Annotated in this window: 59 protein-coding genes, 2 pseudogenes and 1 riboswitch (2 of these 62 cut by a window edge); of the genes and pseudogenes, 36 read left to right on the top strand and 25 right to left on the bottom strand. The window is 67.8% G+C overall.

The features are described 5' to 3' along the window. The 5 genes in view from KY497_RS08815 to xseA are tightly spaced (at most 36 nt apart) and all read right to left on the bottom strand, a layout consistent with a single transcriptional unit that may run on beyond the window. On the bottom strand, positions 1-1,343 hold the 5' portion of the coding sequence (locus KY497_RS08815) for an aspartate ammonia-lyase (RefSeq protein ID WP_055864571.1). It extends 52 nt beyond the left edge of the window; 1,343 of the gene's 1,395 nt are visible here — the first part of the coding sequence; the start codon lies at positions 1,341-1,343; its stop codon lies beyond the left edge, outside the window. Further along, entirely contained in the window at positions 1,340-2,029 is a 690-nt protein-coding gene (locus tag KY497_RS08820; protein WP_017828705.1) for a carbonic anhydrase, read from the bottom strand. Before KY497_RS08820 ends, KY497_RS08815 begins: the two co-directional genes overlap by 4 nt. Continuing rightward, complete coding sequence (locus KY497_RS08825; RefSeq protein ID WP_218682459.1) at positions 2,026-2,670, bottom strand: DUF4245 family protein; 645 nt, start codon at positions 2,668-2,670, stop codon at positions 2,026-2,028. Before KY497_RS08825 ends, KY497_RS08820 begins: the two co-directional genes overlap by 4 nt. Continuing rightward, positions 2,667-2,909, bottom strand: coding sequence for an exodeoxyribonuclease VII small subunit (locus KY497_RS08830; protein WP_174799562.1), 243 nt, complete (start codon positions 2,907-2,909; stop codon positions 2,667-2,669). Before KY497_RS08830 ends, KY497_RS08825 begins: the two co-directional genes overlap by 4 nt. Before the next feature lie 36 nt (positions 2,910-2,945). Beyond that, positions 2,946-4,223: an exodeoxyribonuclease VII large subunit gene (gene xseA, locus KY497_RS08835; protein ID WP_219868876.1), complete on the bottom strand. Its 1,278-nt coding sequence runs from the start codon at positions 4,221-4,223 to the stop codon at positions 2,946-2,948. Positions 4,224-4,315: 92 nt separating this feature from the next. Here xseA and KY497_RS08840 point away from each other — a divergent pair, with 92 nt between their 5' ends. The 3 genes from KY497_RS08840 to KY497_RS08850 all read left to right on the top strand — a co-directional run bounded on the left by KY497_RS08840 (position 4,316) and on the right by KY497_RS08850 (position 6,949). Continuing rightward, positions 4,316-5,368, top strand: coding sequence for a 4-hydroxy-3-methylbut-2-enyl diphosphate reductase (locus tag KY497_RS08840; RefSeq protein ID WP_373695266.1), 1,053 nt, complete (start codon positions 4,316-4,318; stop codon positions 5,366-5,368). Then, complete coding sequence (locus KY497_RS08845; protein ID WP_258185622.1) at positions 5,307-6,164, top strand: IclR family transcriptional regulator; 858 nt, start codon at positions 5,307-5,309, stop codon at positions 6,162-6,164. The genes KY497_RS08840 and KY497_RS08845 overlap by 62 nt, the downstream gene beginning before the upstream one ends. Positions 6,165-6,409: 245 nt before the next feature. Further along, entirely contained in the window at positions 6,410-6,949 is a 540-nt protein-coding gene (locus KY497_RS08850) for a DUF6264 family protein (RefSeq protein ID WP_055864555.1), read from the top strand. 95 nt (positions 6,950-7,044) lie between these two features. Here KY497_RS08850 and fbaA read toward each other — a convergent pair whose 3' ends face one another. After that, positions 7,045-8,073: a class II fructose-bisphosphate aldolase gene (fbaA, locus tag KY497_RS08855; RefSeq protein ID WP_055864552.1), complete on the bottom strand. Its 1,029-nt coding sequence runs from the start codon at positions 8,071-8,073 to the stop codon at positions 7,045-7,047. 185 nt (positions 8,074-8,258) lie between these two features. Between fbaA and glpX the strand changes: the two genes are divergently transcribed. Further along, on the top strand, positions 8,259-9,245 hold the full coding sequence (gene glpX / locus KY497_RS08860) for a class II fructose-bisphosphatase (RefSeq protein ID WP_219868877.1): 987 nt from the start codon (positions 8,259-8,261) through the stop codon (positions 9,243-9,245). A 180-nt stretch (positions 9,246-9,425) separates the two neighbouring features. Then, positions 9,426-9,710: a hypothetical protein gene (locus tag KY497_RS08865; RefSeq protein WP_017828696.1), complete on the top strand. Its 285-nt coding sequence runs from the start codon at positions 9,426-9,428 to the stop codon at positions 9,708-9,710. A 61-nt stretch (positions 9,711-9,771) separates the two neighbouring features. On the opposite strand, the gene KY497_RS08870 is transcribed toward KY497_RS08865, so the two are convergent. After that, entirely contained in the window at positions 9,772-11,082 is a 1,311-nt protein-coding gene (locus KY497_RS08870; protein WP_219868878.1) for a DNA recombination protein RmuC, read from the bottom strand. An 83-nt stretch (positions 11,083-11,165) separates the two neighbouring features. Continuing rightward, positions 11,166-11,768, bottom strand: a complete 603-nt coding sequence (locus KY497_RS08875; protein ID WP_219868879.1) for a 3'-5' exonuclease — start codon at positions 11,766-11,768, stop codon at positions 11,166-11,168. A gap of 59 nt (positions 11,769-11,827) precedes the next feature. Between KY497_RS08875 and KY497_RS08880 the strand changes: the two genes are divergently transcribed. Both KY497_RS08880 and ychF read left to right on the top strand, forming a co-directional pair. Then, the gene (locus KY497_RS08880) at positions 11,828-12,568 is read left to right on the top strand and encodes a class I SAM-dependent methyltransferase (RefSeq protein ID WP_219868880.1); all 741 of its coding nucleotides are present in this window, start codon (positions 11,828-11,830) and stop codon (positions 12,566-12,568) included. Between the two features lie 52 nt (positions 12,569-12,620). Next, positions 12,621-13,694 carry a redox-regulated ATPase YchF gene (ychF, locus tag KY497_RS08885; protein WP_218682665.1) on the top strand — a complete coding sequence of 358 codons (1,074 nt, stop codon included), beginning with the start codon at positions 12,621-12,623 and terminating at the stop codon, positions 13,692-13,694. 47 nt (positions 13,695-13,741) lie between these two features. On the opposite strand, the gene KY497_RS08890 is transcribed toward ychF, so the two are convergent. Both KY497_RS08890 and KY497_RS08895 read right to left on the bottom strand, forming a co-directional pair. Beyond that, the gene (locus KY497_RS08890) at positions 13,742-13,954 is read right to left on the bottom strand and encodes a helix-turn-helix transcriptional regulator (RefSeq protein WP_218682952.1); all 213 of its coding nucleotides are present in this window, start codon (positions 13,952-13,954) and stop codon (positions 13,742-13,744) included. Between the two features lie 2 nt (positions 13,955-13,956). Continuing rightward, positions 13,957-14,430, bottom strand: a complete 474-nt coding sequence (locus KY497_RS08895) for a hypothetical protein (protein ID WP_218682950.1) — start codon at positions 14,428-14,430, stop codon at positions 13,957-13,959. Between the two features lie 209 nt (positions 14,431-14,639). Between KY497_RS08895 and KY497_RS08900 the strand changes: the two genes are divergently transcribed. From KY497_RS08900 to KY497_RS08925, 6 genes are all read left to right on the top strand, one after another. After that, on the top strand, positions 14,640-14,921 hold the full coding sequence (locus KY497_RS08900) for a type II toxin-antitoxin system RelE/ParE family toxin (RefSeq protein ID WP_218682949.1): 282 nt from the start codon (positions 14,640-14,642) through the stop codon (positions 14,919-14,921). Then, the gene (locus KY497_RS08905; protein WP_044496365.1) at positions 14,908-15,210 is read left to right on the top strand and encodes a HigA family addiction module antitoxin; all 303 of its coding nucleotides are present in this window, start codon (positions 14,908-14,910) and stop codon (positions 15,208-15,210) included. Before KY497_RS08900 ends, KY497_RS08905 begins: the two co-directional genes overlap by 14 nt. A gap of 74 nt (positions 15,211-15,284) precedes the next feature. Then, positions 15,285-16,031, top strand: a complete 747-nt coding sequence (locus tag KY497_RS08910) for an alpha/beta fold hydrolase (RefSeq protein ID WP_258185967.1) — start codon at positions 15,285-15,287, stop codon at positions 16,029-16,031. A gap of 124 nt (positions 16,032-16,155) precedes the next feature. Continuing rightward, the gene (locus KY497_RS08915) at positions 16,156-16,464 is read left to right on the top strand and encodes a transposase (RefSeq protein WP_219868882.1); all 309 of its coding nucleotides are present in this window, start codon (positions 16,156-16,158) and stop codon (positions 16,462-16,464) included. Beyond that, positions 16,461-16,934 carry a hypothetical protein gene (locus tag KY497_RS08920; RefSeq protein ID WP_219868883.1) on the top strand — a complete coding sequence of 158 codons (474 nt, stop codon included), beginning with the start codon at positions 16,461-16,463 and terminating at the stop codon, positions 16,932-16,934. Before KY497_RS08915 ends, KY497_RS08920 begins: the two co-directional genes overlap by 4 nt. Before the next feature lie 184 nt (positions 16,935-17,118). Beyond that, on the top strand, positions 17,119-17,694 hold the full coding sequence (locus KY497_RS08925) for an alpha/beta fold hydrolase (RefSeq protein ID WP_219868884.1): 576 nt from the start codon (positions 17,119-17,121) through the stop codon (positions 17,692-17,694). Between the two features lie 16 nt (positions 17,695-17,710). On the opposite strand, the gene KY497_RS08930 is transcribed toward KY497_RS08925, so the two are convergent. The 3 genes from KY497_RS08930 to KY497_RS08940 form a co-directional block, all read right to left on the bottom strand. Next, positions 17,711-18,055 (bottom strand): LysR family transcriptional regulator, encoded by a 345-nt coding sequence (locus KY497_RS08930; RefSeq protein WP_017828685.1) that lies wholly within the window; start codon positions 18,053-18,055, stop codon positions 17,711-17,713. 107 nt (positions 18,056-18,162) lie between these two features. Then, a complete protein-coding gene (locus KY497_RS08935; RefSeq protein ID WP_017828684.1) occupies positions 18,163-18,462 on the bottom strand; it encodes a hypothetical protein in 300 nt (99 codons plus the stop codon). Positions 18,463-18,569: 107 nt separating this feature from the next. After that, on the bottom strand, positions 18,570-19,079 hold the full coding sequence (locus tag KY497_RS08940) for a GNAT family N-acetyltransferase (RefSeq protein ID WP_229778915.1): 510 nt from the start codon (positions 19,077-19,079) through the stop codon (positions 18,570-18,572). Positions 19,080-19,170: 91 nt separating this feature from the next. Between KY497_RS08940 and KY497_RS08945 the strand changes: the two genes are divergently transcribed. Further along, positions 19,171-19,713 carry a Dps family protein gene (locus KY497_RS08945; RefSeq protein ID WP_141386683.1) on the top strand — a complete coding sequence of 181 codons (543 nt, stop codon included), beginning with the start codon at positions 19,171-19,173 and terminating at the stop codon, positions 19,711-19,713. A gap of 27 nt (positions 19,714-19,740) precedes the next feature. Here the strand turns inward: KY497_RS08945 and KY497_RS08950 are convergent, their stop codons facing one another. Continuing rightward, positions 19,741-20,268 carry a DUF6328 family protein gene (locus KY497_RS08950; RefSeq protein ID WP_219868885.1) on the bottom strand — a complete coding sequence of 176 codons (528 nt, stop codon included), beginning with the start codon at positions 20,266-20,268 and terminating at the stop codon, positions 19,741-19,743. A 59-nt stretch (positions 20,269-20,327) separates the two neighbouring features. Then, the gene (locus tag KY497_RS08955) at positions 20,328-20,921 is read right to left on the bottom strand and encodes a 1-acyl-sn-glycerol-3-phosphate acyltransferase (RefSeq protein WP_055864514.1); all 594 of its coding nucleotides are present in this window, start codon (positions 20,919-20,921) and stop codon (positions 20,328-20,330) included. A gap of 94 nt (positions 20,922-21,015) precedes the next feature. Between KY497_RS08955 and KY497_RS08960 the strand changes: the two genes are divergently transcribed. Then, the gene (locus tag KY497_RS08960) at positions 21,016-21,162 is read left to right on the top strand and encodes a hypothetical protein (RefSeq protein WP_167497413.1); all 147 of its coding nucleotides are present in this window, start codon (positions 21,016-21,018) and stop codon (positions 21,160-21,162) included. A gap of 34 nt (positions 21,163-21,196) precedes the next feature. Here the strand turns inward: KY497_RS08960 and KY497_RS08965 are convergent, their stop codons facing one another. Then, on the bottom strand, positions 21,197-22,675 hold the full coding sequence (locus KY497_RS08965; RefSeq protein ID WP_141386681.1) for an MDR family MFS transporter: 1,479 nt from the start codon (positions 22,673-22,675) through the stop codon (positions 21,197-21,199). Positions 22,676-22,848: 173 nt separating this feature from the next. On the opposite strand from KY497_RS08965, the gene KY497_RS08970 reads away from it, so the two are divergent. Beyond that, positions 22,849-24,903: an ABC transporter ATP-binding protein gene (locus tag KY497_RS08970; RefSeq protein WP_219870324.1), complete on the top strand. Its 2,055-nt coding sequence runs from the start codon at positions 22,849-22,851 to the stop codon at positions 24,901-24,903. A gap of 34 nt (positions 24,904-24,937) precedes the next feature. Here KY497_RS08970 and KY497_RS08975 read toward each other — a convergent pair whose 3' ends face one another. The 7 genes from KY497_RS08975 to KY497_RS09005 are packed head-to-tail and all read right to left on the bottom strand — an operon-like array spanning position 24,938 to position 32,293. Further along, positions 24,938-25,711, bottom strand: coding sequence for an SDR family NAD(P)-dependent oxidoreductase (locus KY497_RS08975; protein ID WP_219868886.1), 774 nt, complete (start codon positions 25,709-25,711; stop codon positions 24,938-24,940). A 33-nt stretch (positions 25,712-25,744) separates the two neighbouring features. After that, entirely contained in the window at positions 25,745-26,692 is a 948-nt protein-coding gene (locus KY497_RS08980; RefSeq protein WP_219868887.1) for a glycosyltransferase family 2 protein, read from the bottom strand. A gap of 22 nt (positions 26,693-26,714) precedes the next feature. Beyond that, positions 26,715-27,851 carry a cysteine desulfurase family protein gene (locus KY497_RS08985; protein ID WP_219868888.1) on the bottom strand — a complete coding sequence of 379 codons (1,137 nt, stop codon included), beginning with the start codon at positions 27,849-27,851 and terminating at the stop codon, positions 26,715-26,717. A 20-nt stretch (positions 27,852-27,871) separates the two neighbouring features. Further along, a complete protein-coding gene (gene nadC / locus KY497_RS08990; RefSeq protein ID WP_219868889.1) occupies positions 27,872-28,723 on the bottom strand; it encodes a carboxylating nicotinate-nucleotide diphosphorylase in 852 nt (283 codons plus the stop codon). Then, complete coding sequence (gene nadB, locus KY497_RS08995; protein ID WP_219868890.1) at positions 28,723-30,246, bottom strand: L-aspartate oxidase; 1,524 nt, start codon at positions 30,244-30,246, stop codon at positions 28,723-28,725. The genes nadC and nadB overlap by 1 nt, the downstream gene beginning before the upstream one ends. Continuing rightward, positions 30,243-31,580, bottom strand: coding sequence for a quinolinate synthase NadA (nadA, locus tag KY497_RS09000; protein WP_141386676.1), 1,338 nt, complete (start codon positions 31,578-31,580; stop codon positions 30,243-30,245). The genes nadB and nadA overlap by 4 nt, the downstream gene beginning before the upstream one ends. Next, complete coding sequence (locus KY497_RS09005) at positions 31,577-32,293, bottom strand: NUDIX domain-containing protein (RefSeq protein WP_055864489.1); 717 nt, start codon at positions 32,291-32,293, stop codon at positions 31,577-31,579. Before KY497_RS09005 ends, nadA begins: the two co-directional genes overlap by 4 nt. A 457-nt stretch (positions 32,294-32,750) precedes the next feature. Here KY497_RS09005 and KY497_RS09010 point away from each other — a divergent pair, with 457 nt between their 5' ends. The 11 genes and pseudogenes from KY497_RS09010 to KY497_RS09060 all read left to right on the top strand — a co-directional run bounded on the left by KY497_RS09010 (position 32,751) and on the right by KY497_RS09060 (position 46,588). Beyond that, positions 32,751-34,253, top strand: a complete 1,503-nt coding sequence (locus KY497_RS09010; RefSeq protein ID WP_258185628.1) for an ABC transporter substrate-binding protein — start codon at positions 32,751-32,753, stop codon at positions 34,251-34,253. A 270-nt stretch (positions 34,254-34,523) separates the two neighbouring features. Further along, entirely contained in the window at positions 34,524-35,225 is a 702-nt protein-coding gene (locus KY497_RS09015; protein ID WP_258185629.1) for an ABC transporter permease, read from the top strand. Next, positions 35,141-35,641: pseudogene (locus KY497_RS09020) on the top strand (ATP-binding cassette domain-containing protein); the annotation flags it as partial. The gene KY497_RS09015 and the pseudogene KY497_RS09020, both read left to right, overlap by 85 nt. 155 nt (positions 35,642-35,796) lie before the next feature. After that, positions 35,797-35,891, top strand: a riboswitch (glycine riboswitch). 154 nt (positions 35,892-36,045) lie between these two features. Then, positions 36,046-37,248, top strand: a complete 1,203-nt coding sequence (locus tag KY497_RS09025; protein WP_141386672.1) for a glycine cleavage system aminomethyltransferase GcvT — start codon at positions 36,046-36,048, stop codon at positions 37,246-37,248. Then, positions 37,245-37,622, top strand: coding sequence for a glycine cleavage system protein GcvH (gcvH, locus tag KY497_RS09030; RefSeq protein ID WP_017828663.1), 378 nt, complete (start codon positions 37,245-37,247; stop codon positions 37,620-37,622). The genes KY497_RS09025 and gcvH overlap by 4 nt, the downstream gene beginning before the upstream one ends. Further along, a complete protein-coding gene (gcvP, locus tag KY497_RS09035; RefSeq protein WP_219868891.1) occupies positions 37,600-40,533 on the top strand; it encodes an aminomethyl-transferring glycine dehydrogenase in 2,934 nt (977 codons plus the stop codon). The genes gcvH and gcvP overlap by 23 nt, the downstream gene beginning before the upstream one ends. Before the next feature lie 219 nt (positions 40,534-40,752). Next, the gene (locus KY497_RS09040) at positions 40,753-42,384 is read left to right on the top strand and encodes an ABC transporter substrate-binding protein (protein ID WP_218682154.1); all 1,632 of its coding nucleotides are present in this window, start codon (positions 40,753-40,755) and stop codon (positions 42,382-42,384) included. Between the two features lie 101 nt (positions 42,385-42,485). Continuing rightward, entirely contained in the window at positions 42,486-43,412 is a 927-nt protein-coding gene (locus KY497_RS09045) for an ABC transporter permease (RefSeq protein WP_218682155.1), read from the top strand. Continuing rightward, complete coding sequence (locus KY497_RS09050; protein ID WP_055864465.1) at positions 43,405-44,346, top strand: ABC transporter permease; 942 nt, start codon at positions 43,405-43,407, stop codon at positions 44,344-44,346. Before KY497_RS09045 ends, KY497_RS09050 begins: the two co-directional genes overlap by 8 nt. Then, positions 44,343-46,016, top strand: coding sequence for an ABC transporter ATP-binding protein (locus tag KY497_RS09055; RefSeq protein WP_219868892.1), 1,674 nt, complete (start codon positions 44,343-44,345; stop codon positions 46,014-46,016). Before KY497_RS09050 ends, KY497_RS09055 begins: the two co-directional genes overlap by 4 nt. 2 nt (positions 46,017-46,018) lie before the next feature. Further along, a complete protein-coding gene (locus KY497_RS09060) occupies positions 46,019-46,588 on the top strand; it encodes a PH domain-containing protein (protein ID WP_219868893.1) in 570 nt (189 codons plus the stop codon). A 5-nt stretch (positions 46,589-46,593) separates the two neighbouring features. On the opposite strand, the gene KY497_RS09065 is transcribed toward KY497_RS09060, so the two are convergent. After that, positions 46,594-47,400, bottom strand: a complete 807-nt coding sequence (locus KY497_RS09065) for a CPBP family intramembrane glutamic endopeptidase (RefSeq protein WP_127482626.1) — start codon at positions 47,398-47,400, stop codon at positions 46,594-46,596. A gap of 102 nt (positions 47,401-47,502) precedes the next feature. Between KY497_RS09065 and typA the strand changes: the two genes are divergently transcribed. The 4 genes and pseudogenes from typA (at position 47,503) to KY497_RS09085 (ending at position 53,276) form a co-directional block, all read left to right on the top strand. Continuing rightward, on the top strand, positions 47,503-49,416 hold the full coding sequence (gene typA, locus KY497_RS09070; RefSeq protein WP_053095568.1) for a translational GTPase TypA: 1,914 nt from the start codon (positions 47,503-47,505) through the stop codon (positions 49,414-49,416). A gap of 195 nt (positions 49,417-49,611) precedes the next feature. Further along, positions 49,612-50,508 (top strand): phospholipase, encoded by an 897-nt coding sequence (locus KY497_RS09075; RefSeq protein WP_141386666.1) that lies wholly within the window; start codon positions 49,612-49,614, stop codon positions 50,506-50,508. A gap of 99 nt (positions 50,509-50,607) precedes the next feature. Further along, positions 50,608-51,654, top strand: a pseudogene (gene glsA / locus KY497_RS09080) (glutaminase A). Continuing rightward, positions 51,651-53,276, top strand: a complete 1,626-nt coding sequence (locus KY497_RS09085) for an MFS transporter (RefSeq protein ID WP_219868894.1) — start codon at positions 51,651-51,653, stop codon at positions 53,274-53,276. Before glsA ends, KY497_RS09085 begins: the two are co-directional and overlap by 4 nt. Before the next feature lie 3 nt (positions 53,277-53,279). On the opposite strand, the gene KY497_RS09090 is transcribed toward KY497_RS09085, so the two are convergent. After that, complete coding sequence (locus KY497_RS09090; RefSeq protein WP_127482623.1) at positions 53,280-53,828, bottom strand: helix-turn-helix domain-containing protein; 549 nt, start codon at positions 53,826-53,828, stop codon at positions 53,280-53,282. A 104-nt stretch (positions 53,829-53,932) separates the two neighbouring features. Here KY497_RS09090 and KY497_RS09095 point away from each other — a divergent pair, with 104 nt between their 5' ends. The 5 genes in view from KY497_RS09095 to dapC are tightly spaced (at most 52 nt apart) and all read left to right on the top strand, a layout consistent with a single transcriptional unit that may run on beyond the window. Then, positions 53,933-54,652 (top strand): AzlC family ABC transporter permease, encoded by a 720-nt coding sequence (locus tag KY497_RS09095; RefSeq protein WP_219868895.1) that lies wholly within the window; start codon positions 53,933-53,935, stop codon positions 54,650-54,652. Beyond that, positions 54,649-54,963 carry an AzlD domain-containing protein gene (locus KY497_RS09100; protein WP_219868896.1) on the top strand — a complete coding sequence of 105 codons (315 nt, stop codon included), beginning with the start codon at positions 54,649-54,651 and terminating at the stop codon, positions 54,961-54,963. Before KY497_RS09095 ends, KY497_RS09100 begins: the two co-directional genes overlap by 4 nt. 52 nt (positions 54,964-55,015) lie before the next feature. Beyond that, positions 55,016-55,426, top strand: a complete 411-nt coding sequence (locus KY497_RS09105) for a histidinol dehydrogenase (protein WP_141386662.1) — start codon at positions 55,016-55,018, stop codon at positions 55,424-55,426. Positions 55,427-55,435: 9 nt separating this feature from the next. After that, a complete protein-coding gene (fdxA, locus tag KY497_RS09110) occupies positions 55,436-55,756 on the top strand; it encodes a ferredoxin (RefSeq protein ID WP_055873321.1) in 321 nt (106 codons plus the stop codon). A 9-nt stretch (positions 55,757-55,765) separates the two neighbouring features. Next, a protein-coding gene (gene dapC / locus KY497_RS09115; RefSeq protein ID WP_219868897.1) for a succinyldiaminopimelate transaminase crosses the window boundary here: on the top strand, positions 55,766-55,953 show its 5' end (the start). The gene runs 937 nt beyond the window's last position; only the first 188 of its 1,125 coding nucleotides appear in the window; it begins with the start codon at positions 55,766-55,768; its stop codon lies beyond the right edge, outside the window.

Here is a 55,953-nt window from a genome sequence, read left to right on the forward strand (position 1 = left end):
AGGGTGAGGTCGCCGCGCTCGACGTAGCCGAGGTCGATCACGGCGTCGCGCACCGTGATGCCCTTGGCGACCGAGTGCTTGGCGATCTTCGCCGCAGCCTCGTAGCCGATGAGCTTGTTCAGCGGCGTCACGATCGACGGGCTCATTCCCGCGAATGCGGCGGCGCGCTCGACGTTGGCCTGAAGGCCGTCGATCGTCTTGTCAGCGAGCACGCGCGAGGCGTTCGAGAGCAGACGGATCGACTCGAGCACGGCCGTGCCCATGACCGGGATGGCGACGTTCAGCTCGAAGGAGCCGGATGCGCCGGCCCAGGCGACCGTCGCGTCGTTGCCGATCACGCGTGCGCACACCATCAGCACGGCCTCGGGAACGACCGGGTTGACCTTGCCCGGCATGATCGAGGAACCAGGCTGCAGGTCGGGGATGTGCAGCTCGCCGAGACCCGTGTTGGGGCCGGAGCCCATCCAGCGCAGGTCGTTGTTGATCTTGGTCAGCGAGACCGCGATCGTGCGCAGCGCGCCGGAGGCCTCGACCAGTCCGTCACGGTTGGCCTGCGCCTCGAAGTGATCCTTGGCCTCGGTGATGGGCAGCTCGGTCTCTGCCGCGAGCAGCGCGATGACCTTCTGCGGGAAGCCGAGCGGGGTGTTGATGCCGGTGCCGACCGCGGTGCCGCCCAGCGGGACCTCGGCGACGCGGGGGAGGGCCGACTGCACGCGCTCGATGCCCAGGCGGATCTGACGGGCGTAGCCGCCGAACTCCTGGCCCAGGGTCACCGGGGTGGCATCCATCAGGTGGGTGCGGCCGGACTTGACGGCGTCCTTCCACAGCTCGGCCTTCGCCTCGAGGGCGACGGCGAGGTGGTCGAGCGCGGGGATGAGCGTGTCGATGAGGGCCTGGGTGACCGCGATGTGCACGGAGGTCGGGAACACATCGTTCGACGACTGCGAGGCGTTCACGTGGTCGTTGGGGTGGACGGTCGCGCCGAGGATGCGCGTCGCGAGCGTCGCCAGCACCTCGTTCATGTTCATGTTCGACGAGGTACCGGAGCCGGTCTGGTAGGTGTCGACCGGGAACTCGCCGTCGTGGTCTCCGGAGGCGACCTGGTCGGCGGCCTGGGCGATCGCATCGGCGATGGCACCGTCGAGAGTGCCGAGCTCCTTGTTGGCCAGCGCCGCGGCCTTCTTGATGCGGGCCAGGGCAGCGATCTGGGTCGATTCCAGTCCCTTGCCCGAGATCGGGAAGTTCTCCACGGCGCGCTGGGTCTGCGCTCCGTAGAGTGCGTTCACGGGCACCCGCACCTCGCCCATGGTGTCGTGCTCGATGCGGTAGTCCTGCTCGGTCATTCCGAACCCTCCTTGGTTGCGGGGTCAGTTCCCTCGGTGGTGACGCCGTCGGCGTCGATTCCGACCGTGATCACGGGCACCGCGGTGCCCTCGGCCAGACGGTAGTTGGCGCCGACGATGCCCAGGCGACCCGCGGACACGGCATCGCTGATGATCTCGGACGACTGCAGCAGATCACTCACGGTGTTGCGCAGATGCTCGATGCCGACCAGTTCCGAGTCGATCTCGGCGACAGTGGTCCCGCCGCTCTCGGCCAGCACCTTCCGCGCGGCGGGAACGATGGGGGCGATCAGCTTCCAGATGTGCGGGGGCAGGGGAGCGGCGTCGATCGCGGTGCCGTCGATCGCCGCACGCACGGCGCCGCAGGAGTCATGGGCGAGCACGACGATCAGCGGCACCTCGAGCACCGCGACGGCATACTCCAGGCTCGCGACGATCGATTCGCCGATCACCTGTCCGGCGTTGCGCACCACGAACAGGTCGCCGAGGCCGAGGTCGAAGATGATCTCGGCGGCGAGGCGCGAGTCGGAGCAGCCGAACAGGGTGGCGACCGGATGCTGCGCTGCCGTCAGATCCTTGCGACGGGCGACGTCTTGATTCGGGTGCCGGGGCTCGTCCTGCACGAAACGGCGGTTGCCGTCCTGCATCTGCTTCCAGGCGGCTGTGGGGGTCAACGGGTGCGTCATGGGGCCTCCGAGATGATGCGGATCTGCGGAATGAGGGATTCGGCGAGTTCGGCGCTCGAATCGGCCGAGCGCGAGCCGTAGAGCAGGATGTAGTCGTCGCCGGCCTGCGTGCCGATGGCATACGTCACGTTCGCGTTCGATTCGGCGTTTCCGGGCTTGTAGACGTCCCAGTCGAGGCCGCCGATGCGCACGGTGTCGGTCGGGGCGATGCCGTTCAGACGCTGCGGAGCCCAGGAGGAATCGGCGTCGAACGCCTGGGCCACCTTGATGAAGCCGCGCTCCGTGTCGGACTTCGGGGCCAGGGTGACCTCCCACACCACGGTGGCGCCACCCTGCATCTCGGCGCCGTTCGCACGCCAGAAGTCGCCGAGCTCCGGGATCAGCACGGGGCGTTCCATCGACGACTCCACGCCCTCGGCGACGGCGGCGACATCCAGTGGCTTCTGCTCGACCGGAGTGCCGCGAGGGACGGCGAAGATGATGACCGCGACCACGGCGACCGTGACCAGGAGAGCGGCCACGAGGTTTCGCACCGTCTGGCTCGACCGGTAGGCCTTGCTGAACGCGGCCTTGCGGGCGGCGGTCTCTTCCGGAGTCTCGGGGCGGCCGAGCTCGGCGATGATCGGGGGCTGCTTGCTCACGAGTCTCCTACCGGCGTCTCGACATCGGATGCCGCGGCGCGAGCCGCGTCGAGGCGGCGCTTGGCGCCCAGCAGCCACTCTTCGCAACGGGCGGCGAGAGCCTCACCACGTTCCCAGAGGGCGAGCGAGTTCTCGAGGGTCGGGGATCCCTGTTCGAGTTCGGCGACGACCTTGACGAGCTCGTCTCGAGCCGCCTCGAACGACAGCGTGTCCACAGGGGTGTCGTTCAGGGCGCTCACTCCTCCATCTTACGTCGTGTGCCGCGGGTGTCCGGCTCAGGCGTCTTCCGCGATCTCGCCCTCCGAGCGGGCGGTCAGCGAGCCCCGGTCGAGGGTGATCGTGAGCGTGCTTCCGGCCGGGGCATCGGCGGCGTCGCGCAGGATCACGCCCCCATCGAGGTGGGCGATCGCGTAGCCGCGAGCCAGGGTCGCGGCGGGCGAGAGCGCGCGGAGCGAAGCCCGAAGCTCTCCGGTGCGGCGTCCGGCGTCGTCGAGCTGTCGGTTCACGGTGTCCCGGCCGCGTCCGAGCAGCAGCCAGATCTCCTGGGCGCGGGCGTCGATGATCGGAGCGGGCGAACGCAGCACCGGGCGGGAGCGGAGCTGCTCCAGTTGAGCGATGTCGTGTGTGAGGCGCTGCGTGAGCCTCGTGGTCGCGCGGGACCGCAGCTGCGCGATGAGCGCCCGCTGCTCACCGACATCGGGGACGACGCGCTTGGCGGCGTCGGTCGGCGTCGAAGCCCGCAGATCCGCCACATCGTCGAGCAGCGGATGGTCGTTCTCGTGCCCGATCGCGCTCACGACGGGTGTAGAGGCCGCGGCGACGGCGCGCACGAGCCTCTCATCGCTGAAACCGAGGAGCGTCTGCGGGTCTCCGCCACCGCGGGCGATGATGATCACGTCGACCTCGGGGTCGGCGTCGAGCCGGGCGAGGGCGGCGAGCGTGTCGGGAACGCAGCGGTCGCCCTGCACGGCGGCGTACTCGGTGCGGAAGCGCACCTGCGGCCAGCGCAGCTCGGCGTTGCGGTGCACATCCTTCTCGGCGTCCGAGCGCTCGCCCGTGATCAGACCGATCACATGCGGCAGGAAGGGTAGGCGCTTCTTGCGCGAAGAGTCGAACAGGCCTTCCTGTCGCAGCTGCGCGCGCAGCTTCTCGAGGCGCTCGAGCTGGTCGCCCAGCCCGACGTGCTTCATCGCGGAGACGGCGAAGCTGAAATCGCCGGCCTTGACGAAGTAATCGGCCTTGACCGCGGCGACCACATGATCGCCGATGCCGATGTCGGAGGGGACGCGCCCGCGCACACTCGACCACACCCGGATGGAGATCTGCGCATCGGAGCGCGTGTCCTTCAGCCGCGCGAACACGTTGCCGGCGCGCACATTCCAGGAGGTGATCTCTCCCTCGACCCAGACGGTGTTCCACCGCGCGATGAAGTCGCGGATGGTGGCGTTCAGCCGGGTGACCGAGGTGGGAGCGTCGGCCGTCGAGTCGCGGGGTGCGACGGAATCGGCCGGTGGCGTCTCGCCCTGGCCCGTGGTCGCTTCGAAGACTGTCATCCGCTCCCGTTCCCGCTCCCGAGTCTCCCCGGCCTCGCACAGCCGCGCGGCGGTAGAATTCAAGGGTGACTTCGACTGCCGTTCATCTCCCCGTGCCCCGCCTTCCAAGAGTTCGTGCGGCGGCCGGGCGGCTTCAGGATAACCCGGTGGCCGGACGCAAGCGGGTTCTGCTCGCCGCACCGCGCGGATACTGCGCGGGTGTGGACCGTGCCGTGGTGGCGGTGGAGAAGGCCCTCGAGCGCTACGGCGCCCCGGTCTACGTGCGCAAGCAGATCGTGCACAACATCCACGTGGTGACCGAGCTCGAGGAGAAGGGCGCCATCTTCGTCGAAGAGGTCGATGAGGTCCCTGAGGGGGCCCACGTCGTCTTCAGCGCTCACGGTGTCTCGCCGGCAGTCGTGAACGCGGCATCCGATCGAGGACTCCACGCGATCGATGCGACCTGCCCGCTCGTCACCAAGGTGCACCGCGAGGCCGTGCGCTTCGCACGCGACGATTTCGAGATCCTGCTCATCGGGCACGAGGGCCACGAAGAGGTCGAGGGAACGGCAGGGGAGGCCCCGGAGCACGTCACCGTCGTGAACTCTCCGGAGGAAGCCGACACCGTCGTGGTGAAGGACCCGAACAAGGTCGTCTGGCTCTCGCAGACCACCCTCTCGGTCGACGAGACGATGGAGACGGTCAACCGTCTGCGCGTGCGATTCCCCGAACTCCAGAATCCGCCGTCCGATGACATCTGCTACGCGACGCAGAACCGTCAGGTCGCGATCAAGAAGGTCGCCGCCGGAGCAGACCTGGTGATCGTCGTCGGCTCATCGAACTCGTCCAACAGCGTGCGCCTCGTCGAGGTCGCCCTCGAGTACGGGGCGAAGGCCGCCTACCGAGTGGACTACGCAGAAGAGATCCAGCAGGAGTGGCTCGACGGGGTCGAGACCGTCGGTGTGACCAGTGGGGCATCCGTGCCCGAGGTACTGGTGCGCGAGGTGCTCGATGCGATCGGCGACGCCGGCTACCGCGACATCGAAGAGGTGAAGACGGCAGAGGAAGACCTCATGTTCTCCCTGCCCAAGGAACTGCGTCAAGATGCTGCGGGTCAGCGTGACGCGCGGGCCCTCGGAGGTCGCGCGTCCGGAGGAGGCGCTTAGCAGTGAGCGCCGCGGAGGCGGAGCCCACCCTCATCGGGTCGGTGCAACGCGCGCTCTGCGGCTGGTCGACATCGTCGCCAACTCACCTCGGCCGCTTCCTCCCAAGATGCTCGCGGCCATCACCGGTCTGACCCCAGGTACCACCTACAACCTGGTGCGCACGCTCGTGCATGAGGGATACCTCTCCTCGGAACCGGACGGTGTCGTGCTGGGCGCCCGGTTTCCGTCGTTCCAGCAGCAGATCGGTTCGCGGGGAGTGTTCCTCGCCCGCGTGCGCGCAGCGCTGCGGGAGGTGACCGAAGACGTCGGAGCCACGGCGTATCTCTCCCGCTTCGATGACGGGGAGATGCACATGGTCGACATCGTCGACGCCGTCCGCAATCCCCGGATCGAGCTGTGGGTGGGGCTGCAGTCCAGCGCTCATGCGACTGCGCTGGGCAAGCAGATCCTCGCGGAGCTCCCGGAAGCCGATCGCCTTGACTACCTCTCGCAGCATCGTCTGCCCGAGCTCACACCGCACACCATCACCGATCGCAAGGCATTGCTGACGCAGCTGGAACGCTCTCCGGGGTGGACGATCGATCAGGAGGAGTACGCGATCGGCGCCACCTGCGTCGCCGTGCCGGTCATCGCCCCCGGGGTCATCGCCTCGCTGGCGATCTCGCTGCCGGTCGATGGTGCCGTGGTCGATCGCACCCTCGTCTCGACGCTCCAGCGCACTGCACGCCATCTCTCTCTGCAGCTCGGGGCTGACGTGCTGGACGAGGGCTCCTCCGGAGCCGAGTTCACTATCTGAAGGAAGGCCCCTGGCGCGTCGGCACGCGTTTTCCTACTATGGGAACAGTGGCGGCATACGTGAACGTCACCGATCGCCTCTAGCGTCCCCAGCGCTGGCGGTCAATCTGGATGAGGAGCGTCCCCACGCTCTACGTCCGCGGCCCCGAGAAGTCCCCACTTCTCCGGGGCCGCTATCGTTTGTGCCCCACCGGGTGCGGTCGCCCGCTGTGAACCGGCCCGAGGTTGTGCCGTTAGCATGGCGGGATGAGCGACCAGAGGCCCCAGTACGGCGAACTCGCGACCCCCGAGGAACAGCGACGAGCCGCCGGCCTGCCCCCGCTCGACGAGGTCGTGATCGCACCGCCCTCGGCGCCACTGCCGCCCGCGGTTCAGGCCGGGAACCCGGTGAACGAGTCTTCGACGAAGCGGTCGCATCCTGTCGATCGCTTCGCGACGATCGTGATGCTCGCCTACGGACTGATCAACGTCGTCATCACCGGTCTGTCGTACCTGGATCTGCCGAGCGTCATGAACCAGACCATGAAGGTCGTCGGCATCGAGGGGGAGTTCACGAACTTCGCGCAGGCGAAGACCTGGGGGATGATCGCCGCGATCGTCCTCGTCGTCGGATGGTCGATCACCGCCGCGCTCTCGATCCGACGCCTGCGTCGTGGCCGCCTCACCTGGTGGCTCCCGATCGTCGGAGCGATCGTCACCATGGGCGTGGTCTCCGTCTGCATCGCGGTGCCGATGATGAGTGACCCTGCCTTCGTCGCCCACCTCGAGCAGATGACGACTCCCTGACCTCAGCCGGTCGGCGTCGACGTACGCCGGCCCATCGGGGACGCAGAAGGGGCCCGGCAGGAATGCCGGGCCCCTTCTGCTGTCTCGCTCGCGGATCAGCTCTTGGACTGTCCGTACGAGCCGAGCTGACGGGTCGACTCGACCACGCGGGCGGCCATCGCCGACTCGGCGATCTTGCCCCAGGCGCGCGGGTCGTACTGCTTCTTGTTGCCGACCTCGCCATCCACCTTCAGCACGCCGTCGTAGTTCTTGAACATGTAGTCGGCGATCGCACGCGTGTAGGCGTACTGCGTGTCGGTGTCGATGTTCATCTTGATGACACCGTTGGCGACCGCGAGGGCGATCTCCTCATCGGTCGAGCCGGAGCCGCCGTGGAACACCAGGTCGAGAGGCTTGGCGCCGGTGTTGTACTTCGCCGCGACCTCTGCCTGGATCTCGCCGAGCAGCTCAGGGCGCAGCTTGACGCCACCGGGCTTGTACACACCGTGCACGTTGCCGAAGGTCAGGGCGGCGATGTAGCGGCCCTGCTCGCCGAGACCCAGCGCCTGAACCGCCTGGTCGACATCGGCGAACGTCGTGTAGAGGGCCTCGTTCGACCCCTCGTGCTGCACGCCGTCCTCTTCGCCGCCGACGACGCCGATCTCGACCTCGAGGATGGCGTTGATGTTCTTCATGCGGGGGAGCAGGTCCTTGGCGATCTCGATGTTCTCCGCGAGGGGAACGGCGGAGCCGTCCCACATGTGGGACTGGAAGATCGGGTTGCGGCCGGCCTTGACCTCTTCCTCGGAGGCGGCGATCAGCGGCTCGACGAAACCGGCCAGCGCGTCCTTCGGGCAGTGGTCGGTGTGCAGCGCGACGGTGATCGGGTAGTTCTTCGCGACCTCGGTGGCGAAGCGCGCGAACGCGAGCGCGCCCGCGGCACGAGCCTTCACCGTGTGGCCGGCGAAGTAGTCGGCGCCACCCGTGGTGACCTGGATGATGCCGTCGGAGCCGGCCTCGGTCAGCCCCTGGAGGACGGAGTTGATCGTCTGCGAGCTGGAGACGTTGAATGCGGGGTACGCGAAGCCGCCGGCCTTCGCGCGGTCGAGCATTTCGGCGTACTGATCCGGGGTGGCGACGGGCATGAGAACTCCTGCGATAGGGGAAGCCGGGACAGCTGCCACTCTATCGGGGCGCGCACGCTGATACCGCAGCCCAGATCTCCGCCGAGCACGATGGCTTCTGCCTGGCTGTTAAGAATTCGGATTCCTTCGTCGGATCCGGCTCGAAAGCCAGCGGATTTGGACACGAGGGTGGCTAGGCTGACCGCATGGTGAGTCTGACAGCGGATCTGAGCCCTCTTCGTCCCGACCGTAACCTCGCGATGGAGCTGGTGCGTGCGACGGAGGCTGCGGCTATCCGTGCGGTCCCCTTCATCGGTCGCGGAGCCAAGGAGGCGGCGGACGGCGCCGCCGTCGACGCGATGCGCGCGTTCCTCGGCACGGTCGACTTCCAGGGACGAGTGGTCATCGGCGAGGGCGAGAAGGACAACGCCCCGATGCTCTTCAACGGCGAGGTCGTCGGCACGGGCCGTGGACCGCTCTGCGACATCGCGGTCGATCCCATCGACGGCACCTCGCTCACCGCGGCCGGACGTCAGAACGCGCTCTCGGTGATCGCCGTCTCCGACCGTGGCACCATGCTCGACGCCTCGACCGTCTTCTACATGGACAAGCTCGTCACCGGCCCGGCAGGCGTCGGCGTCGTCGACATCCGTCTTCCCATCGGCGAGAACATCCGCAGGCTCGCCGGCGCGCTCGACAAGCCTGTCGACGAGATCGTCGTCTCGGTGCTGAACCGTCCGCGTCACGAGCAGCTCATCCAGGAGATCCGCGATGCGGGTGCCGGCACGCGTCTCATGAGCGACGGTGACGTCGCCGGTGGCATCAACGCCGCCCGTCACGATGCTCGCACCGACATGTGCGTCGGCGTCGGCGGCAGCCCTGAGGGCATCGTCACGGCGTGCGCGATCAAGGCTCTCGGCGGACACATCCAGGGACGCCTCTGGCCGCGCGATGACGATGAGCGCCAGCGCGGCATCGATGCCGGTCTCGATATGGACAAGGTCTACGAGGCCGATGATCTGGTGCAGGGCAACAACACGATCTTCGTCGCCACCGGCGTCACCGACGGCCAGCTCGTCGCCGGTGTCCGTCGTGAACGCGGCTACGTCTACACCGAGAGCGTCGTGCTCCGAGGAGCCTCCGGAACGCTTCGTCGCATCGCTTCGGAGCACCTCGTCTCGAAGTGGCTCTGATCCTTCGCTCGTCCTCTGACACGTGATCATCGCCGGCGATATCGGCGGCATCGTTATCGAGCCGGTACCGCCTCACAGCCGCTCGATCCACGGTTCCCCTGGGTGCCGTGTCACAATTGTCACTGGGTTTGTCGCCGTCGACGGAGCCGCCAGGCACCGCAGGCACAGGAGGGCGAACAGATGACAACGCAGCACACGAGCGGTTCGAAGGCAGCCCCGACGAAGATCATCACGACCAACACGGGGCGCATCCTCCGGGTGAGCGCAGATGCGGAATCCGTTCCGACGCCCCCGGTCACGACGCCACCGGCCGCGATGGTCGATCCGGCTCGTCGCGCCGACGTCCTCTTCCGCGTCCGCCGCGATGAAGGGCACGAGATCAGCTCCTGGTGGATGATCGGAGCGTTCCTGGCCACCAGCGGACTCGTCATCCTGCTGCTCAGCGGCGTTCCCGGCATCGCCTGATCCGTCGTCGCTGAACGCCCGCGGAGCTACCGCACCACTGGCTGATGCTCTGCCGAAGGTGTCACCCTTCGTCGAGCCGAAGCCGCACGTCGCCCACGTCGGCGCGGACGGCCTCGGGCTGGACGGCCTCTGCGGGATCGAGTGGGTCGATATGAGCAGACTCGCCGTCTGAGAGAGCTTCCTGCGCCGCGGTCGAGTCTGCAGCGAGCAGTTCCGGTGCGGTGAATCGCCGGCCCGTGCTCGCCGTCGTCGGGGCGGCTGTCGCGAGCGCTGACGCGTCGACCCCGGGGAACTGACGAGCGGTAACGAGCACACGGGTCTCGAGCGATCCGGCGAACCGGTTGTAACTGTCGACAGTGCGCTCCAGCGCTCGACGCAGATCGTCGGCGTGCCCGGCGAGCGTTCCCAGCCGGTCGTAGAGCTGCGTGCCGAGCGCGAGCAGGGTACGCGCCTCGGTCGAGACCTCCTGCTGCGTCCAGGTGAAGGCCACGGTCTTCAGCACAGCCCAGAGGTTGACGGGGGAGGCGAGCGCCACTCGGCGACTGAACGCATAGTCGAGGAGGGTTGGGTCTTCATCGATGGCTGCGGCCAGCAGTGATTCGCTCGGCAGGAAGCAGATCACGAACTCCGGGCTCGCATCGAGGCCCGCCCAGTAGGCCTTCTTCGCCAGCGCGTCGATGTGCGCGCGGACCGCCTTGACGTGCTTCTGCATGAGGGTGCGGCGCTGCGGCTCCTGCGCGTCGCCGCCGGGAAGAGCGGAGGCCTCAAGATAGGCGGCGAGAGGAACCTTGGCATCGACGGCGATCGAGCTGCCCCCGGCGAGGCGGATCACCATGTCGGGGCGCCCCTGACCATGGTCGGAGGAGATCGTCGCCTGCAGATCGAAGTCGATGTGCCGGGTGAGTCCCGCGGCTTCGACGACGCGGCGTAGCTGAGTCTCACCCCAGACGCCGCGCGTGGCAGTGGAACGCAGAGCCCCGGCGAGCGACTCGGTCGTCGCCCGCAGAGCTTCATCGGACTCCTGGGCCCGGCGCAGCTGCTCTTCGAGAGTGCCGAACTGCGCGTGCCGTTCCCGCTCGATGGCGGTGACCTTGGTCTGCATCTGCTGCAGACTCTCGCGAACCGGAGCGAGTGCTGTCAGCACGGCGTTCTGCTGCTGGACGCGCTGCGCCTCCGCCCGCTGCTCGTTGCGCGCATGCTCGACGGCATCGCGGTACAGATCGTACTGGCGGTCGCGATCGTCTCGTGCGGCCGCCAGCTCGGCCTGAGCGCGCGCGAGATCGGCGGCGCCACGTCCGGCTCGCAGGAACCAGCCCATAGCGACACCCGCCGCGAGGGCGACGAGGAGAAGAACGACAGCCAGAGCATCCATGTGTTCATGATGCGGCCGGCATCCGACATTCCACGGTCGCCGCGCACGGATCCCGCGTGACGAGTCAGACGCGACGAGGCAGGTCAGGCGACGGCGCGCTCCAGAGCGGGTGCGGCCGGAGCGACGGGCGCGGTGACACGCAGGCTCAGAGCATCGGCGAGGGCGAAGACATCGGCCGCACCTGCTCGTGCCGCCGCATCGATGACGATCCGCGCGCAGGCGCGGGCATCGGCGAGCGCATCATGGTGCGAGAACTCCTCGAACCCGGCTGCGGCCGCGGCGATCGGCAGGCGATACGAATCGAGCGTGTAGGTCTTGCGGGCGACCTGCAGGCTGCACAGCGAGCGGTAGGGCGGGCAGAGCTGCCCCGTCGCTTCGGAGGCGCGGCGCAGCACGTTGAGGTCGAAGCCGGCGTTGTGCGCGACGAGCACGTCGGCTCCGGCGAAAGCGCACAGGCGGTCGAACTGGTCGACCCAGGTCGCGGCCGAGAGCACGTCCTCGGGCTGGATGCCGTGGATGCGCACGTTCCATTCCTGGAACTCGTCGTGTCCCGGCGGCGGCTGGATCAGCCATCCGGTGGTGGCGACGACTTCTCCGCCGCGCACACGGACGAGTCCGACCGAGCACGCGGAGGCCGGGCTGGAGTTCGCGGTCTCGAAGTCGATCGCAGTGAAGTCCAGTGGCACATCCCCACTTTCCCCCGGGTGCTCGAAGTGGGGTCGCAGACTCGCCGTATGCTGGCGACATGGCTGAGGACATGGCGACGTCGTTCGGAGCGCAGGCCGGAGACTACGAGACCGGAAGGCCGGAGTACCCCTTCGAGGCGGTGGCCTGGATGCTCGAGCGGATGCCGGCGGATTCCCGCCGTGTCGCCGATGTCGGCGCGGGAACGGGCAAGCTCACCCGGGTGCTGACCCAGGCCCCTGACGCCGAGGTGGTCGCTGTCGACCCCGATCCCGAGATGCTCGCGGCGCTTCGCGGCGCCGTGCCGGGTGTGCCGACCTTCGTCGGGTCGGCGGAGCGGCTGCCTCTTCCGGATGCGAGTGTCGATGCCGTCGTGCTGGGCCAGGCCTGGCACTGGGTCGATCCCGTCGCGGGCTCGACCGAGATCGGTCGTGCAGTGCGCAGCGGGGGAGTGCTCGGCCTCATCTGGAACATCCGCGACGATCGCGTCGAGTGGGTGCGCAGGCTCACCGAGGTCATGCATGGCAGCCACGCCGAGATCATGCTCGCCGAGGGCGATCCGGTCGTCACCGCGCCGTTCGGACCGCTCGACCAGGAGCGCTGGGAATGGGTCCGACCCGTCACCCGCGATGTGCTGCATCGGATGGCGGCGTCGCGCAGCTACATCATCACCGCTCCCGACGAGGAGAAGACGCGCATCCGCGGGGAGCTCGACGCTCTCTTCGACGAGCTCGACCTGCACGGCGACGCGACCATCGACCTCCCGTACGTGACCAGGGTGTACCGCGCCGTCCGCGACTGACGCGCAGCCTTCCGCAGGATCGCGGGGCTCCGGCCAGGTAGACTCGTGCCCCGTGGCTCTCACTATCGGCATCGTCGGCCTGCCCAACGTCGGCAAGTCCACCCTCTTCAACGCACTCACCAAGAACGACGTGCTCGCGGCGAACTATCCGTTCGCGACGATCGAGCCCAACGTCGGCGTGGTGAACCTGCCCGACCCGCGCCTCGAGAAGCTCGCGGAGATCTTCGGCAGCGAGCGGATCCTCCCCGCGGCAGTGTCGTTCGTCGACATCGCCGGCATCGTGCGCGGTGCGAGCGAGGGTGAGGGCCTCGGCAACAAGTTCCTCGCGAACATCCGTGAGGCCGACGCCATCGCACAGGTCGTGCGCGGTTTCGCCGACGACGACGTCGTGCACGTCGACGGCACGGTCAACCCGGCCTCCGACATGGAGACGATCAACGCCGAGCTCATGCTCGCCGACCTCGAGACCGTCGACAAGGCGATCAGCCGGTACGAGAAGGAAGTGCGCGGCAAGAAGATCGAGCCCGTCGTGCTCGAGACCGCGAATGCGGCGAAGGATGCGCTGGAGCGCGGCGTGCTGCTGTCGGTCGCCGGTATCGACCTGACGCCGATCCGGGAACTGGGTCTGCTCACCGCGAAGCCCGTCATCTTCGTCTTCAACGTCGACGAGGCCGTGCTGACCGACGATGCGCGCAAGGCGGAGCTCGCAGCCCTCGTCGCCCCGGCGAAGGCCATCTTCCTCGACGCGAAGATCGAATCCGAGCTCATCGACCTCGACCCGGAGGATGCGGCGGAACTGCTCGCCTCGACCGGCCAGGACGAGTCCGGCCTCGACCAGCTCGCCCGCATCGGCTTCGACACCCTGGGCCTGCAGACGTATCTGACCGCCGGTCCGAAGGAAGCTCGCGCCTGGACGATCCCCAAGGGCTCGAAGGCGCCGCAGGCCGCCGGTGTCATCCACACCGACTTCGAGAAGGGCTTCATCAAGGCCGAGATCGTCTCGTTCGAGGATCTGGTCGAGACAGGTTCCGTCGTCGAGGCCCGTGCCAAGGGCAAGGCCCGCCTCGAGGGCAAGGACTACGTCATGCAGGACGGCGACGTCGTGGAGTTTCGTTTCAACGTATAGTCGCGTTCCGCTTCAACCTTGCCATCGCCTAGGCCGCATGCTGGGTGTCAACTCGGATGAGGGTCTTCGGTTTGGGGATCGAAGAGTTCATCGATCCTGCAGTCGAAGACCGCTGCCAGACGGAAGGCTAGCGGCAATGACGGGTCGAAGCGTCCACGCTCGATGGAGATGACGGTCTGGCGGGAGACTCCGAGCTCGTCGGCGAGGTGCTGTTGTGACCAGCCGCGGTCCAGTCGGCGTTCCTGAAGGGAATTCTTCATCATCAGCCACGCTTCTTCGCCATGAGATAGCGCACAACGGTGCTGAAGAAGGCGATCCCGATCACTCCAATGAGGGCCCACATGACATCGAGATCGAAGCCGGTAATGGCGAGAGCCGCGAGGGTGACTCCGGTCAACGTGATCGTGTCTCGGAGCGCGCCCGCCATCGCGGAGTCGAGCCACTTCGACTCGATCGACTCATCCGGGTTGTCGATTGCGCCCCGCAGAGTCGAGCGATCCACTACCAGTATCCAGATGAGGCCGATGAAACCCCACGACATCACGAGGGCGAATACGCCGGCGATGACCAGAGCCTGATCGCCCGGGGCGACTTTGGTCAAGAGCGTCAGTGCGCCGACTCCGATGGCCAGGATCAATCCCGCAGGGATCGCAACCGCCATCGCGGGGACATGCCCTCCGGCGAAGTTGACACGGCCCCAACGTGTGCGGCTGTCGTTGTGTGACTCGGTGTTCATGAACTCTCCTGTGTGAAGCTTGTTTGACATGTGAAGCTTGTTTGACATGTGAAGCTAGCTTCACATGTATAGCTCGCTTTACGCAAGTTCGCCCTCTCGGGATTCCGGCCGGTTGCCTCCTCGCGCGTGAGGTTGGTATGTGCGGGAACTCGGTGGAGTTCCGGTTTAACGTATAGCGTTAATGACGGACTTCGTTATAGACTGGTCGCGTGATCAGATCGTTCGGCAACAAGGACACCGAACGGCTGTGGCGTCGTGAACGCGTGCGCTCGATCGATCCGAGGATCCACCGAGTCGCGTTGCGGAAATTGCGCCAGGTGGGCTCAGCGGAGGTGCTCGATGACCTCCGCATCCCACCAGGCAACAGGCTCGAAGCGCTGAGAGGCGATCGAGCCGGGCAGCACAGCATCAGAATCAACGACCAGTGGCGGATCTGCTTCGTGTGGACGGACGCCGGACCGGAGGAGGTGGAGATCGTTGACTACCACTGACAGGATCGAGCCGATCCACCCAGGTGAGGTCCTCATGGAGGACTTCATCGAGGGCTTCGGCATCACACAGAACAAGCTCGCCGTGTCGATCGGCGTCCCGCCCCGGCGGATCAACGAGATCGTGCACGGCAAGCGGGGGATCACCGCAGACACGGCGCTGCGGCTCGCGAGGTACTTCGGCACGTCGGCCGAGTTCTGGATCAACCTGCAGAGCCACTATGAGCTCGACCGCGCCGAGGACGCAGCAGGTGAGCAGATCGCGGCGATCGCGCCGCTACAGGTCGCGTGACCAGCTGCGTCGTGCAACGCCCCGGAGGCGTCTGCATCGCGGTCACCGACCTCGGCGGCGACGGCCCTGTCGTCGTGCTGCTGCACGGGCTTGCCGGGAGCTCACGGGAGTTGCTGCGCACGGCGCGAGCGTTGCAGGACCATCGGGTCCTGCTCGTGGACCAGCGAGGGCACGGTGCGAGCACGCGGCTTCCCGATGATGTATCCCGCGACGCCTTCGTCGGCGACGTCGTGGCGGCGATCGAGGAGCTCGCCCCAGGGAGTCGAGCGACGCTCGTCGGGCAGTCGATGGGAGCCCACACTGCTTTTCTCGCAGCAGCAGCGCGCCCAGACCTGGCCGACGGGCTCGTGATGCTCGAAGGTCATGTGTCGGGGAGTGACGATCCGCGCGAGGCTGCTGGTCTCGGCGCGTACTTCGCGTCCTGGCCGGTTCCGTTCCGGGACGAGGCCGCTGCCCGCGAGTTCCTCGGTGATGACGCGATCGTTGATGCCTGGGTAGCGGATCTCCAGTCGACGGATGATGGGCTCGTCCCGCGTTTCGACGCCGCGGTCATGCAACGCACGATCGAGGCTGTGCATGAACCGCGCTGGGACGAGTGGGAAGCTCTGCAGGTTCCAACGCTCGCGATTTTCACCAAGCACGGGATGTTCAGCGATGCCGACAAGGGCGAGCTGATCCGGCGCAGGCCCGAGACGGTCAGAGTCGATCTCTCTGGCGGCAGCCATGATGCGCACCTCGACGCCTTCGACGAGTGGATCGACGTGCTTCGCCGCTGGTTATCTCGCGATCAGGCCAGCGACTCGCGGACCAGTGTCCGCTGAGGTTGTTAGCTGCGGCGACGTGGTCGAGTTCCGGTTCTCGAACTAAACCTTGGGGGGGACTGCTGCACGGATAGGTGACATCTGATCTGGCTTGCCCGGGAGGGCGGCCTGGAAGGATGTTGCTGTGCCTAAGCCCTACCCGAGCGAGTTCCGTGACGACGTCGTGCGCGTCGCGAGGAACCGCGAGCCCGGAGTGACGATCGAGCAGATCGCGAAAGACTTCGGTGTCCATCCGATGACGTTGCAGAAGTGGCTGCGTCGAGCTGACATCGACGAGGGCGCCAAGCCCGGCCAATCCCGCACCGAGGCGGCCGAGATCCGCGACCTGAAGAAGCGGAACCGGCTGCTGGAGCAGGAGAACGAGGTCCTGCGGCGGGCGGCGGCGTATCTGTCGCAGGCGAACCTGCCGGGAAAAGGTGGTATCCGCTCGTGACAGAGCTCGCCGCATCGGGGATTCCCGTGACGGTGACGTGCCGGGTTTTGAAGCTCTCCCGTCAGCCCTACTACCGGTGGCTGGCGGACCCCATCAGGCCCAGCGAGGTGGTCGAGGCATATCGCGCGAACGCGCTCTTCGACGCGCATAAGGACGATCCCGAATTCGGGCTCATCCTGACTCTCTCGTTGCGACGCACGGCGAAGACCGAGACGCGCCGCCCGCTCATGTTCGGTCTGGCGATCAGCGGACACGGCCGGCGCATCACATTCGAGCGGATCCGTGCGGAGAAATGTCCGAAGTGCGGAGGTAGCGTTCGCTACTACGACAAGCCGACCCAGTGGATCAACCATCGTGAGGCTAACGGCCGGCGCTGGCGTGAGGTGACAGAACGGGTGCCTGCTCTCGAGTGTCGACGCAATCAGAAGCACTGGTTCGAGGTCGATCCCGCGGAGACCCTGGCGGGCTGACGCAGCCGACAGTCGCCTTTGCCCGATTCGACCGGCAACCTGATCTGCTGCCCGATCACCTCCCTGACCGCCCGCTCAAGATACGCTGGGACACGGCGGCTCCGGCCGCGGTCCGGTCGCTGGCGTCCGCCGTGGACGTTCCGCCTGAGTTCCTGACACCGACGGCACGAGGAGATTGACGCCGATGACCGACACCCAGATCTTCGAGCCCGACGGCCGCGCGATCCCCTTCGTCGACGAGGGCGACGGGCCGGTCAAGCTCGTCCTGATCCAGGAGCGCGATCTGGCTGCTGATGTTCTCGGCGTCGTCTCGCACTACCTCGCCGAAGAGGCGGGCTTCCACGTGCTGCGCATCGGCCATCGTGCCGAGGCCAAGCGCGAAGAGGTCTCGCTGGATGACCGTGTCGAGGATGCGCTCGCCGTGATCGAACACGTCGGGCTGGGCGACACGTGGGTCGGCGGCCATGGGTTCGGCGGCACTGTCGCGCGCGCCTTCGCTCTGGCGCACGCCGATCGCGTGAACGGTCTGGCTCTGCTCGCGGTCGAAGAGAGCGACATCCCGCTCGCGCCGGTGGTGCCCGTCCTGATCATCCAGGGCACCAAGGACATCGATGCTCCGTTCGCCAACGGAGAGCAGCTGCAGTCGACGGCACCGGAGCGCGCGAGCGTGAAGAGCATCGACGGCGCCGATCACCTGTTCCCGATGACGCACCCGATCGAGACCGCGGTCGTCATCGAGGAGTACCTCGACTGGGACTGAGTCCTTCGCCGTCCCGCTAGCGGCCCTGCCGCTTCTTGTACGGCTTCGGCTGCCCCTTCACGGCGGGCGTGCGGCCCTTGCCCTTCGAGGCTTTGGCCTTTCCTCCGGCAGGGGCGGGGGCGTTGCGCACCGGCTCCGGAGCGGCAGCGACTGCCGTCTTCGCCTCCACCAGCAGGAGCTCGCCGACGGGTGTCAGCCGCGTCGGGCCCTCGCGATGGACGATCGGATGGCCGACCTCGGCCTCGAGCTTGTCGATCGACGTGTAGAGCGAGGCCAGCGGAATGCCGAGTTTCTCCGCCGCACGAGGGAAATGCAGTTCCTCCGCGAGGACGACGAAGCGGCGGAGCAGAGAGATCTTCACGGTGGCCTTTCGACTGTTCGCACGGGTTTGCGAGCTCGTTCCAGGTTACGCGGTGCAGACAGACGGATGCCGCGACCGAGTCGGCCGCGGCATCCGGAATCCTTCGGTCAGGCGACCTGAGGTGTGACGGCGAACGAGACGGAGCCTTCGTCGTCCACGCCGGCATCGAGGATCTTGTCGTCGAGGGCGGCAGCGGCCGACTCATCGAGGAACAGCCGGGTGCCGGCGACCTCCACGACCTGATCCTGCGGCTCCGGGTCTGCGGCGACGAGCACGGCGAGGCGTGCACCGCCCTCCGGGCCCTGGGCCTCGGTCGAGTGGATGCGGAGCCCGGCATCCGGGGCGTCGGTCTGACGGCTGACGAGGGTCGTCACGATGGCGGAGGCGTTGTCGGTGAGGGTGAGCACGAGACTCTCCTTCCGGTCGGGGCATGTCACGGTCGCGACATGTCCGGGCTACGATGCCCCACCTCGGAGATGGTCTCAACCCCCTTGCGCGGATTCGGAGGAGGCTCTTACCCTGCTCGCAGCTGCTTGCGCAGAAACACCTGCGCGGTGCCGTCGCCGTCGGGCACGCGCTCGTGCTCCTCGTACCCGCACGCCTCGTAGAGGCGGATGTTCGCTTCGCTCAGGCTTCCGGTGAACAACTCGGCGACGTCAGCGCCCGACGCCTTCTCGGCGCTCTCGAGCAGCAGCCTTCCGATGCCCTCGCCCTGCATGTCGGGAGCGATCGCGATCCGGCCGATCAGGAGCACACCGTCCTTCTCGACGTACCGGATCGCGCCGACGAGTCGCCCGTCGATGCGCGCGGTCAGTCCGGACTCGGATCGGAGCTCCGCTTCCAGTTCGGGGAGCGTCTGCGTCAGGGGCGGCATGTCGACGCTTCCGTAGATCGCGGCTTCCGATACGAAAGCCGCGCGCTGCACGGTCAGCACCTCGCCAGCGTCGTCGTCGCTGATCGGGGAGATGACGATCTCCGGCTGCGTCGGGTCCTGGTCTTCATTCACTGCGTCTGCGTCACTCACCCGAGTCACATTCCGGGGTGCGTCCCCACGGTGTCAACCCCCTCGCCCCTGGCCACCGTCCGCACTAGTGTCACCCGCAGGAGGTCACACCATGGCTGAAAGCACAACGACCAAGAAGACCGGCTCGACGAAGGGCGCGGCGAAGACGACGAGGCAGCAGAACGCCGAAAAGGGATTCACCGCCTCGACGACGCTCGCGAACAACCTGCAGGCGGTGCTCGTCGACCTGCTCGATCTCGCGATCCAGGGGAAGCAGGCGCACTGGAACGTCGTGGGGCGCAACTTCCGCGACACGCACCGTCAGCTCGACGAGATCATCGACGACGCGCGCACGTTCAGCGACACGATCGCGGAGCGCATGCGCGCCCTGCACGCCGTCCCCGACGGACGCAGCGCGACCATCGCCAAGACGACGTCGCTTCCTGAGTTCCCTGCGGGCGAGGTGTCGACGACCGAGACGATCGACCTGGTCACCGAGCGCCTCGAAGCCGCAGTGGGCACGGTGCGCGACGTGCACGACGCCGTCGACGAAGAGGACCCGACCTCGGCGGATCTTCTGCACGCCATCATCGAGCGGCTCGAGCAGTTCGCGTGGATGGTCAGCGCCGAGAACCGGAGCCCGGCAGGCCGCTGAGGGCACGCGCGCTCGCGGGGCGCCGCGTCATTCCGACGCACCTCCGCGGGCGCGGGGTCTGCCGCGCATGATGCGCGGCAGCGCCACCCAGAGCGCCGCCACGAGAACGAGGGCCGCGACGAGCGCGACGATCCCCGCCGTGCGGTTGACCGTGAAGTCCACGATCAGGGTGGTCACCCCGATGGTGAGCGCGCCGATCACGACCAGGTCGATGCGGACGATCCGGGCGGCGATGCGGACGAGGTCGGGCTTGCGGCGATACCCGAACAGCGCGCGATGCATCCCCACCGGCGCCAGGGCGAGGATGGTCGCCACGGCGGCGAGTGCGACGAGGATGACGTAGACGTCGCGCTGGAGTTCGTCCATATCGGTGAACCGGGGCTGGAACGCGACCGCCAGGAGGAAGCCGGTGAGGATCTGGGTGCCGGTCTGCATGACGCGCAGCTCCTGCAGCAACTCATCCCAGTTGCGATCAGCGCGTTCGTTCGCGGTCTCGTCCCGTCCGTCGGCACGATCGTCGAGCTCGTGCTCGCCACCCGAAGAGTCTGCTGTCATGGACTCAGTGTGGTTTCCCGGCGCGGGTGCTGTCCAGGTCTTCCCGCGGGAGGCGCAGCCTACGCGGCGTCGGGCTCAGTGGTGGCGGGGAGCTCTTCGCGCAACCGCGGCTCGGTGCGTCGTTCGGGACGCACGCCGGCTTTGTCGGCGTAGAACGCGCGGATCCGGTCCATGTCCGCCCCTACATCCCCGGTCAGGTCGATCGTCGGCCCGAGCCCCGACGTCATGGTCGTCCTGTCGACGAACCCGAGGGTCACCGGCATGCCGGTCTCTCGCGCGATCCGGTAGAAGCCCGATTTCCAGTACTCGTTGCCGCCGCGGGTGCCGTCCGGGGTGACGACGAGACCGAACACGGTCCCGGCGTGGACCTGTCCCACGACATCGTTCACCACGCGAGCCGGGTCGGAGCGATCGACGGGGATGCCGCCGAGGCGTCGCATGATCGGACCGCGCCAGCCGCGGAAGAGGCTCTTCTTGCCGAGCCAGTGCACGTCGATGTCGAGCCGCCACGCGATGGCGAGCATCAGGACGAAGTCCCAGTTCGACGTATGGGGTGCCCCCACGAGAACGGTCGGACGTGTCGGTGCGGCCTCGCTCACGAGCGTCCATCTGCTGAACGCCCAGAACGTGCGGGCGAGGAGTCGTTTGAGCATGGAACAACCGTAAGCGAGAATCGCCGTCCGTCCACTGTCGAGGCGTCTCGCCCGGTTCGGCGCCACGTGCGTCGGGCAGGCGTACGATCGAGGGATGAAGAACACGCAGCAGGACTCCGTGCAGCAGGAAGCACCCCTCGGGCTGCAGCCGCTCCCGGACTCTCTGAACCTGCTCGAAGGCGACGCCTTCGGCTACTGCAGCGATGGCGTCTGCCACATCCCCGCACCGAAGAGCGAGTAAGAGGCAGACGCCATCGCGGGCCGTCTACGGACGGTCAGTGCCCTCCGTGGAGTCCCTCGCCGGCATCGTCTGCAGGCTTGCGGACGAACGGGCTGAGGGCCACCGCCGCGAGCGAGATGATCGCCGCGATCAGGAACGCCATGCGCGCGCCGGGGGCACCGGCGACCGCGGTCGACAGTCCCTCTTGTTCGCCGGCGTGCAGGATCGACGAGTACGTCACCAGCAGCAGCGCCACGCCCGCCGCGCCGCCGACCTGCTGCAGTGTGTTCAGCACAGCCGAACCGTGCGAGTACAGGGAGCGCTGGAGCGAACCGAGCGAGGCGGAGAACAGCGGCGTGAACGACATCGCGAGTCCGACCGACATGGCGGCCTGCACGATGATGAGGACCCACCACACGGTGTGCTCGCCCACGGTCGAGTAGAAGAACAGCGCGGCGGAGACGAGGATCGTGCCGGGGATCAGCAGCGGACGCGTGCCGCGCGCATCGTAGACGCGCCCCATGATCGGTCCGAGCAGACCCATCAGCAGCGATCCGGGGAGCAGGATCAGCCCCGACTGCAGCGGATTCAGACCGGCGACGTTCTGCAGATACTGCGGAAGCAGCGTCAGGGTGCCGAACATCGACAGCGCCAGGATCGACATGATGATCACGGAGAGGGTGAAGTTGCTGGAGCGGAACACCCGCAGGTCGAGCAGCGCGTCGTCGATGCGCTGCAGCACGAGCTGGCGCCAGACGAAGAGTCCGAGCGACAGAGCACCCACGACCAGCGAGACGATGCCGGTGGTCTCGCCCGATCCGCCCTCGCCGCCGAACTGGCTGAGTCCGAACACGATGCCGCCGAAGCCGAGCGCCGCGAGCGGGATCGAGAGCACGTCGAGCGGAACGGCTCGGGTCTCGCCGAGGTTCGTCATCCACTTCGCGCCCATGGCCAGGGCGATCAGGGCGATCGGGAGGATGATCCCGAAGAGGGCACGCCAGCTGGCGAATTCGAGGACGGCGCCCGCGAGCGTCGGGCCGATCGCGGGAGCGAGCGAGATCACCAGGCCGACACGGCCCATCATGCGGCCGCGGGACTGCGGCGGGACCACGTTCATGATCGTCGTCATCAGCAGCGGCATCATGATGCCGGTACCGGCGGCCTGGATCACGCGGCCGACGAGCAGCACCGTGAATCCGGGCGCGATGAGCGCGACGAGCGTGCCGAGCGAGAAGGCGATCATCGCGGCGATGAAGACCTGGCGCGTCGTGAACCGTTGCAGGATGAAGCCGGTGGTGGGGATCACCACAGCCATGGTCAGCATGAAGGCGCTGGTGAGCCATTGGCCGAGCTCGGGCGGGATGCCCAGGTCGGTGTTCAGATGGGGAATCGCGATCCCCATCGTGGTCTCGTTGAGGATGGCGACGAAGGCGGCGACCAGGAGGAGCCAGATCACCCGCATGTCCTTGCGGGAGATCTCGCCCCCCGCCGGTGCGGCGGTCGTGGAGAGGGAGCCGGTATCGACGGCAGACATGGGCGGCCTCCAGGGCGAAGAAGAATGGATATCGCGAGAGTTCGCAAGAGTTCGCAAGAGTCCTTCAGCGTAACGGCAGCCGCGGACATTTCATTCCGAACTCACAGATATCCGCGCTCGGCGCGGGCTCGGGTCTCGATGTCGTCGTGCGTGGGTACGCTGGCGCCATGAGCATGGGCGGAGGCATGGGTGGTGGACATCGCGGTGGTTTCCGCGGTGTCGATGAAGACGCGCAGCGGAGGCTGAACGCCGAGGCGCCTCGGATCAACGGGCTCGGCGCGCGGGTGGTGTCGTTGTTCCGGGCGTATCGCTGGCGCATCTTCTTCACGGGCATCCTGGTGGTGGTCGGGGCCGCGATCGCCGTCATCCCGCCCCTGATCGTGCAGCGCATCTTCGATGACGCGCTGTTCCCGGTGGCCGGGGGCGGGCCGCACCTCGAGCTGCTGGCCTGGCTCGTGGCCGCGATGATCGGATTGTTCCTGATCTCCGCGGTGCTGGGGGTCGCTCAGACGTGGCTGACCTCGACCGTCGGCAACAGCGTCACCGGAGACCTGCGGGTGAAGCTGTTCGAGCACCTGCAGGCGATGGAGCTCGGCTTCTTCACCCGCACCAAGACGGGCGTCATCCAGTCCCGACTGCAGAACGACGTCGGCGGCGTCTCCAGTGTGCTGACCAACACCGTCACCAGCATCCTCGGCAACGTCGTGACCGTGATCGCCTCGCTCGTCGCGATGATCCTGATCGACTGGCGGCTGACGCTGATCGCGGTGATCATGATGCCGTTCCTGATCTTCGTGCAGCGCAAGGTGGGCCAGGTGCGGGCCCGCATCGCGGGGGAGACGCAGGAATCCCTGTCCGAGCTCACCTCGATCACCCAGGAGACGCTGAGCGTCTCGGGCATGCTGCTGTCGAAGGCGTTCAACCGGCAGCGCACCGAGTCGGAGCGCTACCAGGCCGAGAACCGCAACCAGGTCACGCTGCAGGTGCGTCGGGCGATGAGCGGTCAGGGTTTCTTCGCGGTCGTGCAGGTGCTCATGGCCAGTGTTCCCGCTGTCATCTATCTGGTCTCCGGCTACTTGATCGCCGGCGGCACCGGTGCCATCACCGCGGGAACCGTCGTCGCCTTCACCACCGTGCAGGCACGACTTCTCATGCCGTTGATGGGACTGATGCGGGTGTCGCTCGACCTGCAGACGTCATCGGCGCTGTTCGCCCGCATCTTCGAGTACCTCGACCTGGTGCCGGAGATCGAGGATGCCCCGGATGCGATCACGGTCGACGAGGCACCGGGGCCACGGGGGCGTCTGGAGTTCGCCGACGTCGTCTTCCGCTATCCGGACGCCTCCGCCGATGCCAGACCGACGCTCGACGGGGTGTCGTTCGTGGCGGAACCGGGGCAGCACGTCGCGTTCGTCGGACCGTCCGGCGCCGGCAAGACCACGATCCTGTACCTCGCGCCCCGACTGTACGAAGCGAAGGGAGGCGCGGTGATGTTCGCCGGCGCCGACGTGCGCGCGCTCACCCAGGAGTCGATCATCGACCATGTCGGGATCGTCTCCCAGGAGACCTACCTGTTCCACGCCACCATCCGCGAGAATCTGCGCTACGCCAAGCCGGATGCGACCGAGGACGAACTGATCGCCGCGTGCACGGCCGCGAACATCCACCACATCATCGCCGGGTTCGAGCAGGGGTACGACACGGTGGTGGGGGAGCGCGGGTACCGGCTTTCCGGCGGCGAGAAGCAGCGGATCGCGATCGCCCGTGTGCTCCTCAAGGATCCGCCGGTGCTGCTTCTGGATGAGGCCACCTCCGCGCTCGACACGGTGTCGGAGCGCGTGGTGCAGGAAGCGCTCGACGAGGCGGCGAAGGGGCGCACCACGCTCTCCATCGCCCACCGGCTCTCGACAGTGATGGGTGCCGACGTGATCCACGTGCTGGAGGCCGGACGCATCGTCGAGTCGGGAACCCATGCCGAGCTCCTCGCACTGGGCGGACTCTACGCCGAGCTCGCAGCCGAGCAGGTGGCGGCGTCGCGCGTGCTCGACACCGAGGCCGCGGTCGAAGAGGCGGTGACCGGCGGCGCCCCGGCACCCCTCGCCGAGCGCCGTGCGGACAAGGCGCCTATCGACTCTGCGGGTGCCGATGCCGTCGCGGCCATCACCGCGGCGGTGCCGCTGTTGGCCGAGCCTCGTCCCGACGAGCGGATCTACCCGCCGGAGCCCTGAGCCGTCGGCGCCGGTCCCGGAGCACCGAGGCGCCTCAGTGCACCGACAGTCCGCCGTCGACGAATAGCGAGTGGCCGGTGACGTAGGCCGATCCCGCTCCGGCGAGGAACACCGCGGCCCCGGCGAAGTCGCTCGGCAGTCCGTTGCGTCCGATCATTGTGCGTGCCGCGAGCTCGGCGACCTTCTGCGGATCCTGCTGCAGGCGGGCGTTCAACGGGGTCAGCACGAAGCCGGGGACGAGCGTGTTGCTCGTGACGCCGGTTCCGCCCCAGGCCTCGGCCTCCGAGCGTACGAGCGACTCGACGGCACCCTTCGATGCGCCGTAGACCCCGCTTCCCACGAAGGCACGGTGAGCCTGCTGGGAGCTGATGTGGAGGAGTCGGCCGTATCCGCGCGCGGCCATGCCCTTCGCGTAGCGCTGGCCGAGCAGGAAGGGCGCGAGCGCGTTGACGGTCATCGTCGCGTCCCAGTCGTCCTCCGTGATCTCCGCGAACGGCGGACGGATGTTGATGCCGGCCGAGTTCACGAGGATGTCCGGCTCGCCGAACGGCATCTCCGCGGCCTCTGCGACGGCGTGGATCCCGTCCCGTGTGCCGAGGTCGCCGACGACCCCGGCTGCGCGGCAGCCGTGGGCACGCAGCTCGTCGACGGTCTCCCGGATGCGGTCCTCTCCGCGGGCGACGACGACCGTCGCCGCTCCGGCACGTGCGAGCGCTGTGGCGATGCCGCGGCCGATGCCGGAGCTGCCACCGGTGACGATCGCGGTGCGTCCGTCGAGCGAGAAGAGGGAGGAGAGGTAGTCGTTCACGCGTTCACCGTTCCGTCGTCGGGAGGCTCGTTCTCACCACGCGAGCGCGGCGGCGATGGCAGGGTCGGGCACGGCATCGGCGAACTCGGGAAGGGCGCGGAGTTCGGCGACGAAGGCCTCGACGTCGACCGCGTAGGCCGGATCCGGGTGCGCGTCGGCGATCTCGAGAAGCGGCACGCGGTCCATCGCCAGGATCAGCTCCAGCCGTGCAGTCACGGAAGCGTGCGCCCCGGCCTCATGCAGCACCCGGATGCCGCCGCGCAGCGCCGCGAGATAGTCCCGCAGAACGGACAGTTGCGCCTTGCTCTGGGTGATCGAGGTGCCGTCGGCTCGGAGCCGCCAGCGCACGACGACATCGGGGATCACGTCGAAGGCGCGTGCCCGCGTGTACATCAGCTGGGCGACCACCTGGTCCTCGTAGGCCACGCCTTCGGGGAAGCGCAGATCATGCCAGAAGTCGGTGCGACTCACCTTCGACCACGCGACGATGTTCGACACCGCCCGCGGGTGGGACTCGAGAGTGGTCGCGAGCCGCTCCGGCGAGGTCGCCGCCGAGACCCAGGGCTGCACGCGACCGGCGACGTAGCCGCCGCCGTGCGGACGCGAGCGCACGTAGGCACCGGCGACGAAGTCGCTTCCCGTCTGCGCGAGCGTTCCCGTCAGGCGGGCCAGGGCGTCCGGCAGCAGTTCGTCGTCCGCGTCGAGGAAACCGAGGTAGGGGGTGGAGACCTGATCGAGACCGACATTGCGCGCCGCGCCGAGGCCGCGGGAGGCCTCGTGTCGGATCGACGTGAACCGACGGTCATCGGCTGCGGCGGCGTCGAAGATCGCCCCCGTCTCGTCGGTCGAGCCGTCGTCGATGAGGATCGCTCGCCACCGCGACTCGGTCTGCGCGCGCAGAGAGTCCAAGGCGGCGGGGGCGAAGGCGGCGATGTCGCGTCCGGGGACGATCAGCGTCACGATCGGGGCGGAGGCAGTCACCTGCCGAGTCTATGGCCGCGTGTCAGCCCCGAGCCGCGCGCACCGACTCTGTGACGAGCGCGGCCAGTCGTACGGGAGCGTCTTCGGGCAGCGGAACGCGTCCGAAGGTGAAGCGCACGGCGGTCTGCGCCACCTCGGGCGCCACGGCGCAGGCGAGGAGCACATGGGAGGGCTCATCGCTGCCCGCCGCACACGCCGATCCGCTCGACGAGATGACACCGCGGCGCTCCAGCTCGAGCAGCACCGATTCCCCGCTGGTGCCAGCGAAGGTGAAGCTCGCCGTCCCTGGCAGACGATGCGGGGCGTCACCGGTGAGCACGGCTTCGGGGATGCTGTCGAGGACCAGGGCGATGAAGTGCCTCGTCGCCGCGCCGACGCGCGCGGCGACCACCTCGCGTTCGTGCTCGGCGATCTCCAGAGCCGTCGCAAGTGCCACGGCCCCCGCGACGTTCTCGGTACCGGAGCGTCGTCCGCGCTCCTGCCCGCCGCCGTGCAGCAGCGGCTCGATGGGCACCCGCCCGCGCACGGCCAGGGCGCCGATGCCCTTGGGTGTGCCGAGCTTGTGGCCGGCGATCGACACCGCATCGGCGCCGAGATCCCGCAGCCCCAGCCAGCCGGCCGACTGCACGGCGTCCAGATGCAGGGGCACACGGGCGGCCCGGGTGACGGAAGCCAGTGCCGTCGCGTCCTGGATCGTGCCGATCTCGTTGTTCGCGTGGCCGATCGACACCAGCGCGGTATCGTCGCGGATCGCCGCCGTCAGGTCGTCCGGTGCGATCCGCCCGCGCGCGTCGACCGGCAGCAGCGTCACCTCGACGGCATGGAAGCGTCGGAGGTATTCGGCGGATTCGAGGATCGACTCGTGCTCGATCGGTGAGATCACCAGATGACGTCGCCCTGCCTCGAGAGCCGCCAGCACGATGCCCTTCACCGCGAGATTGTTCGCCTCGGTGCCCCCTGCGGTGAACACGACATCGCCCGTGCGCCTCCCGAGGATCCGGGCCACCCGTGCGCGGGCATCGTCCAGAGCACCCGCGGCGGCTTCGCCGGCAGTGTGATGGCTCGACGGGTTGCCGTACACCCCGGAGAGATACGGGCCCATCGCCTCGAGCACCTCCGGTCGTACCGGGGAGGTCGCGGCGTGATCGAGATACAACATGCCAGGGTGCGACATCGGGGTCAGTCGATCCGCAGATCCAGGCCCAGGTCGAGGGCTCGTGCGGAGTGCGTCAGAGCGCCGACCGAGATCACATCCACCCCGGTGCGGGCGATGTCGCCGACGGTGTCGAGGTTCACCCCACCGGAGGCTTCGACGGTGGCGCGGTCGCCGATCAGGGTAACCCCCTCGCGCAGGTCGTCGAGCGAGAAGTTGTCGAGCAGCACGGTGTGGGCACCGCCGTCGAGCACCGCCTCGATCTGGTCGAGACGATCCACCTCGACCACGACGTGAGTCGTGTGGGGAAGGCGGGATAGTGCCTCGCGCAGTGCGGTCGCGAGGTCGCGGCCGGAGCGTTTCAGCACCGCGAGGTGGTTGTCCTTCGCCATCACGGCATCGGACAGCGAGTGGCGGTGGTTGCGGCCGCCACCGGACTCGACGGCATGACGCTCGAACGCGCGCAGCCCCGGCGTGGTCTTGCGGGTGTCGGCGATCCGGGCGCCCGTGCCGTCGATCGCTGCCACGTAGGCGGCGGTGAGAGTGGCGATGCCGCTCATCCGCTGCGTGAAGTTCAGTGCGACGCGTTCCGCCGTGAGCACGCTGCGCGCTGAGCCCGAGACCGACGCGAGGACGTCGCCCGCGGCGAAGTCGTCACCGTCGCCGACGTGCAGGTCCACCTCGAGAGCCGTGTCAGTGAGCCGGAACGCGGCGGCGAACACCTCACCACCGCTGAAGACCCCGGCCTCGCGAGCAACGAGATCGGCGGTGGCGGTGGCATCTGCGGGCAGCAGCGTGGTGCTGGTCAGGTCGCCCCAGGGGGCGTCCTCTTCGAGGGCCGCGCCGACGACGCGGTTCACAGTGGCAGTGGTCAGCATCAGACGGTCTCCAGGATCGATGAGGGGGCGTGCGAGCGCGCACCGGTTTCGGGAATGTGCGCGTCGACACGATGATGCGCGCCGACGGACGTCGTTCGCGCCAGCGCCGCAGACGCCGTCGACTCTGCCAGAAGCAGCAGGTTGGCGTCTTCGTGGGCGCTCGCCGTCGTCGGCGCTGAGCTCGATGAAGACCACGCCCGCAGCGTGCGGAGTGCGTGGGTGAGCCCCTCGCCCGTCCGCAGCAGTCCGACCTCGTCCCACATGAGCTGCTGCAGGGCGGCCCGGGTGAAGGCGGGCGCCCCCGTGTCGCGGCTCTCGTGCGCGCGCGGGTCGACCGGGCAGGACTCGTGATCGACCTCCGTCCACGGCTGCGTCAGGGCGGCAGCCGCGCGGGCCCCGAACACCGCGCCCTCGAGGAGCGAGTTCGACGCCAGCCGGTTGGCCCCGTGCACTCCCGTGCGGGCGACCTCTCCCACGGCGAGCAGACCGCGGACCGTCGTGCGTCCATCGAGATCGGTCACCACGCCGCCCATCAGATAGTGCGCGGCCGGTGTCACGGGAATCGGCTCACGCGCCCAGTCGAAGCCGCGCTCTCTGGTCACCCGGTCGATGGTGGGGAAGCGTCGCGCGAGGACGGAGGCGCCGAGCATCGTGGCGTCGAGCCTGACCGGTGCGCCCTGAGCCGCGGCGCGGCGGGCGATCGCCCGTGACACGACGTCGCGCGGTGCGAGCTCGCCGTCGGGGTGGCTGTCGAACACGAACCGGCGGCCCTCGTCGTCGATCAGCGTCGCACCTTCGCCGCGCACGGCCTCAGAGATCAGGAAGGCCGGGCCCGAGGCGAGGATCGTCGGGTGGAACTGGACGAACTCCAGGTCGGCGACCGCTGCTCCCGCGCGCAGCGCGGCGGCGATGCCGTCTCCCGTCGCTCCCGCCGGGTTCGTCGTGTGCGCATACAGGTGCCCCGCGCCCCCGGTGGCGAGGATCACCGCATCGGCCGACGTGTCGGAGACCGCGCCGTCGCGAAGGATTCGCAGACCGCGCACCGCACCCCCGACGCGCACGAGATCGATCAGGAAGGCGCGCTCGATGACATCGATTCGCGTCCGACGCACAGACGCGACCAGCGCTGCAGAGATCGCCGCTCCCGTGGCGTCGCCACCCGCATGCACGATGCGGGCGTGGCGGTGCGCGGCTTCACGTCCGAGCTGCAGCGAGCCGTCAGCCGCGCGATCGAAGGCGACGCCGCGGGCGATCAGCTCGGCGATCCGGGACGCGCCCTCCGCGACCAGCACACCGACGGCTTCCGGGTCGGACAGCCCCGCACCGGCGTCCATCGTGTCGTCGGCGTGCTGCGCGGCGGAGTCGCGAGGCCCGTAGATCCCGGCGACACCGCCCTGAGCGAGTCCGGTGCAGCCGTCGCCGAGGTCGCCCTTTGTGACGATCGTCACCTCGTGGCCGGACTCGTGCGCGTGGAGCGCCGCGGTGAGTCCCGCGATGCCCGAGCCGACGACCACGACGTTCATCGCGCGCCTGCGACCGCCGGAGGCTTCGCCGCGAGCATCCGCTCCAGTGCCACCCGTGCGGGATCGGCGACGTCTTCGGAGACGGTGATCCGGTTCGGCGTGCGGCCGGCGACCAGCTCTTCCAGCACCCAGGCCAGGTATCCGGGGTGGATGCGGTACATCGTCGAGCAGGGGCACACCACCGGGTCGAGGCAGAAGATCTCGTGCTGCGGGTACTGCGCCGCGAGTCGGCGGACCAGGTTGATCTCGGTGCCGATCGCGAACGTGGTGGGCTCCGTGGCCGCGTCGATCGCGCGGCGGATGTACTCGGTCGAGCCTGCCTCGTCTGCGGCGTCGACGACCTCCATCGGGCATTCGGGGTGCACGATCACACGCACGCCGGGGTGCTCGGCACGGGCCTGGTCGATCTGGCCGACCGTGAAGCGGCGGTGCACCGAGCAGAACCCGTGCCACAGGATCACGCGTGCGTCGACGATCTCTGTCGCGGACGATCCGCCGAGCGCTCGCCGCGGGTTCCACATCGGCATCTGCTCGAGCGGCACACCCATCGCCTTCGCGGTGTTGCGGCCGAGGTGCTGGTCGGGGAAGAACAGCACCCGGTGTCCGCGCTCGAACGCCCACTCGAGGACCGTCTGGGCGTTGGAGGAGGTGCAGACGATCCCGCCGTGCCGTCCGACGAAGCCCTTGATCGCTGCGGAGGAGTTCATGTAGGTCACGGGGATCACGGGCACACGCCCGTCGGCGTCTACGGCGTCGAGGTCGCCGAGCACCTCTTCGAGCTGCTCCCAGCACTCCTCGACCTGGTCGATGTCGGCCATGTCGGCCATCGAGCAGCCGGCGGCGAGGTTGGGAAGGATCACCGCCTGGTCGGGCTGTGAGAGCAGGTCGGCGGTCTCGGCCATGAAGTGCACTCCACAGAACACGATGGCCTCGGCGTCCGAGCGTCCCTTGGCTGCAGTCGCGAGCTGGAAGGAGTCCCCGACGTAGTCCGCGTGCTGCACGACCTCCTCCCGCTGGTAGAAGTGGCCGAGGATCACGACCCTGTCGCCGAGGGTGGCCTTCGCCGCCCGGATCCGCCCGTCGAGTTCCTCCTCCGAGGCTTCGCGGTACTCGACGGGCAGTTCGCCCTGTCGGGGTGCGCCGGTCGGGATCACATCCCCCATCGACGAGCCCGGTCCGTAGCCCGGTCGTGCGTCGAAATCCCAGGGGCCGGCTGCGAGATCGGTGGCGCACGTGGCATCGGTCGACGCTCCGCTGACGATGGCCTGGATCGCATGGTCGACCGAGGCGTCCAGGGGCGGGACAGCAGGAGCGGGTACGAAGGTGATGCTCATCGGGTGCTCGTTTCTTCGGGACCGAGCGGGCCACGATCGGCCAGCTCGACATCGGTGTTGTCGCGATACAGACGCGCGGGGCGGTGGCTTCCGGTGCGGAACCGGTCGGTGGGGAGCAGGTTGCCCGCTGCCTCCACCTGGCGGCGGAAGTTGGCGGGATCGAGGGTGCGGTCGAGGATCGCCTCATAGGCCTCCCGCAGCTCGGCGAGCGTGAACTCCGCGGGCAGGAATCCCTGCGCGACGCGGCTGTATCCGACCTTGTTGCGCAGTCGCCACAGTGCGTACTCGACGATCTCGGTGTGATCGAAGGCCAGCTGCGGCAGCTCGTCGACGTCGAACCACTTCACGTTCTCGGGGGCGGCGCCGGATGCGCGATGTGCTGCGCTCTGCGCCGTCACGTCGTCCTGTCGCAGCAGCGCCCAGTACACGATCGACACGACCCTGGTGGGGGAGCGGTCGACGGCGCCGAAGGCGTAGAGCTGCTCGAGGTAGCTGGGGGCGAGGCCGGTGGTCTCGGCGAGGGTGCGCGCCGAGGCGTCGACGGGCGACTCGGTCGGCGTGAGCCACCCGCCGGGAAGGGCCCATTGGTCGGCGAAGGGCTCGCGGGTGCGCAGCACGAGCGGCAGCGCGAGCACCGCGCGTCCGTCATCCGTGCGTCGCAACGTCAGAATGACCGTCGAGACCGCGACGCGGATGTCGCTGCTTTGAGTCATGGACACCTTAACCTCCGGGATCGATCTTAGTGTCATTCGCACCCTTAGTGCGCGTATATGACCACGACGGCGGTCGAGTCCGAAACGTTATCTGGCGGGCTCGGGGAGTCTTGTTCACCGGGACGGGGTTTGTTAGGTTACTGTCCTAACAAACCCCTTCGAGAGCGGCCGACCGGCCGCCTCCGCGGGGCCCATGAACCCCGCATCCGGGGTTCTGCTCCATCCGGAGCGATCCCTCCTGCAGTGCAGCACCGAGAGGAAACAAGAGAAATGATCCGTAAACGGAAGGCGCAAGATTGCGCTCACCGCGATTGCCGGAGCATCCGTCCTCGCCCTGGGCCTCGCGGCCTGTGGCGGCGGTAGCGACAGCGGCAACGCCGATGGCGACCGGGCCCTGCGTGTCTGGGCCGGCAGCCAGACCCCGATCACCGCGAACTACAACCCGTTCGCACCGACCGTGCTCCGCGGCGCGCTGGGCCCGATCTACGAGCCGCTGTTCTTCTACAACAAGACGGCCGACTCCGAGCCGGTCGGCCTGATCGGCGACTCGTTCGAGTACAACGAGGACGGCACGGTGATCACCATCACCATCAAGCCCGACCTCAAGTGGAGCGACGGCAAGCCGCTCACCGCGAAGGACGTCGCGTTCTCCTTCAACTACGAGGCCAACAACCCCGAGGGCAACGGCCTGGTCTCCGCCGAGGCCACCGACGACACCACCGTCGTGCTGACCTACTCCTCGGCGCAGTACACCACCGAGTTCCAGCGCCTCGGGTCGACCTACATCCTCCCCGAGCACGTCTGGGCAGACGTCACCGACTTCGCGAACTTCGCGAACGAGGAGCCGGTCGGCTCCGGCGCCTACGTCGTCGACAAGACCACGAGCGAGTCGTACACCCTCGTCGCGAACGAGAACTTCCGCGACGCCGACAAGCTGGGCATCAAGAAGGTCCAGTACATCGCCGTCGACAACAACCAGACCGCGCAGGACCTGCTGGCCGCCGGCAAGCTCGACTGGACCGGCATGTTCATCCCGAACCCGGATGATGTGACCGCCAACGGCAAGATCGACTGGATCAACACACCGCAGGACCCGACGGTGCTCTACACCTGCTCGAACGCCGAGCTCGGCTGCACCGGTCCGCAGACCGACGTCGCCGTGCGTCAGGCGCTCAACGCCGCGATCGACCGCTCCACGATCAAGGACAAGGCGTTCGTCGGCCTCACCGGCGACATCTCGCCGACGTTCGCTCTGCTGCCCCGCGACGAGAAGTGGGTCGCCGACCCCGCCAACGAGGTCAGCCCGCAGGAGGCGAACGCCGCCGAGGCGGGTTCGATCCTCGAAGCCGCCGGCTACACCAAGGGCTCCAGCGGCATCTATGAGAAGGACGGCGCTCCGCTCGAGCTCACGCTCACCTCGGTCGACGGCTGGACGGACTACAACGACGCCGCGAAGCTGATCGCCGAGCAGGCCGAGGCCGCCGGCATCAAGATCACGGCCTCCACGGTGCAGTGGCAGGAGTTCTCCGACTCCCGTCAGGGTGGCGAGTTCCAGCTGATCGTCGGTGGTGTGATCGGCACCTCCGTCGCCGACCCGTTCCAGATCTACCGTGACTGGTTCGGCGGTACCGCCGTCGAGTCGACCAGCCCCGTCGGCACCGAGATCCCGGCAGGCCGCTGGAACTTCAGCCGGTACAGCAACCCGGTCGTCGACACCGCCATCCAGGCGGCGATCAGCACGAACGACGAGGCCACGAAGAAGGAGCTGTACGGCACGATCCAGACCGAGATCGTCCGCGACCTGCCCTACATCCCGCTCGTCATCAACGCGACCCAGACCTTCTACAACACGAAGGACTACACGGGCTGGCCGACCGAGGAAGACCTCTACGCCTTCCCGCCGTCCTGGGGTGCCATCGCGGCAGGCTACGTCCTGACGCAGCTGCAGCCGGTCAAGTAGGAGAGGAGTCGGGGAAGAAGGCAGTCAGGAAACAAGTGACATGAAGTTCTATGCACGAAGAATCGGGTTCTACGCGTTCACGCTCTGGGCCGCGATCTCCATCAACTTCCTTCTTCCCCGGCTCATGCCGGGGAACCCGGCAGACATCATGATCGCCAAGATGCAGCGAGCAGGCGGTGAGGTCTCCGAGACCACCATCCGCAACATCAAGCTCCTGCTCGGCGGCGATGACTCCTCCCTCTGGAGCAGTATCTGGCCTACTGGGGACGCATGTTCCAGGGCGACCTCGGCGTCTCGGTCACCAAGTTCCCCACCCCGGTGACGGAACTCATCGCGGGTGCCCTGCCCTGGACGCTCATCCTGGTCGGCACCGCGACCGTCATCTCCTTCGTCCTCGGCGTCGTGCTCGGCGCCTGGGCCGGATGGAAGCGCGGCACCTGGGTCGATCACCTCATCCCCGCCACCACGGTGCTGCAGTCGATCCCGTACTTCTGGATGGCGCTGATCCTGGTGGCCGTGTTCGCGGTCGGTCTGGGATGGTTCCCCATCTTCGGCGGCTACGACGTCTTCGACTACCCTGACGGCCCCGAGCCGACCTGGGCGTTCTTCACCGACGCGGTGGCGCACGCGATCCTCCCGGCGCTCACGATCGTGATCAGCTCGGTCGGCGGCTGGATGTTCGGCATGCGCAACATGATGGTGTCCACGCTCGCCGAGGACTACGTGCTCACGGCCGAGACGAAGGGGCTCCGGCCGCGCCGGGTCCTCACGACGTACGCCGCGCGCAACGCCGCCATCCCCTCGATCGCCGGCTTCTCGATCACCCTCGGGTTCGTCGTGGCCGGATCCATCGTGATGGAGCAGGTGTTCACCTATCCCGGCATCGGCGTCCGATCCGCCTGCACCACCCCGACCTGTCCCGCTCGCAGGTGCGCGAACGTGCGGTCGAGCTGCTGGAGCGGGTGCGGTTGACGCCGGAGGAGAGCTTCGCAGAGCGCCGCCCGCACGAGCTGTCCGGCGGGCAGCGGCAGCGGGTCGCGATCGCTCGTGCCCTTGCTTCGGGGGCGCGGTTCATCGTCGCGGATGAGCCGGTCTCGATGCTCGACGTGTCGATCCGGCTGGGCGTTCTCAACCTGCTGGCTGACCTGCAGCGCGAGGAGAACCTCGGTGTGCTCTACATCACGCACGACCTGGCGACGGCTCGGCACTTCTCCGACGAGATCATGGTGCTCTACAAGGGCGACGTGGTCGAGCGCGGTCCTGCGGACGAGGTGATCCTGAATCCGCAGCACGATTACACCAGGACTCTCCTCGGCGCGGCGCCAGAGCCCGACAACCTCGGCCGCCTCCGCGACGAGGTCCGCGCCGAACTCGGCATCGCGCACTGACGGGCCTCCGCCACACCCTCGCTCCCGTCGCACTCTCGGTCGCTCGCGCACGTTCGCAGCGGCCGAGGGCGCGACGGGAGCTTTGTTGTCGGGACGCAGGCCTCGGCGCGGGGGCCGCACCGGCTAGACTGAACCCACAACTGAAGACAGGCCGAATGACCCACGCGGGAGAGCCCCGGCGAACGCAGCCGGGCACCGAAGGAGCAAGCCTCCCCGCCAATCTCTCAGGTACGCGTACCGCGCGGTTCCGGCCACTCTGAAAAGCGATCCCGCGACCGCGCGGATCCGCCGACGGTGAAAGCCCCGCCTCCGTGCGCGGGTGAAGCTCTCAGGCCTATGACAGAGGGGGAGTTCCGAGGAACGGCGATGCCGCCGTTCCGCCCGACACAGCCCGGGAGAACTCCATGTCCGACCCCCGCTACACCCCGCTCCGCGAACGCCATGAGGCGCTCGGCGCGTCGTTCACCGACTTCGGCGGCTGGCAGATGCCGGTGCGCTACACGTCCGACCTCGCCGAGCACCACGCCGTGCGCGAGAGCGCGGGCATCTTCGACATCTCGCACATGGCCGAGTTCCTGGTGACGGGCGAGGCCGCAGCGGAATTCCTCGACTATGCTCTGGCCGGCCGCATCTCGGCGATGCCGGTCGGGAAGGCGAAGTACTCGCTCCTGCTCGCGGAGGGCGGCGGCATCATCGATGATGTCATCGCCTACCGGCTGGCCGAGGACCGCTACCTCGTGATCGCGAACGCCGGCAATCGGGGCTTCGTCGACTCGGCATTCGCGAAACGCGTCCGTGATTTCCCGTCGCTCGTCGAGCGCGACCTCCCCGCTCGGGCACCGGGCGAGGAGCGCAGCTTCGCGGGGTTCCTCGGCGATCGCGGAGTCGACGTCGAAGACGTCTCCGACGACTACGCCCTCATCGCCGTACAGGGTCCGAACGCCGAGGCCATCCTCGCCGCGACCGCTGACATCACCGACGTGAGCATTCCCTGGTCCGAGCAGAAGTACTACGCCTGGGCGTCGGCGAACTACCGCGGCAAACCGCTCCTCCTCGCGCGCACCGGCTACACGGGCGAGGACGGCTTCGAGCTTCTCGTCGCCGCTGACGACGCGGCGGCGCTGTGGGATGCCCTGCTCGCTGCCGGCACGCCGCACGGCCTGGTTCCCGCCGGGCTCGCCGCGCGCGACACCCTTCGCCTCGAAGCGGGGATGCCGCTCTACGGGCACGAACTGAGCCTTGACACCCAGCCGTCTCAGGCAGGCCTCGGACGCGTCGTCGTGACCGCGAAGGAGCACTTCGTCGGCAAGGCGGCGCTCTCCGCCGCCGCGGAGTCGACCGAGGCAGCGCAAGCGCCGGTCCTGGTCGGACTCGTGGCCGAGGGCAAGCGCGCCGGCCGCGCCGGATACGCCGTCGTCGACGAAGACGGATCGGCGCTCGGCGAGATCACGAGCGGGGCGCTCAGCCCCACGCTCGGTCATCCGATCGCGATGGCCTACGTGAAGCCTTCTTCCGCGGAAGAGGGAACCGCAGTATTCCTTGATGTGCGGGGCACCAGGATCCCCGCGACCGTGACCGCCCTGCCTTTCTACCGGAGGACCAAATGACCGATCTCGCCGCACTCCACTACACCGAAGAGCACGAGTGGATCGCCGCTGACGGCGACACCGTGACCATCGGCATCACCGACTACGCCGCCGAGAAGCTGGGCGACGTCGTGTTCGTCGAGCTCCCGGCCGTCGGCACCGAGGTCACCGCGGGAGCGGTCGTCGGAGAGATCGAGTCCACCAAGTCGGTCGGTGAGCTGTACGCACCGGTCTCCGGCACGGTCGTCGAGATCAATGACGCGGCCGTCGATGACCCGTCGCTGGTCAACGCGGCGCCGTTCGAGGGCGGATGGCTGCTCAAGGTCGCCGTCGCCGACGGCGCGCTGGATGGACTGCTCGACCGCGACGCCTATGTCGCACTCACGGAGGGCTGATTCGCCAGTGGTCACTTTCGCCGATCGTCACATCGGACCCACGGATGCCGCGCAGCGCACGATGCTCGCCGCCCTCGGTCTCGACAACGCCGGAGCGGACGATGCGCTGAGCCCGGTCGAGGCGCTCATGCGCCAGGCCGTGCCCGCGTCGATCTACACGGGCCCGTCATCCGAGGCAGCGGACGCGCCCTCGCGCATCCCGTCCGCCGCGAGCGAGACTGAGGCTCTCGCCGAGCTGCGCGCGCTCGCCTCGCGCAACACCGTGAACCGACCGATGATCGGCCTCGGCTACTACGGCACCATCACGCCGCAGGTGATCCAGCGCAACGTGCTGGAGAACCCGTCCTGGTACACCGCGTACACGCCGTACCAGCCGGAGATCTCGCAGGGGCGCCTGGAGGCGCTCATCAACTTCCAGACGATGGTCGCAGAACTCACCGGCCTCACCACGGCGAACGCCTCGATGCTCGACGAGTCGACGGCGGTCGTCGAGGCGATGCTGCTCTCCCGGCGCGCCTCGAAGTCGTCGTCGACGGTGTTCGCGGTCGACGCGGACGCGCTCCCGCAGACCAGGGCGATGCTCGCTACGCGCGCGGAGGCGCTCGGTATCGACATCGTCACCGTCGACTTCGCTGCGGGCGAGGAGCTGCCCTCCGAGCTGTTCGGCGTCTTCGTCCAGTACCCCGGCGCATCCGGACGGGTGTGGGATCCGTCGGCCGTCTTCGAAGCGGCGCACCTCTCCGGTGCTCTCGCGGTCGCGGCCGCCGATCTGCTCGCTCTCACGCTGATCGCCTCGCCCGGTTCCCTCGGTGCCGACGTGTCGGTCGGCACGACGCAGCGCTTCGGCGTACCGATGGGCTTCGGCGGCCCGCACGCGGGCTACATGGCTGTCCGCTCCGGTCTCGAGCGTCAGCTGCCCGGCCGTCTTGTCGGTGTCTCGGTGGATGCCGACGGCAAGCCCGCCTACCGGCTCTCGCTGCAGACGCGTGAGCAGCACATCCGTCGTGAGAAGGCGACGTCGAACATCTGCACCGCGCAGGTGCTGCTGGCCGTCATGGCGTCGATGTACGCGGTCTACCACGGTCCGGACGGGCTCCGGGCGATCGCCGTGGACGTGGCCCGCAAGGCCGACGCTCTGGCCACCTGGCTCATCGAGCTCGAACTCGACATCGAGCACAGGGAGTTCTTCGACACTCTCCGTGTCCGCGTGCCGGGCCGCGCCTCCGAGATCGTCGCCACCGCGCACGACGCGGGCTATCTCCTCCACGAAGTCGACGCCGACACCGTCGGCGTCTCGGTCGACGAGACCACGACGTTCACCGACCTCGACCGGGTCGCGGGTTGCTTCGCATCGGGTACAGGGCGCTCCTTCGGCTACATCGCCGCCTCCGAGCACGGCCGGCTTCCCGAGGCGCTGCTGCGTCAGGATGAGTACCTCACGCACCCCGTCTTCCACTCGCACCGCTCGGAGACCGCCATGATGCGGTATCTGAAGAGCCTCTCCGACCGCGACTACGCGCTCGATCGCGGCATGATCCCCCTGGGCTCGTGCACGATGAAGCTCAACGCGGCGACCGAGATGGCAGCCATCAGCTGGCCGGAGTTCGCCGGTATCCACCCGTTCGCTCCGGCCGCCGACGTGCAGGGCTACCTCGAGCTCATCGAGCAGCTCGAGGGCTGGCTGGCCGAGGTCACCGGGTATGACGCGGTCTCGCTGCAGCCGAACGCCGGTTCGCAGGGTGAGCTGGCGGGCCTCCTCGCCATCCGCGGCTATCACCACGCGAACGGCGACGCGCACCGCACGGTGTGCCTCATCCCGTCGTCGGCTCACGGCACGAACGCGGCCTCGGCCGTGCTCGCGGGGATGAAGGTCGTCGTCGTGGCGACGGACGAGCTCGGCAACGTCGACCTCGACGACCTGCGCGCGAAGATCACCCTGCACGCCGACGACCTCTCCGCTCTCATGATCACCTACCCCTCCACGCACGGCGTGTACGAGGAGCAGGTCGTCGAGATCACGGCCGCTGTGCACGACGCGGGCGGACAGGTGTACGTCGACGGCGCGAACCTCAACGCGCTGCTGGGCTATGCGCGCTTCGGCGACCTGGGCGGCGATGTCTCGCATCTCAACCTGCACAAGACCTTCGCCATCCCGCACGGCGGCGGCGGGCCCGGCATCGGACCGGTGGCGGCGAAGTCCCACCTCGCGCCGTTCCTCCCCTCGCACCCGCTCGCACAGAGCGCCGAGCACTTCGGCGGCTACACGTTCGGCGGCGGCGTGATCTCCGCGGCTCCGTACGGATCCGCGGGCATCCTGCCGATCTCCTGGGCGTACGTGCGCATGATGGGAGCCGATGGACTGCGTCGGGCCACCGCTGCGGCCGTGCTGTCGGCGAACTACATCGCGGAGCGCCTCAGCGCCCACTTCCCGGTGCTCTACACCGGCGAGAACGGCCGCGTGGCGCACGAGTGCATCCTCGACCTCCGCCCGCTCAAGGAAGCGACCGGCATCACGGTCGACGATGTCGCCAAGCGCCTCATCGACTACGGCTTCCACGCGCCGACCATGTCTTTCCCCGTCGCGGGAACCCTCATGGTCGAGCCGACCGAGTCGGAGGACCTCGACGAGATCGAGCGGTTCGTCGAGGCGATGGTCATGATCAAGGCCGAAGCGGATGCGGTCGCCGCCAGACGCTGGCCCGCGGACGACAACCCCCTCGTGCACGCGCCACACACCGCGGTGTCGCTCATCGCGGGGGAGTGGAACCATGCGTACTCGCGAGAGGATGCCGCCTATCCCGTGCACGCCCTGGTCGCCGGCAAGTACTGGCCGCCGGTGCGTCGCATCGATCAGGCGTACGGCGACCGCAACCTCGTGTGCGCCTGCCCGCCGGTGGAGGCTTTCGCCTGAACCACGTGCTCATCTGAGCAGACGGTGCCGCGCTTCTGTATGGGAGCGCGGCACCGTCTGCTGTTTCGCGGTGTTTCCCCGGTGTTACAGATGGTCACCACTCAGTAACAGTTCGTTAGCTGAGGGCGTCCGTGGGCGAGGCGGCGGGTTACGCTCAGGTATCCCTGCGTGCTCGACGATGCGCACGCAGAACCCCGAATGTCCACAGGAGGACACAAAGTGAAGCGCAACAAGATCGCCCTTGCGGGCACCGCGTTGTTCGTGATCGGCGCCCTGGCGCTCGCGGGCTGCGCCAGCGGCGGAAACGAGTCGAACGGTGACGCCGGCGGAAACGTCAACGCGGACGCCATCATCACGACCAACGGATCCGAGCCGGAGAACCCGCTCATCCCGACCAACACCAACGAGGTGGGTGGCGGAAAGATCCTCGACGAGATCTTCGCAGGGCTGATCTACTACGACGCCGAGGGCAAGCCGGTCAACGACGTGGCTGAGGAGATCACCACCGAGGACCCCCAGAACCTCACGATCAAGATCAAGGAAGGCCTGACCTTCACCGACGGTGAAGAGGTCACGGCCGACAACTTCATCAAGGCGTGGAACGAGGGCGCGAAGCTCTCGAACGGCCACCTCTCCAGCTACTTCTTCGAGGACATCGAGGGCTTCAGCTACGACGAGGACTCCGAGCTCACCGGCCTGAAGCAGGTCGACGACTACACCTTCACGATCGCGCTCAACAAGCCGGCCTCCGACTTCGCGCTGCGTCTCGGCTATTCGGCGTTCTACCCGCTGCCCGATGTCGCATTCGAAGACATGGATGCCTTCGGTCAGAACCCGATCGGCAACGGCCCGTACAAGATCGCCGACGAAGACGCGTGGCAGCACGACGTCCAGATCGAGCTCGTCCGCAACGACGACTACGACGGCGGACGCAAGGCGGCCAACGGTGGCCTCACCATCAAGTTCTACGCGACGCAGGAAGCGGCGTACGCCGACCTGCTGTCGAACGAGGTCGACGTCATCGACGCGATCCCGACGAACTCGCTGGCCGTCTTCACCGACGAGCTCGGCGACCGCGCCGTGAACCAGCCCTCTGCTGTGTTCCAGTCGTTCACCATCGGCCAGTTCCTGCCGCACTTCAGCGGCGAAGAGGGCAAGCTGCGTCGTCAGGCGCTGTCGATGGCGATCAACCGCGAGGAGATCACCGAGACGATCTTCTCCGGCACCCGCACCCCGGCGGCGGACTTCACTTCCCCGGTCATCGCCGGCTGGTCCGACTCGATCCCCGGCAACGAGGTCCTCAGCTACGACCCCGAGAAGGCCAAGGAACTCTGGGCCGAGGCTGACGCCATCGCTCCGTGGGAGGGCGACTTCAAGATCGCCTACAACTCCGACGGCGGACACGACGCCTGGGTCGACGCAGTGAGCAACAGCATCAAGAACACGCTCGGCATCGAGGCGTCGGGCGACCCGTACCCGACCTTCCAGGACCTGCGCAGCAAGATCAACGACCGCACCATCACCACGGCGGCACGTTCGGGCTGGCAGGCCGACTACCCGGGTCTGTACAACTTCCTCGGACCGCTCTACGCGACGGGCGCCGGTTCCAACGACGGTGACTACTCGAACCCCGAGTTCGACGACCTCATCTCGGCGGGCATCAGCAACCCCGACCCCGACGCGCAGCTCGAGGACTTCACCAAGGCACAGGAGATCCTGTTCCAGGATCTGCCTGCGATCCCGCTGTGGTACTCGAACGTGACCGGTGGGTTCAGCGAGAACGTCGACAACGTGACGTTCGGCTGGAACTCGGTCCCGCTGTACTACGAGATCACGAAGGCCGGCGAGTAAAGTCTGACGGCACTTCACCCATGAGGCGGTGACGATTCTTCGTCACCGCCTCATGGGCTGTGTTCGCCTCGCTTTCTTTGCCCTCAAGAAGGGACAAGCGGATGCTCGGTTACATTCTGAGACGTCTTCTGCAGGTGATCCCGGTCTTCTTCGGAGCCACCCTGCTCATCTATTTCCTCGTGTTCGCCATGCCCGGCGATCCGATCCTCGCCCTGTTCGGGGACAAGACCCCGAACCCCGCTGTCCTCGAGCAGCTGCGCGAGCAGTACCACCTGAACGAGCCGTTCATCGTGCAGTACTGGTACTACATCACCGGTGTCTTCCAGGGTGACCTGGGCACGACCTACTCGGGCCGCCCGGTCTCGGCCGTCCTCGCCGCCACTCTCCCCGTCACGGGGCGCCTCGCCGTCATGGCGATCGCGATCGAGTTCGTGTTGGCGATCATCATCGGAACGATCTCGGCGCTGCGCAAGGGCAAGCTGTTCGACAACGTGTCTCTCGTGATCGCCCTCGTCGCGATCGCGATCCCCATCTTCGTGGCAGCGTTCCTCGCGCAGTACTTCCTCGCGATCCAGCTCGGATGGTTCAAGCCCACCGTGGGCGCGGACAACGACTGGGGCGGACTATGGCTCCCGGCGATCGTCCTCGGCTTCAGCCTCTATGCGGTGAGCATGCGTCTGATGCGCAGCTCCGTCATCGAGACCCTGAACCAGGACTGGGTGCGCACCGCCTACAGCAAGGGTCTCTCACGGGGTCGCGTGCTTCCCGTACACGTGCTGCGCAACTCGCTGATTCCCGTCATCACCAACTCCGCCACGAACTTCGGCGTGCTGCTCGTCGGCGCCACCGTCACCGAGGGAATCTTCAACGTCCCGGGTGTCGGTAACACGCTGTTCCAGGCGATCCTGCGCGGCGAAGGCCCCACTGTGGTCTCTTTCGTGACGGTGTTCGTCATCCTGTACGTGCTGGTGAACCTTCTCATCGACCTGCTCTACGGTCTGCTCGACCCGAGGATCCGCTATGCCTGATTCCACACCTCAGCACTACGTCGCCCCGGTGGAGACCGAGTCGATCTCCGTCGACGCCGTCCGTATCTCGGACAAGCCCAGCAACCTGTGGAGGGACGCCTGGTTCGACCTGCGCCGTCGCCCCCTGTTCTGGTTCTCGATCGCGCTCGCGCTGTTCTTCCTCGTGATGGCATTGTGGCCGACGCTGTTCACCTCCACACCCCCCAACGAAGGCTGCCAGCTCTCCAACAGCAACGGCGGGCCGACCGAGGGGCACCCCCTCGGATTCACGTTCCAGGGGTGCGACATCTACGCCCGCATCGTGTGGGGATCGCAGACGTCGCTGGCTGTGGGCCTGATCGCCACCGTGATCTCGTCTGTGCTCGGCCTGATCATGGGAGCCCTCGCCGGTTTCTACGGCGGCTGGCTCGACGGATTGCTGTCGCGCATCGGTGACATCTTCTTCGCGATCCCGTACATCCTCGCGGCCGTCGTCGTGATGACCGTGTTCCGGGACGCCCGGTCGGTGTGGACTCTCGCGTTCGCCATCGGGGCGTTCGCCTGGGCCTCGACCGCGCGTGTCGTTCGGGCGGAGGTGCTCCGCGTCCGCCAAGCCGACTTCGTGATGGCATCGCAGGCGCTCGGGCAGTCGAAGTTCAAGATCCTGTTGAACCACGTCGTCCCGAATGCGATCGCTCCGCTCCTCGTCGTCTCGACGCTCGGCCTCGCTGGGGCCATCGTCGCTGAAGCCACGCTCTCGTTCCTCGGAGTGGGGCTCGGCAGCGACGTGATGTCGTGGGGCAACGACATCGCGAAGGCTCAGGCCTCGCTGCGCGTGGCTCCGATGGCACTCATCTATCCGTCGATCGCCCTCACCCTCGCGGTGCTGGCCTTCGTCACCCTGGGCGAGCTCATCAGAGACGCCCTCGACCCGAAGGCGAGGGCACGCCGATGAGCGAGCGCGTCACCGAACAGGTCCCTCTGCTGAGCGTCCGCGACCTCACGGTCGCCTTCCGCACCCAGGAGGGGCTGCGCGAAGTGCTCCACGGAGTCAGCTTCGACATCATGCCGGGCGAGACCGTCGCCATCGTCGGCGAGTCGGGATCAGGCAAGTCCACGACGGCCACGGCCATCGTGAACCTGCTTCCCGGAACCGGAGAGGTCACCGCGGGGTCCATCACCCTCGACGGGCGAGAGCTCACGACACTGAACCGCCGTGAGATCGAGGCCGTGCGCGGTCGGGACATCGGCTTCGTGCCGCAGGACCCGATGTCGAACCTCAATCCCGTCTGGAGCATCGGATTCCAGGTCAAGGAGGCGATCCGTGCGAACGGCATCGCCCGGGATCGCGGGAGTGCCAAGGCGCGCACGATCGAGGTTCTGCAGCAGGCGGGCCTGGCCGATGCCGAGAAGCGACTGCATCAGTTCCCGCACCAGTTCTCAGGCGGCATGCGTCAGCGTGCGCTGATCGGTATCGGGCTCGCGGCAGACCCCAAGCTGCTCATCGCCGACGAGCCGACCTCGGCTCTGGACGTGACGGTGCAGCGCGTGATCCTCGACCACATGGCCTCGCTCACCCGCGACAAGGGCACCTCGATGCTCCTGATCACGCACGACCTTGGCCTCGCGGCCGAGCGTGCGAACAAGATCATCGTGATGAACGGCGGCAACATCGTCGAGGCAGGGCCGAGCCGCCAGATCCTCGAAGACCCTCAGCACCCCTACACGAAGCGCCTGGTCGCTGCGGCGCCCAGCGTCGCGTCGCAGCGCATCCAGGCAGTGGTGGAGGACCGAGGCATCGAGACGATCGAAGACCTCGCCGCCATCCCTCCGACGGTGCGTGTCGCGGGGCTCACGAAGGACTATCGGATCCGTCAGGGAGGGTTCCGCAGCGAGGCCTTCCGAGCGGTCGATGATGTGTCGTTCGAGATCCCCCGAGGAAAGACGCTCGCTCTCGTGGGCGAATCGGGCTCCGGCAAGTCCACGGTGGCGAAGATGGTGCTGAAGCTCGTGGAGCCCACCAGCGGCACCATCGAGATCGACGGCCGGGACGTGTCGAAGCTGTCGAGCGCTCAGGCGTTCGGCCTGCGTCGTCGCATGCAGCCGGTCTTCCAGGACCCGTACGGCTCGCTCGATCCGCTACGCAACATCGGCAACACGATCGCCGAGCCGCTGCAGATCCACGGCGTGGGCGATCGCGCATCGCAGCGCGAACGCGTCGAGGAGCTGCTCGATCAGGTCTCGCTGCCGCGCGTGCTCGCCACTCGGTACCCGAACGAGCTGTCGGGCGGACAGCGTCAGCGCGTCGCGATCGCGCGTGCACTGGCACTGAAGCCCGACATCATCGTGCTCGACGAGGCCGTCTCGGCGCTCGATGTGCTCGTGCAGGACCAGGTGCTGCAGCTGCTCGCCGAACTCCAGTCCGAGCTCGGGCTCACGTATCTGTTCATCACGCACGACCTCGCCGTCGTCCGCGTGTCGAGCGACCTCGTGTGCGTCATGGAGAAGGGCAGGATCGTCGAGCAGGGCACTGTCGACGAGATCTTCGCCAACCCGCAGCAGGAGTACACCGACCGTCTGCTCAAGGCGATCCCCGGGGCGTCGATCCCTCTCGGCGGTCGCTGACGGTGACCGAACCACAGCATCCCGAGGGCGCGCGAACGTATCGCGCGTCCTCGGGACTGGTCATCCTGATCCCGAGCACGCTGCTCGCGTTGTTCCTTCTCGGCGACACCGTCGTGCGAGGGAGCTGGGTGCAGATGCTGCTCATCGCCCCGTGGGTGCTGCTGGCTCTGTGGGTCGTCTACGAGCTCACCTACGTCTCCTCGGTTCGGGTGGGCCCCGAGGGCGTCGTCGTGCAGAACATGCTGCGCCGTACCAGCTTCGGCTGGAACAACGTGCGCGACATCGACCTTCGCTGGCAGCTCCAGTTCTCGCTCGACGATGGACGAGACCTCACCTGCTACGGCGGCCCCGCCCGTGCCAGGCCACCGCGCCCCGCACGGGGTGACGCCGCCGAACCCAAGGCTCCCGCCGGCCTCCGCGCCCTCACGGAAATCCGCGATCTCTGGGAGGCGGCGCCTCCCGTGCCCACGTCGATCCGTCGCACCTGGGACGCCCCCGCGCTCATCGCACTCGCCGTGATCGTGCTCTGGGCGATCGGGGCGATCATCGTCGCCGGCACCGTCTCACCCTGAGCTGATCAGCCGGGCAACCCGAACAGCTCGGGCCAGGTGGCCGCCGCCCACGGGTACCCCACGAACGCGGCGGCGTCGATGACGAAGTGCGCCACGAGGAACGGCATCAGCCGGCCCGACCGCTGATACAGCCATCCGAAGAGCAGGCCCATCGCGAGGTTGCCGATGAACGCCGGATACCCCTGGTAGAGGTGGTAGCTGGCCCGCAGGACCGACGTGGAGACGATGATCGTCCACGGGCTCCAGCCGAGCTGCCGGAGCCGCGTGAAGAGGTATCCGAGCAGGACGAACTCCTCCTGCAGCGATGCCCGCGCCGCTGCCAGCAGCAACACCGGCACGGTCCACCAGTAGGCGTCGATCCCGGCGGGGTCGATCGCGACCGTGAGCCCGAGAGCCCGGCCGGCTAGGTACAGGCCGAGGCCGGGGATGCCGATCGCCAGGACGAGGAGGACACCGCGACCTGCATCCTTCGCGACCCCCGTGCCGTCGAGCCCGAGTCGCGCCAGGTGCGGGCGTCGGGACTGCCACAGCAGGAAGCACACCAGCAGCACGGGCACGAGCGAGAAGCCGATCGCGAGCACCTGGTAGATGAGGTCGAAGATCTCCCTGTCGCTTCGCGAGGGATTGAGCTTCGCCACCTGCTCGGCGAGCGGCACCTCGTCGGTGAGGCGGTAGGCGAGCTGCACGATCGCGTACACGGCGGACTGGCCGAGGCCGAGAGCCAGGACGATCGCGATCTCCACCCACAGCCGGGCACGGGACGGGGCGGGGGAGAGGTCGGGGAGGTCCCACGGAGCCTGCGGTCGGGTCACGATCTCGATGCTACGACCTGCTTTTCAGGAACAAGCCCTGAGCTTGCGTTATCCTGGAACGTCGGCTTCCCGGCGAAACCCCACATCTTTTAGGACACCTGTATGGCGCACGCCCTCCGTTCTGACCTCCGCAACGTCGCGATCGTGGCGCACGTCGACCACGGCAAGACCACTCTCGTCGACGCGATGCTGCGTCAGACGGGCTCCTTCGGCGAACACGCTCACGTCGACGAGCGCGCCATGGACTCGAACGATCTGGAACGTGAGAAGGGCATCACGATCCTCGCCAAGAACACGGCGATCACGTACAAGGGCAAGCACGCCCAGGGCAAGGAGATCACGATCAACGTGATCGACACCCCCGGTCACGCCGACTTCGGTGGCGAGGTCGAGCGCGGCCTGTCCATGGTCGACGGTGTCGTGCTGCTCGTCGACGCGAGTGAGGGCCCGCTGCCGCAGACCCGCTTCGTGCTGCGCAAGGCGCTCGAGGCCAAGCTTCCCGTCATCCTCCTGGTCAACAAGACCGACCGCCCCGACGCCCGCATCGCGGAGGTCGAGGAAGAGGCGCACGACCTGCTGCTCGGTCTCGCCTCCGACCTGGTCGACGATGTGCCCGACCTCGATGTCGACGCTCTCCTCGACGTGCCGGTCGTCTACGCCTCCGGTCGTGCCGGTGCCGCATCGCAGAACCGTCCTGCCGACGGATCGCTGCCGGACAACGACGATCTCGAGCCGCTGTTCGAGGCGATCCTCGAGCACGTTCCCGCGCCCGCGTACGACGACGAGCACCCGCTGCAGGCCTGGGTCACCAACCTCGACTCCAGCCCGTTCCTCGGCCGTCTCGCACTGCTGCGCGTCTTCAACGGCACGCTGAAGAAGGGCCAGACCGTGGCCTGGGTCCGCGCCGACGGCACCCACCAGAACGCCCGCATCACCGAGCTGCTGAAGACCCGTGCCCTCGAGCGCTACCCCGCCGATTCCGCCGGCCCCGGCGACATCGTCGCCATCGCCGGCTTCGAGAACATCACGATCGGCGAGACCATCGCCGACCCCGAAGACGTGCGTCCGCTGCCGGCCATCACGGTCGACGACCCCGCCATCTCGATGACCATCGGCACCAACACCTCGCCCCTCATGGGCAAGGTCAAGGGTCACAAGCTCACCGCTCGCATGGTCAAGGACCGTCTCGACAAGGAGCTCATCGGCAACGTGTCGCTCAAGGTCGTCGACATCGGGCGTCCGGATGCGTGGGAGGTGCAGGGCCGTGGAGAGCTCGCGCTCGCCATCCTCGTCGAGAACATGCGCCGCGAGGGCTTCGAGCTCACCGTCGGCAAGCCGCAGGTGGTCACGAAGAAGATCGACGGCAAGACCTACGAGCCGTTCGAGCACCTGACCATCGACACTCCGGAGGAGCACCTCGGAGCGATCACCCAGCTGCTCGCGAACCGCAAGGGTCGCATGGAGAACATGACCAACCACGGCACCGGCTGGGTGCGCATGGAGTTCATCGTTCCGTCGCGCGGCCTGATCGGCTTCCGCAGCGAGTTCCTGACCACCACCCGCGGCACCGGCATCGCGAACGCGATCTCGCACGGCTACGAGCCGTGGGCCGGTTCCATCACGACGCGTCAGAACGGCTCGATCGTCGCCGACCGTCAGGGTGTCGTCACTCCGTTCGCCATGATCGCCCTGCAGGAGCGCATGTCGTTCTTCGTGCAGCCCACGCAGGAGGTCTACGAGGGCATGGTCATCGGCGAGAACTCCCGCGCCGACGACATGGACGTCAACATCACCAAGGAGAAGAAGCTCACCAACATGCGTGCGGCGAGCTCCGACACCTTCGAGTCGATGACGCCTCCGCGCCAGCTCACGCTGGAGGAGAGCCTCGAGTTCGCCCGCGACGACGAGTGCGTCGAGGTGACCCCCGAGGTCGTCCGCATCCGCAAGGTGAACCTCGACGCGAACACGCGTGCGCGTGAGACCGCCCGCCTGAAGCGCCAGGACGCGAACGTCTGAAACCCGTCTCGGAGATGCTCCGAGTGAGAGGGCCTCGTGCCGCCGCAAGGCGCGCATGGGGCCCTCTTCTCATGTAAATCCCAGGTGAGGGATGGTTTTCGTTCAGGTTCATGGTTCAGAGTGGTTCACTTGCGCCTGGGACGAGCTCCCGATGAGTCTCCTGCAAGGGCGTACGACCACCCGAAAGTCGAACCCATGCTTCACAAGACCCGTGCGCTTCGGCGCGCCTCCGCGGCAGCCTCGGCCCGAAACGCCGCGCACCGCCCGATGACCATCCTCGGCGTCGCCTCGGCCGCCCTCGTCGGCATCACCTTGAGCGTCGGCCTCGCCTCCACCCCCGCCGTAGGTGCCATGAACGCCGCGTCCGCCGTCACCGCTCCCGCCCTCGCCGGCGCCGAGCCGCTCGCGCAGATCACGGAAGACGCCTCAACGACCCTGGCGCAGGCGAAGGGCGCTGTGGCGGCGGCCGAGACGCTGGAGTCCGAGGTCGTCGCCTCCGGGCTCGACGTCGGCGTCGTCACGACGATCGACACCTCCGACCTCGTCAGCCACATCGACAAGCTGGATGACAGCGACGTGACTCCGGTGCTTCTGGTGGGCATCCTCGCCGACAAGGCGGAAGAGGAGACGGCGAACGTCGTCGCCGATACCGCAGAGCTGCGCAGTGCACTCACCGCGGCGCAGCAGAAGCAGGCGGAGGAAGAGGCCGCGAGGATAGCGGCGGAGCAGGCGGCGGCTCAGGCCGCCGCGGAGCAGCAGGCGGCGGCCGCATTGGCCGCAGCCAACACGCCGGAGGGCGCCAAGGCCTCCGCGCAGCAGATCATGTCGAGCACCTATGGATGGGGCGGCGATCAGTTCTCCTGCCTGAACTCCCTGTGGAACAAGGAGTCCGGTTGGAACTACCAGGCGTACAACCCGAGCGGTGCCACCGGCATCCCGCAGGCGCTTCCCGGCAGCAAGATGGCGTCAGCCGGATCCGACTGGCAGACGAACGCCGCCACTCAGGTCGCCTGGGGACTGGGATACATCTCGTCGGTGTACGGCACTCCCTGCAGCGCATGGGCGCATTCGCAGGCCATGAACTGGTACTGATCCCCGCCCGTCCTCCCGAGGATTCTCTAGCCATCGGTGGGCGTCGAGCGCTACGGTGACTCTGACGACCTGGGGGCGTCACGGATCCGAGGAGGAGATGTGCTCGACCCGGCAGCGTGGCGCGATGTGCCGCAGGAGGTCTCCACCGGCTCCCTGCCGGGGTGGGATCGCGTCGAGGAGATCGTGCGCGACGCACACTCCCGCTATCGCGGGGAACGCGGCGGCACCGTCGCCGACTACATCCCCGTGCTCGCCGAGGTCGATCCGGAGCTCTTCGGTCTGGCGGTGATCGAGGTCGGTGGCGGGCTGCACGATGCCGGCGACGCTCTGCATCCTTTCTCCATCCAGTCGATCTCGAAGATGTTCGTCTAAGCCCTGGCGATCCAGGAGCACGGCCATGAGCGCGTGCGCGACATCGTCGGCGTGAACAACACAGGACTCGCCTTCAACTCCGTCGTGGCGGTCGAGCTCAACGACGGGCATCCGATGAATCCGATGGTCAACGCCGGTGCGATCGCCACGACCGCCCTCATGCCCGGCGCCACCGCGGTCGAGCAGTGGGAGCGCGTTCGTGAGGGGCTCTCCGCCTTCGCCGGGCGTCCGCTGAGTCTCGACGGGGTGGTCTACGCATCGGAAGCGCAGACGAACGACCGCAATCGCGCTCTCGGTCGTCTGCTGCGCAGCTATGGTCGGCTGTCGGGCGATCCCGACGAGGTGGTCGACGTCTACACGCGTCAGTGCGCCTTGAGCGTCACGGCTCACGATCTCGCTGTGATGGGGGCGACGCTCGCCGACGGGGGAGTGAATCCGGTCACCGGAGAGCGGGTGGTCTCGGAAGAGGTGTGCCGCGACACTCTCGCTGTCGTCGCGTCGACGGGGTTGTACGAACGATCCGGCGACTGGCTGTTCGAGATCGGGCTCCCGGCGAAGTCCGGTGTCGCCGGCGGCATCGTCGCTGTCGCACCCGGCAAGGGCGCGGTTGCCGGATTCTCGCCGCGACTGGACGAGGCCGGGAACTCCATCCGTTCGCAGATGGCCATCGGGTACCTGTCACGTGTTCTGGGGCTGAACCTCTTCGCCTCGGCCCCGGCGCGTCGTGAAGCCTCCGCGACCGCACCCTCACCCGCACCGCAGGAGCAGTCATGACCCAGACGCAGCCGGAGCAGACCAAGACCTCGTGGTTCCCGATGGTCAGCCTGTTCCTCGCACAGGTGCTGATGTCGTTCAACGTCGCCGCGCTGCCGATCTCCCTCGGCGGCATGGTGAGCGAGTTCGGCGTCCCGCCCACGGTCGCGAGCACGACGATCGTCATGTACGGGCTCGCCGTGGCCGCGCTCGTGATGACAGGCGCGAAGCTCGGTCAGAGGATCGGCTGGGTGCTCATCTTCCGGATCGTGATCGCGCTGTTCGCGGCCTCCTCGGTGATGATGATCCTGGCGCCCACGGTGTGGTGGGCGATCGCCGGACAGGCCGTCGCCGGCGCGGCCGCAGCGATCATCGTGCCGTCGATCGTGGCACTCATTGCCGAGAACTACCGCGGCCAGCAGCAGGCGACCGCCATCGGCGCCATCGGTTCGGCGCGCGCGATCTCGGGTGTCAGCGCCTTCCTGATCGGCGGCACCCTGGGGACCCTGGTCGGCTGGCGGCCGATGTTCTTCATCGTGCTGGGGATCGCCGTCGTCGTCGCCGCACTGAGCTTCACCCTGCGCGGCGATCGCGGAGACGCGTCGATCCGCATCGACCTCGTCGCCTCACTCCTCATCGGCGCGGCGATCGTGCTGCTGACGCTCGGGTTCAACAACCTGAACTCCTGGGGTGCGGTGGCGGCGACGGCCGACGCCCCTTTCAACGTCATCGGGCTCTCGCCTGCCCCCGTCTTCATCGTGGTGGGGCTGGTACTCGGGCAGGCCTTCTTCCTGTGGACGCGGAGACGGATGTCGGAGGGGAGGGTTCCCCTGATCGATCTGAGCGTGCTCGGCTCGTCGCGTGAGCGGGCCGCCGTGTATGCCATGTTCATCGTGGTCGCCCTGGAGGCGTGCGTGAACTTCACGATCCCGCTCTACATCCAGATCGTGCAGGGCAGGACCCCGTTCGACACCTCGATGGCGATGATGCCGTTCAACCTCACCGTCTTCGTCACAGCCACGCTCGTGGTGCGGCTGTACCGGCGCTTCCCGCCGCGGACGATCGGCGTGGTCGGCTTCATCCTCACCACGGTCGCGCTGGTGTGGTTGTCGTTCGTCGTGAACAACAACTGGGAGACCATCCCGACGATCGCCGGGCTCATCGTCTTCGGCATCGGACAGGGCGCGCTGGTGACGTTGGTGTTCAACGTCCTCGTGACGGCGGCCCCCGCCGAACTCGCCGGAGACGTGGGTTCGCTGCGCGGCACCACGCAGAACCTCGCCTCGGCCGTCGGCACCGCGCTCGCAGGGGCGCTGCTGGTCTCTCTTCTCGGGCTCAGTATCGGTCGCGCTGTCGTCGAGCACCCCGAGCTTCCGCCGTCACTCGTCGCACAGGTCGACATGGACAACCTCAACTTCGTCAGCAACGACGATCTCCGTGTCGCGCTCGAGGCCACGGACGCGACGCCGGAACAGGTCGACGCAGCCGTCGCCGTGAACGAGGAGTCCCGGCTCGGCACTCTCAAGCTCGGCCTGCTCCTGCTCGCGGGTATCAGCGCGCTGGCGATCCTCCCGGCTTCGCGGCTCCCGCAGTATCGGCCGCACGAGATCCCCGACCCGTCGCCGGCGGCCGGGTCGGAGTGACGCTCAGCGCAGCTCGGAGATGAGCACCGCGCTGGTGCCGGGCGCGGTCGCCTCGAAGATGTGCGGAGCATCTCCGGCGTAGGTGAGGTAGTCGCCGGGGCCCAGCAGCACTGGTTCGTCGACCGGGCCGATCCGTGCCTGTCCCGTCATCATGATCACGTGCTCGATCGTCCCGGGGTGATGAGGGTCGGAACGGCGGGCGTCACCCGGCTCGGCCTGGATCAGGTAGATGTCCCGGCGGGCGCCGGGAGGGCTCGCCGACAGCAACGTCGCGCTGTACGCGGCTGCGGAGGACGGAACGCCCGCGAGGTCGTCTGCGCGGATGAGGGTCGGTGCGTTGGCCTGCTGATCGACCAGCACGGCGAAGGGTACGCCGAGCGCCACGCCGAGCGCCCACAGCGTCTCGACGCTGGGGTTGCCTGCTCCGCTCTCGAGCTGGGACACCGTCGCCTTGGAGATGCCGGCTCGTCGAGCGAGCTCGGACACCGACAGACTCGCCGCCTCTCGCTCCCGACGCAGGGTGCGGGCGATGCGTGTGCGAAGTTCCTCCATGTGTTCATCATGTCAAACGTTCGTTCGCTTGACTATCCGTGCGCTGGTGTTCAGAATTATGATCATGTGTTCAGTGAAGCGAACAGTGGTTCGAGTGGTGTGTGATGACCGCAGAGCGTGAGGTCTGGCGCGAGTCGCTCGGCGTCGTTCTCGCGACCAGTGCCTACGGCATCTCTTTCGGCGCCCTCGCCGTGGCCTCGGGTCTCGACGTCTGGCAGACGTGTGTGCTGAGCCTGCTGATGTTCACCGGAGGATCCCAGTTCGCCTTCGTCGGCGTCTTCACTGCGGGCGGCGTCGCCGCGCTGCCCTCGGCGATCGCCTCGGCGGCGCTTCTCGGGGTGCGCAACGTCGCCTACGGCATGCGGATGTCGCCGATCGTCGGGGGAGGACCCGTGCGCAAGGCGGCTGCTGCGCACTTCACGATCGACGAGTCGACGGCGGTGGCGATCTCGCAGAGAGACCCGCGGCTGCGGCAGGTCGGATTCTGGGTGACGGGGATCGGCATCTTCGTCGGCTGGAACATCACCACCCTCGTCGGGGCACTCGTGGGCGACGTGCTCGGAGACCCCAAGGCCTGGGGGCTGGATGCGGCGGCGGCTGCGGCATTCCTCGCTCTGCTGTGGCCGAGACTCCGCCAGCGTCAGGCCGTCGTGGTCGGCATCGCCGCGGCTGTGGTCGCCGCGGCCTTCACCCCGATGCTGATGCCCGGACTTCCGGTGCTCGTCGCCGCGGTCGTCGCGATCGCCGTCGGCTGGTTCAACTGGATGGGGCGGCCTGCGACATCGGTCGAGACGACCGACGCGGGACCGGAGGCGACGTCATGACTCTCTGGAGCGCCATCCTCCTCGCGGCGGTGATATGCCTCGCCCTCAAGGCTGCCGGCTACCTGGTGCCGCCCCGGGTGCTCGAGGCGCCGCGCACGGCCCGCATCTCTGATCTTCTGACGGTGGCGCTCCTGGCGGCTCTCGTGGCCGTGCAGACCCTGGGGGACGGGCAGACGATCACCGTTGATGCGCGCGTGCCCGCTCTGCTGGTCGCGGGCGGGCTGCTGTGGCTGCGGCAGTCCTTCCTCGTGGTCGTGGTGGCGGCTGCGGTGGTGGCCGCCCTCCTTCGTCTGTTCGGAGTCGCGGCCTGACCCTGCCAGGTTCTGATCGGGATCGTGCGGGCCTCCTCGGTAGGATCGACAGGTGCGCGTGAGCTGGATGTCGAGAGTGTTGTCGTGGATCGCTGCCGCCCTGGTGGGCGGTGTCTACGGCATCGCCGGCACGATCAGCCACAGCGTGATGTGGGGTCCGATCCCGGTCGGCATGATCGTCGCCGCGATCGCCTGCGCGGCCATCCTGATCGCCGTGCGCGCGCTCACGCACGACCGCGGTGCCGCCGTGGCAGCGGGGCTGGGGATGATCGGCATGCTGGTGCTGATCTCGGGCGAGGGTCCCGGAGGCTCCGTCGTCGTGCCCGCGTCGTTCACGGGGCAGATCTGGACCTACCTGGTGGCCGGAATCGTGCTGCTCGTGATCGCCTGGCCCTCGGTGCGACGTCTTCCCGTGCGCACGGAGGCACCCGCCGCGCAAGAACCCGAGGCTCGCGAGTCGTAGACTGAGGGGGTGACGTATGTGATCGCCCTCCCGTGCGTCGATGTCAAGGATCGCGCCTGCATCGACGAGTGCCCCGTTGACTGCATCTACGAGGGTGAACGCTCGTTGTACATCCATCCCGACGAGTGCGTCGACTGTGGTGCCTGCGAGCCGGTGTGCCCCGTCGAGGCCATCTACTACGAAGATGATCTGCCCGACGAATGGCAGGACTACTACAAGGCCAACGTCGAGTTCTTCGACGAGATCGGGTCCCCGGGCGGCGCCGCCAAGGTCGGCGTCTACTCGTTCGACCACCCGATCATCGCCGCTCTGCCGCCGCAGGGCGAGTAGGCGCGCTTCGTGAGCGTCCGCGACCTCGCCGACTACCCGTGGGACGCCGTCGTCCCGTTCCGTGAGCGTGCCGAGAGGCACCAGGACGGGCTCATCGATCTGTCGGTCGGCTCTCCTGTCGACCCGACTCCCGAGATCATCCGGCGTGCGCTGGCCGAGGCGACGGACGCCCACGCCTACCCGCAGACGGTCGGCAC

It is taken from the genome of Microbacterium sp. PAMC22086 (genome assembly GCF_019443525.1).
GTDB lineage: Bacteria > Actinomycetota > Actinomycetes > Actinomycetales > Microbacteriaceae > Microbacterium > Microbacterium maritypicum.

Coding starts and splice junctions, on each gene's coding strand:
- KY497_RS08820 (WP_017828705.1), bottom strand. CDS start 2,029: ATGACGCACCCGTTGACCCCCACAGCCGCCTGGAAGCAGATGCAGGAC.
- xseA (WP_219868876.1), bottom strand. CDS start 4,223: ATGACAGTCTTCGAAGCGACCACGGGCCAGGGCGAGACGCCACCGGCC.
- KY497_RS08845 (WP_258185622.1), top strand. CDS start 5,307: ATGCTGCGGGTCAGCGTGACGCGCGGGCCCTCGGAGGTCGCGCGTCCG.
- KY497_RS08850 (WP_055864555.1), top strand. CDS start 6,410: ATGAGCGACCAGAGGCCCCAGTACGGCGAACTCGCGACCCCCGAGGAA.
- fbaA (WP_055864552.1), bottom strand. CDS start 8,073: ATGCCCGTCGCCACCCCGGATCAGTACGCCGAAATGCTCGACCGCGCG.
- glpX (WP_219868877.1), top strand. CDS start 8,259: ATGGTGAGTCTGACAGCGGATCTGAGCCCTCTTCGTCCCGACCGTAAC.
- KY497_RS08865 (WP_017828696.1), top strand. CDS start 9,426: ATGACAACGCAGCACACGAGCGGTTCGAAGGCAGCCCCGACGAAGATC.
- KY497_RS08870 (WP_219868878.1), bottom strand. CDS start 11,082: ATGGATGCTCTGGCTGTCGTTCTTCTCCTCGTCGCCCTCGCGGCGGGT.
- KY497_RS08880 (WP_219868880.1), top strand. CDS start 11,828: ATGGCTGAGGACATGGCGACGTCGTTCGGAGCGCAGGCCGGAGACTAC.
- KY497_RS08890 (WP_218682952.1), bottom strand. CDS start 13,954: ATGAAGAATTCCCTTCAGGAACGCCGACTGGACCGCGGCTGGTCACAA.
- KY497_RS08895 (WP_218682950.1), bottom strand. CDS start 14,430: ATGAACACCGAGTCACACAACGACAGCCGCACACGTTGGGGCCGTGTC.
- KY497_RS08925 (WP_219868884.1), top strand. CDS start 17,119: ATGACCGACACCCAGATCTTCGAGCCCGACGGCCGCGCGATCCCCTTC.
- KY497_RS08945 (WP_141386683.1), top strand. CDS start 19,171: ATGGCTGAAAGCACAACGACCAAGAAGACCGGCTCGACGAAGGGCGCG.
- KY497_RS08950 (WP_219868885.1), bottom strand. CDS start 20,268: ATGACAGCAGACTCTTCGGGTGGCGAGCACGAGCTCGACGATCGTGCC.
- KY497_RS08955 (WP_055864514.1), bottom strand. CDS start 20,921: ATGCTCAAACGACTCCTCGCCCGCACGTTCTGGGCGTTCAGCAGATGG.
- KY497_RS08960 (WP_167497413.1), top strand. CDS start 21,016: ATGAAGAACACGCAGCAGGACTCCGTGCAGCAGGAAGCACCCCTCGGG.
- KY497_RS08965 (WP_141386681.1), bottom strand. CDS start 22,675: ATGTCTGCCGTCGATACCGGCTCCCTCTCCACGACCGCCGCACCGGCG.
- KY497_RS08970 (WP_219870324.1), top strand. CDS start 22,849: ATGGGCGGAGGCATGGGTGGTGGACATCGCGGTGGTTTCCGCGGTGTC.
- KY497_RS08985 (WP_219868888.1), bottom strand. CDS start 27,851: ATGTTGTATCTCGATCACGCCGCGACCTCCCCGGTACGACCGGAGGTG.
- nadC (WP_219868889.1), bottom strand. CDS start 28,723: ATGCTGACCACTGCCACTGTGAACCGCGTCGTCGGCGCGGCCCTCGAA.
- nadB (WP_219868890.1), bottom strand. CDS start 30,246: ATGAACGTCGTGGTCGTCGGCTCGGGCATCGCGGGACTCACCGCGGCG.
- nadA (WP_141386676.1), bottom strand. CDS start 31,580: ATGAGCATCACCTTCGTACCCGCTCCTGCTGTCCCGCCCCTGGACGCC.
- KY497_RS09005 (WP_055864489.1), bottom strand. CDS start 32,293: ATGACTCAAAGCAGCGACATCCGCGTCGCGGTCTCGACGGTCATTCTG.
- KY497_RS09015 (WP_258185629.1), top strand. CDS start 34,524: ATGTTCCAGGGCGACCTCGGCGTCTCGGTCACCAAGTTCCCCACCCCG.
- KY497_RS09025 (WP_141386672.1), top strand. CDS start 36,046: ATGTCCGACCCCCGCTACACCCCGCTCCGCGAACGCCATGAGGCGCTC.
- gcvH (WP_017828663.1), top strand. CDS start 37,245: ATGACCGATCTCGCCGCACTCCACTACACCGAAGAGCACGAGTGGATC.
- gcvP (WP_219868891.1), top strand. CDS start 37,600: ATGTCGCACTCACGGAGGGCTGATTCGCCAGTGGTCACTTTCGCCGAT.
- KY497_RS09045 (WP_218682155.1), top strand. CDS start 42,486: ATGCTCGGTTACATTCTGAGACGTCTTCTGCAGGTGATCCCGGTCTTC.
- KY497_RS09050 (WP_055864465.1), top strand. CDS start 43,405: ATGCCTGATTCCACACCTCAGCACTACGTCGCCCCGGTGGAGACCGAG.
- KY497_RS09055 (WP_219868892.1), top strand. CDS start 44,343: ATGAGCGAGCGCGTCACCGAACAGGTCCCTCTGCTGAGCGTCCGCGAC.
- typA (WP_053095568.1), top strand. CDS start 47,503: ATGGCGCACGCCCTCCGTTCTGACCTCCGCAACGTCGCGATCGTGGCG.
- KY497_RS09075 (WP_141386666.1), top strand. CDS start 49,612: ATGCTTCACAAGACCCGTGCGCTTCGGCGCGCCTCCGCGGCAGCCTCG.
- KY497_RS09085 (WP_219868894.1), top strand. CDS start 51,651: ATGACCCAGACGCAGCCGGAGCAGACCAAGACCTCGTGGTTCCCGATG.
- KY497_RS09090 (WP_127482623.1), bottom strand. CDS start 53,828: ATGGAGGAACTTCGCACACGCATCGCCCGCACCCTGCGTCGGGAGCGA.
- KY497_RS09095 (WP_219868895.1), top strand. CDS start 53,933: ATGACCGCAGAGCGTGAGGTCTGGCGCGAGTCGCTCGGCGTCGTTCTC.
- KY497_RS09100 (WP_219868896.1), top strand. CDS start 54,649: ATGACTCTCTGGAGCGCCATCCTCCTCGCGGCGGTGATATGCCTCGCC.